This window comes from Streptomyces sp. NPDC024555, assembly GCF_055559335.1.
This window is the reverse complement of record NZ_JBVHKV010000004.1, coordinates 286936-343065: the sequence shown is the minus strand read 5'-3', so window position 1 is coordinate 343065 and position 56130 is coordinate 286936. Positions and strand designations below refer to the sequence as shown.

51 protein-coding genes, 2 tRNA genes and 1 pseudogene (1 of these 54 only partly in view) are annotated in these 56130 nt (G+C 72.0%); 34 read left to right on the top strand and 20 right to left on the bottom strand.

Annotation, left to right across the window (positions count from 1 at the left end; all coding sequences use genetic code 11):
- Positions 1-54 precede the first annotated feature (54 nt).
- The 4 genes from ACZ4FH_RS09170 (at position 55) to ACZ4FH_RS09155 (ending at position 4684) form a co-directional block, all read left to right on the top strand.
- Positions 55-546 carry a cytidine deaminase family protein gene (locus ACZ4FH_RS09170; RefSeq protein WP_467303433.1) on the top strand — a complete coding sequence of 164 codons (492 nt, stop codon included), beginning with the start codon at positions 55-57 and terminating at the stop codon, positions 544-546.
- A 5-nt stretch (positions 547-551) separates the two neighbouring features.
- Positions 552-1106 carry a GNAT family N-acetyltransferase gene (locus ACZ4FH_RS09165; protein WP_467303432.1) on the top strand — a complete coding sequence of 185 codons (555 nt, stop codon included), beginning with the start codon at positions 552-554 and terminating at the stop codon, positions 1104-1106.
- Positions 1107-1253: 147 nt separating this feature from the next.
- Entirely contained in the window at positions 1254-3980 is a 2727-nt protein-coding gene (locus ACZ4FH_RS09160) for a serine/threonine-protein kinase (RefSeq protein ID WP_467303431.1), read from the top strand.
- A gap of 137 nt (positions 3981-4117) precedes the next feature.
- The gene (locus ACZ4FH_RS09155; protein WP_467303430.1) at positions 4118-4684 is read left to right on the top strand and encodes a GNAT family N-acetyltransferase; all 567 of its coding nucleotides are present in this window, start codon (positions 4118-4120) and stop codon (positions 4682-4684) included.
- A gap of 170 nt (positions 4685-4854) precedes the next feature.
- Here the strand turns inward: ACZ4FH_RS09155 and ACZ4FH_RS09150 are convergent, their stop codons facing one another.
- The gene (locus ACZ4FH_RS09150; RefSeq protein WP_467303428.1) at positions 4855-5664 is read right to left on the bottom strand and encodes a hypothetical protein; all 810 of its coding nucleotides are present in this window, start codon (positions 5662-5664) and stop codon (positions 4855-4857) included.
- A gap of 348 nt (positions 5665-6012) precedes the next feature.
- Between ACZ4FH_RS09150 and ACZ4FH_RS09145 the strand changes: the two genes are divergently transcribed.
- Together ACZ4FH_RS09145 and ACZ4FH_RS09140 are read left to right on the top strand one after the other, a co-directional pair.
- Positions 6013-7386 carry a hypothetical protein gene (locus tag ACZ4FH_RS09145; RefSeq protein WP_467303427.1) on the top strand — a complete coding sequence of 458 codons (1374 nt, stop codon included), beginning with the start codon at positions 6013-6015 and terminating at the stop codon, positions 7384-7386.
- Between the two features lie 208 nt (positions 7387-7594).
- A complete protein-coding gene (locus tag ACZ4FH_RS09140) occupies positions 7595-7957 on the top strand; it encodes a hypothetical protein (RefSeq protein ID WP_467303425.1) in 363 nt (120 codons plus the stop codon).
- 70 nt (positions 7958-8027) lie between these two features.
- On the opposite strand, the gene ACZ4FH_RS09135 is transcribed toward ACZ4FH_RS09140, so the two are convergent.
- Positions 8028-8285: a hypothetical protein gene (locus tag ACZ4FH_RS09135; protein ID WP_467303423.1), complete on the bottom strand. Its 258-nt coding sequence runs from the start codon at positions 8283-8285 to the stop codon at positions 8028-8030.
- Positions 8286-8677: 392 nt separating this feature from the next.
- On the opposite strand from ACZ4FH_RS09135, the gene ACZ4FH_RS09130 reads away from it, so the two are divergent.
- The gene (locus ACZ4FH_RS09130) at positions 8678-9430 is read left to right on the top strand and encodes an XRE family transcriptional regulator (protein WP_467303421.1); all 753 of its coding nucleotides are present in this window, start codon (positions 8678-8680) and stop codon (positions 9428-9430) included.
- An 86-nt stretch (positions 9431-9516) separates the two neighbouring features.
- Here ACZ4FH_RS09130 and ACZ4FH_RS09125 read toward each other — a convergent pair whose 3' ends face one another.
- A complete protein-coding gene (locus ACZ4FH_RS09125; protein WP_467303420.1) occupies positions 9517-12660 on the bottom strand; it encodes a DEAD/DEAH box helicase in 3144 nt (1047 codons plus the stop codon).
- An 83-nt stretch (positions 12661-12743) separates the two neighbouring features.
- A complete protein-coding gene (locus ACZ4FH_RS09120) occupies positions 12744-13436 on the bottom strand; it encodes a hypothetical protein (protein WP_467303419.1) in 693 nt (230 codons plus the stop codon).
- A gap of 388 nt (positions 13437-13824) precedes the next feature.
- Between ACZ4FH_RS09120 and ACZ4FH_RS09115 the strand changes: the two are divergent.
- A pseudogene (locus ACZ4FH_RS09115) lies at positions 13825-14157 on the top strand (nuclear transport factor 2 family protein); the annotation flags it as partial.
- A 48-nt stretch (positions 14158-14205) separates the two neighbouring features.
- Here ACZ4FH_RS09115 and ACZ4FH_RS09110 read toward each other — a convergent pair.
- The 3 genes from ACZ4FH_RS09110 to ACZ4FH_RS09100 all read right to left on the bottom strand — a co-directional run bounded on the left by ACZ4FH_RS09110 (position 14206) and on the right by ACZ4FH_RS09100 (position 16373).
- The gene (locus ACZ4FH_RS09110) at positions 14206-14622 is read right to left on the bottom strand and encodes a hypothetical protein (RefSeq protein WP_467303417.1); all 417 of its coding nucleotides are present in this window, start codon (positions 14620-14622) and stop codon (positions 14206-14208) included.
- Positions 14623-14660: 38 nt separating this feature from the next.
- The gene (locus ACZ4FH_RS09105; RefSeq protein ID WP_467303416.1) at positions 14661-15200 is read right to left on the bottom strand and encodes a GNAT family N-acetyltransferase; all 540 of its coding nucleotides are present in this window, start codon (positions 15198-15200) and stop codon (positions 14661-14663) included.
- Between the two features lie 171 nt (positions 15201-15371).
- On the bottom strand, positions 15372-16373 hold the full coding sequence (locus ACZ4FH_RS09100) for an SEC-C domain-containing protein (RefSeq protein ID WP_467303414.1): 1002 nt from the start codon (positions 16371-16373) through the stop codon (positions 15372-15374).
- A gap of 371 nt (positions 16374-16744) precedes the next feature.
- On the opposite strand from ACZ4FH_RS09100, the gene ACZ4FH_RS09095 reads away from it, so the two are divergent.
- The 3 genes from ACZ4FH_RS09095 (at position 16745) to ACZ4FH_RS09085 (ending at position 19244) form a co-directional block, all read left to right on the top strand.
- A complete protein-coding gene (locus ACZ4FH_RS09095) occupies positions 16745-17509 on the top strand; it encodes a class E sortase (RefSeq protein ID WP_467303413.1) in 765 nt (254 codons plus the stop codon).
- Positions 17510-17577: 68 nt separating this feature from the next.
- Positions 17578-17736, top strand: a complete 159-nt coding sequence (locus tag ACZ4FH_RS09090; protein WP_359082505.1) for a DUF3311 domain-containing protein — start codon at positions 17578-17580, stop codon at positions 17734-17736.
- Positions 17733-19244 (top strand): sodium:solute symporter family protein, encoded by a 1512-nt coding sequence (locus tag ACZ4FH_RS09085; RefSeq protein WP_467303412.1) that lies wholly within the window; start codon positions 17733-17735, stop codon positions 19242-19244. Before ACZ4FH_RS09090 ends, ACZ4FH_RS09085 begins: the two co-directional genes overlap by 4 nt.
- 32 nt (positions 19245-19276) lie before the next feature.
- Here the strand turns inward: ACZ4FH_RS09085 and ACZ4FH_RS09080 are convergent, their stop codons facing one another.
- A complete protein-coding gene (locus ACZ4FH_RS09080; RefSeq protein ID WP_467303410.1) occupies positions 19277-20686 on the bottom strand; it encodes an MFS transporter in 1410 nt (469 codons plus the stop codon).
- A 235-nt stretch (positions 20687-20921) separates the two neighbouring features.
- Between ACZ4FH_RS09080 and ACZ4FH_RS09075 the strand changes: the two genes are divergently transcribed.
- From ACZ4FH_RS09075 to ACZ4FH_RS09060, 4 genes are all read left to right on the top strand, one after another.
- Positions 20922-21452, top strand: coding sequence for a winged helix-turn-helix transcriptional regulator (locus ACZ4FH_RS09075; protein WP_467303408.1), 531 nt, complete (start codon positions 20922-20924; stop codon positions 21450-21452).
- Between the two features lie 65 nt (positions 21453-21517).
- On the top strand, positions 21518-21859 hold the full coding sequence (locus ACZ4FH_RS09070; protein WP_383640629.1) for a DUF6412 domain-containing protein: 342 nt from the start codon (positions 21518-21520) through the stop codon (positions 21857-21859).
- Between the two features lie 146 nt (positions 21860-22005).
- Positions 22006-22776 carry a YidC/Oxa1 family membrane protein insertase gene (locus tag ACZ4FH_RS09065; RefSeq protein ID WP_467303406.1) on the top strand — a complete coding sequence of 257 codons (771 nt, stop codon included), beginning with the start codon at positions 22006-22008 and terminating at the stop codon, positions 22774-22776.
- Positions 22777-22910: 134 nt separating this feature from the next.
- Complete coding sequence (locus tag ACZ4FH_RS09060) at positions 22911-23771, top strand: fumarylacetoacetate hydrolase family protein (RefSeq protein ID WP_383640624.1); 861 nt, start codon at positions 22911-22913, stop codon at positions 23769-23771.
- A gap of 52 nt (positions 23772-23823) precedes the next feature.
- Here the strand turns inward: ACZ4FH_RS09060 and ACZ4FH_RS09055 are convergent, their stop codons facing one another.
- Positions 23824-24303 carry a heme-degrading domain-containing protein gene (locus tag ACZ4FH_RS09055; protein ID WP_467303405.1) on the bottom strand — a complete coding sequence of 160 codons (480 nt, stop codon included), beginning with the start codon at positions 24301-24303 and terminating at the stop codon, positions 23824-23826.
- A complete protein-coding gene (locus ACZ4FH_RS09050; RefSeq protein WP_467303404.1) occupies positions 24300-25445 on the bottom strand; it encodes a Gfo/Idh/MocA family oxidoreductase in 1146 nt (381 codons plus the stop codon). The genes ACZ4FH_RS09055 and ACZ4FH_RS09050 overlap by 4 nt, the downstream gene beginning before the upstream one ends.
- 56 nt (positions 25446-25501) lie before the next feature.
- Between ACZ4FH_RS09050 and ACZ4FH_RS09045 the strand changes: the two genes are divergently transcribed.
- The 13 genes from ACZ4FH_RS09045 to ACZ4FH_RS08985 all read left to right on the top strand — a co-directional run bounded on the left by ACZ4FH_RS09045 (position 25502) and on the right by ACZ4FH_RS08985 (position 38306).
- Complete coding sequence (locus ACZ4FH_RS09045) at positions 25502-26620, top strand: ROK family protein (protein WP_467303402.1); 1119 nt, start codon at positions 25502-25504, stop codon at positions 26618-26620.
- 263 nt (positions 26621-26883) lie between these two features.
- Entirely contained in the window at positions 26884-27831 is a 948-nt protein-coding gene (locus tag ACZ4FH_RS09040) for a hypothetical protein (RefSeq protein ID WP_467303401.1), read from the top strand.
- A 75-nt stretch (positions 27832-27906) separates the two neighbouring features.
- On the top strand, positions 27907-28671 hold the full coding sequence (locus ACZ4FH_RS09035; protein WP_467303400.1) for a GntR family transcriptional regulator: 765 nt from the start codon (positions 27907-27909) through the stop codon (positions 28669-28671).
- Between the two features lie 161 nt (positions 28672-28832).
- Positions 28833-29957: a TIGR03364 family FAD-dependent oxidoreductase gene (locus tag ACZ4FH_RS09030; RefSeq protein WP_467303399.1), complete on the top strand. Its 1125-nt coding sequence runs from the start codon at positions 28833-28835 to the stop codon at positions 29955-29957.
- A 71-nt stretch (positions 29958-30028) separates the two neighbouring features.
- Positions 30029-30712 carry a phosphonatase-like hydrolase gene (locus tag ACZ4FH_RS09025; RefSeq protein ID WP_467303554.1) on the top strand — a complete coding sequence of 228 codons (684 nt, stop codon included), beginning with the start codon at positions 30029-30031 and terminating at the stop codon, positions 30710-30712.
- On the top strand, positions 30709-31794 hold the full coding sequence (locus tag ACZ4FH_RS09020; RefSeq protein ID WP_467303397.1) for an ABC transporter ATP-binding protein: 1086 nt from the start codon (positions 30709-30711) through the stop codon (positions 31792-31794). Before ACZ4FH_RS09025 ends, ACZ4FH_RS09020 begins: the two co-directional genes overlap by 4 nt.
- Positions 31787-32704: a 2-aminoethylphosphonate ABC transporter permease subunit gene (locus tag ACZ4FH_RS09015; RefSeq protein WP_467303396.1), complete on the top strand. Its 918-nt coding sequence runs from the start codon at positions 31787-31789 to the stop codon at positions 32702-32704. The genes ACZ4FH_RS09020 and ACZ4FH_RS09015 overlap by 8 nt, the downstream gene beginning before the upstream one ends.
- Positions 32691-33488 carry an ABC transporter permease gene (locus ACZ4FH_RS09010; RefSeq protein ID WP_467303393.1) on the top strand — a complete coding sequence of 266 codons (798 nt, stop codon included), beginning with the start codon at positions 32691-32693 and terminating at the stop codon, positions 33486-33488. The genes ACZ4FH_RS09015 and ACZ4FH_RS09010 overlap by 14 nt, the downstream gene beginning before the upstream one ends.
- A 53-nt stretch (positions 33489-33541) precedes the next feature.
- A complete protein-coding gene (locus ACZ4FH_RS09005) occupies positions 33542-34603 on the top strand; it encodes a 2-aminoethylphosphonate ABC transporter substrate-binding protein (RefSeq protein WP_467303392.1) in 1062 nt (353 codons plus the stop codon).
- Positions 34604-34725: 122 nt separating this feature from the next.
- Positions 34726-35514: an HAD-IIA family hydrolase gene (locus ACZ4FH_RS09000; RefSeq protein WP_383640593.1), complete on the top strand. Its 789-nt coding sequence runs from the start codon at positions 34726-34728 to the stop codon at positions 35512-35514.
- 104 nt (positions 35515-35618) lie between these two features.
- Complete coding sequence (locus tag ACZ4FH_RS08995) at positions 35619-36182, top strand: hypothetical protein (RefSeq protein WP_467303391.1); 564 nt, start codon at positions 35619-35621, stop codon at positions 36180-36182.
- A gap of 1 nt (position 36183) precedes the next feature.
- Positions 36184-36900 carry a class F sortase gene (locus ACZ4FH_RS08990; RefSeq protein WP_467303390.1) on the top strand — a complete coding sequence of 239 codons (717 nt, stop codon included), beginning with the start codon at positions 36184-36186 and terminating at the stop codon, positions 36898-36900.
- A gap of 374 nt (positions 36901-37274) precedes the next feature.
- The gene (locus ACZ4FH_RS08985) at positions 37275-38306 is read left to right on the top strand and encodes a glycoside hydrolase family 6 protein (protein ID WP_467303552.1); all 1032 of its coding nucleotides are present in this window, start codon (positions 37275-37277) and stop codon (positions 38304-38306) included.
- A gap of 48 nt (positions 38307-38354) precedes the next feature.
- On the opposite strand, the gene glxA is transcribed toward ACZ4FH_RS08985, so the two are convergent.
- The 3 genes from glxA to ACZ4FH_RS08970 form a co-directional block, all read right to left on the bottom strand.
- Positions 38355-40289, bottom strand: coding sequence for a radical copper oxidase GlxA (gene glxA / locus ACZ4FH_RS08980; RefSeq protein WP_467303389.1), 1935 nt, complete (start codon positions 40287-40289; stop codon positions 38355-38357).
- Positions 40286-42199 (bottom strand): glycosyltransferase family 2 protein, encoded by a 1914-nt coding sequence (locus tag ACZ4FH_RS08975; protein WP_467303388.1) that lies wholly within the window; start codon positions 42197-42199, stop codon positions 40286-40288. Before ACZ4FH_RS08975 ends, glxA begins: the two co-directional genes overlap by 4 nt.
- Before the next feature lie 492 nt (positions 42200-42691).
- Positions 42692-42765: transfer RNA gene (locus ACZ4FH_RS08970), tRNA-Lys, on the bottom strand.
- Positions 42766-42948: 183 nt separating this feature from the next.
- Here ACZ4FH_RS08970 and ACZ4FH_RS08965 point away from each other — a divergent pair.
- From ACZ4FH_RS08965 to ACZ4FH_RS08950, 4 genes are all read left to right on the top strand, one after another.
- Positions 42949-44403, top strand: a complete 1455-nt coding sequence (locus ACZ4FH_RS08965) for a peptidoglycan-binding protein (protein WP_467303387.1) — start codon at positions 42949-42951, stop codon at positions 44401-44403.
- A 25-nt stretch (positions 44404-44428) separates the two neighbouring features.
- A complete protein-coding gene (locus tag ACZ4FH_RS08960; RefSeq protein ID WP_467303386.1) occupies positions 44429-46420 on the top strand; it encodes an SPFH domain-containing protein in 1992 nt (663 codons plus the stop codon).
- A 174-nt stretch (positions 46421-46594) separates the two neighbouring features.
- Positions 46595-47185, top strand: coding sequence for a lytic polysaccharide monooxygenase auxiliary activity family 9 protein (locus ACZ4FH_RS08955; RefSeq protein WP_467303385.1), 591 nt, complete (start codon positions 46595-46597; stop codon positions 47183-47185).
- A gap of 26 nt (positions 47186-47211) precedes the next feature.
- Positions 47212-48885, top strand: coding sequence for an AMP-binding protein (locus tag ACZ4FH_RS08950; protein WP_467303383.1), 1674 nt, complete (start codon positions 47212-47214; stop codon positions 48883-48885).
- On the opposite strand, the gene ACZ4FH_RS08945 is transcribed toward ACZ4FH_RS08950, so the two are convergent.
- The 3 genes from ACZ4FH_RS08945 to ACZ4FH_RS08935 form a co-directional block, all read right to left on the bottom strand.
- A complete protein-coding gene (locus ACZ4FH_RS08945; RefSeq protein WP_467303382.1) occupies positions 48865-50445 on the bottom strand; it encodes an MFS transporter in 1581 nt (526 codons plus the stop codon). The two genes, ACZ4FH_RS08950 and ACZ4FH_RS08945, sit on opposite strands and share 21 nt — an antisense overlap.
- A 74-nt stretch (positions 50446-50519) precedes the next feature.
- Entirely contained in the window at positions 50520-50669 is a 150-nt protein-coding gene (locus tag ACZ4FH_RS08940) for a hypothetical protein (protein ID WP_467303381.1), read from the bottom strand.
- Positions 50666-51085, bottom strand: a complete 420-nt coding sequence (locus ACZ4FH_RS08935) for an ATP-binding protein (RefSeq protein WP_467303379.1) — start codon at positions 51083-51085, stop codon at positions 50666-50668. The genes ACZ4FH_RS08940 and ACZ4FH_RS08935 overlap by 4 nt, the downstream gene beginning before the upstream one ends.
- A 226-nt stretch (positions 51086-51311) precedes the next feature.
- On the opposite strand from ACZ4FH_RS08935, the gene ACZ4FH_RS08930 reads away from it, so the two are divergent.
- The gene (locus tag ACZ4FH_RS08930; protein ID WP_467303378.1) at positions 51312-52574 is read left to right on the top strand and encodes a helix-turn-helix transcriptional regulator; all 1263 of its coding nucleotides are present in this window, start codon (positions 51312-51314) and stop codon (positions 52572-52574) included.
- The gene (locus tag ACZ4FH_RS08925) at positions 52571-53095 is read left to right on the top strand and encodes a GNAT family N-acetyltransferase (protein WP_467303377.1); all 525 of its coding nucleotides are present in this window, start codon (positions 52571-52573) and stop codon (positions 53093-53095) included. The genes ACZ4FH_RS08930 and ACZ4FH_RS08925 overlap by 4 nt, the downstream gene beginning before the upstream one ends.
- A gap of 506 nt (positions 53096-53601) precedes the next feature.
- On the opposite strand, the gene ACZ4FH_RS08920 is transcribed toward ACZ4FH_RS08925, so the two are convergent.
- The 4 genes from ACZ4FH_RS08920 to ehuD form a co-directional block, all read right to left on the bottom strand.
- Positions 53602-53675, bottom strand: a tRNA-Lys gene (locus tag ACZ4FH_RS08920).
- Between the two features lie 73 nt (positions 53676-53748).
- Positions 53749-54507 (bottom strand): IclR family transcriptional regulator, encoded by a 759-nt coding sequence (locus ACZ4FH_RS08915; protein WP_467303376.1) that lies wholly within the window; start codon positions 54505-54507, stop codon positions 53749-53751.
- A 166-nt stretch (positions 54508-54673) separates the two neighbouring features.
- The gene (gene ehuA / locus ACZ4FH_RS08910) at positions 54674-55504 is read right to left on the bottom strand and encodes an ectoine/hydroxyectoine ABC transporter ATP-binding protein EhuA (RefSeq protein ID WP_467303374.1); all 831 of its coding nucleotides are present in this window, start codon (positions 55502-55504) and stop codon (positions 54674-54676) included.
- Positions 55494-56130: the 3' portion of an ectoine/hydroxyectoine ABC transporter permease subunit EhuD gene (gene ehuD, locus ACZ4FH_RS08905; RefSeq protein WP_467303373.1), read on the bottom strand. The gene runs 8 nt beyond the window's last position; only the last 637 of its 645 coding nucleotides appear in the window; its start codon lies beyond the right edge, outside the window — the gene reads right to left on this strand; the stop codon is at positions 55494-55496. The genes ehuA and ehuD overlap by 11 nt, the downstream gene beginning before the upstream one ends.

Here is a 56130-nt window from a genome sequence, read left to right as displayed (position 1 = left end):
GCCCCCCCCGCAAAAGGCAACGCACCCCCGCATCCCCCACCTACCATGCGCCCCATGGACATCCCCTGCCGCGAGCTGACCGACGACGACCTCGAACTCATCGCGTACGCGAAACGGATCGTCGACGAGAACACGGACGGCGAGGAGGGCGCGCACACGATGGGGGCGGCTGTGCGTGGGGCCGACGGGAGGATGTACGGGGGGATCAACGTCTACCACTTCACGGGTGGGCCGTGTGCGGAGTTGGTGGCGTTGGGGCATGCGCGGGCGTCGGGGGCCAGGGAGCTGACGGCGATCGTGGCGGTGGGGAACTTCGAGCGGGGGGTGTTCGATCCGTGTGGGCGGGACCGGCAGGTGCTGTTCGACTACCACCCGGGTATTCGGGTCATCCTTCCGACGCCGGAGGGGCTGCGTAGCGTCCGGATCAAGGACCTCATGCCGCTGGCCGCCGGCTGGACGATCGAGGGGGGCGCGCAGTCGCTCGCACCGGGGTCGGGGACCTCGGCGGTGGACGGGGAGAAGGGGGAGCGGGGCGCCGTAACGTAGTGGGTATGTCGAATCGGCCCGTGTCCCGGCCGCCGTCCGGGGAGCGGTCGTCCGCCCCGGCCCCGGCCCTCACCCTGCGCCCGCTGGGCTTCGACCCGGCGGAGATCGAGGGGATCGCCGCTCTGTACGCGAGCAATCCGGCGTACTGCCGGGCCTCGGGTGAGTACGACCCCGAGGACGTCGACGCCGCGCGGGTCGAGGCCGATCTGCGGGCGGAGGCGGCGGCGGAGGGGAGCGAGGTGCTGGTGGCCCGGGACGCGGAGGGGCGGATCGCCGGGCTCGTCTGTCTGCTCGACCGGCACCCGGGGGACGGGCTGCCGTGGATCGGGCTGCTCCTGGTCGGCGGGGCGTTTCACCGTACGGGCGTCGGGCGCCGGCTGGCGGCGATGGTGGAGGAGCGGTTCCGGGGCGAGGGGCGGAGCGGGATCCGGCTCGCCGTCCTGGAGAACAACCCGGCCGCCCTCGCGTTCTGGACCTCCCTGGGCTGGGCGGAGATCGACCGCCGGAGGGACCGGGCGATGAACCGTCCGTGCGTCGTGATGCACAAGCGCCTCGGCTGACCCGGGCACCCACGGGCACGGGACGAGGCGGTACGGCGGCGGCACAGCCAGTGGACGGGCCCGGGGCCGGAAACGACCCCACGGGCCGGGATCGCGGCGGGTACGCTCGGCGGCCGAGGCGAGGGGGAGTTGAGGCGTGTGCCGAGGGTGGCGCTGCACAGGGAGTTCCGCTACATCCACGAGCCGCTGCCGGTGGACGACCCGGCGATTCCGGTTCTGGGGCACGGGGAGCTGGTGGCGGACCTCCGGAGGCGGCTGACGTACTCCCACGGCGGCACGTTCCTGATCACCGGATTCCGGGGCGTCGGGAAGTCCACGCTGGTGATGCGGGCGCTGGAGGAGGCGGCCGGGGCCCGGCCGGCGGGAGACGTGCTGCTGCCCGTCCACCTCAACGTCGCGCGGCACATGGAGTCCGACCAGCTGCTGTTCGCCGTGGTCCGCAGGGTCTTCGAGACGCTGGAGGACCGGGGGCTGATGGAGCAACTGCCCGGAGACGTACAGAACGCGCTGATCCTCGCCTACATGCGGACCTCGCTCTCCTTCAAGCAGACGCACTCGGAGGGGAGCGAACGCGGCGGGACCGTGGGCATGTCGGCGTCGCAGGGACCCCTCGGACCCTTCTCGCCGAACGCGAACCTCTCGGGGAAGCAGATGAGTTCGCGCGCCACGGAAGCGTCCTTCCTCGCCTACTCGGAACTCGACGTCGAACACGACCTGGTACGAATCATCCAGCTCCTGGACCACGGCCACGTCCGCAGCGAGCGGCGCGGCCTCCTGCGCCGCCGCCGGACCACCCGACTGCGCATCCACCCGGTCGTCGTGCTCGACGAGGTCGACAAGCTCACGGAGAACTCGCAGGACGCGCTGACCGCGCTGGAAGCCCTGCTCGGACGCCTCAAGAGCGTGCTGACGTCCCGGGGAGCCCACTTCCTGCTGATCGGCGGACCCGACCTCCACGACAGTGCCCTCCGGGATGCCGACCGGGGGAACGGGCTGTACGAGAGCGTCTTCGCCTGGCGGATGTACGTGCCGTGCCTGTGGGAGGCGCCGGAGCGGCTGATACGGGAACTGGTGCGGCGGGGGGCGGAGGAGGACCGGGACGATACGGTGCCCGCCGCCGGCCGCCCCGGGGCTGGCCGCCCCGCCGCCGGCCGCCCCGGAGCCGGAAACCCGATCGCGGGCGGCGCCCCCGGTACGCCGGACCTCGGCCCCGACCCCGACCCTGGTCCCGGTCCCAATTCCGGCCCCGGCCCCGGCCCCAGCCCAGACGCCGACCCCAGCCCCGACCCCAGCCCCGACGCCGACCGCGACCCCAGCCCCGACCCCAGCCCCTGGAGCGACGACACGACCCAGGGCGACGCGCTTCCGCTCGAACTCCTCATCCGCTACCTCCGGTTCAAATCGCGCGGCGTCCTGCGGAGGCTGCTCCAGGAACTCAACGCGCTGGTCGTCTGGGACGACGACAGCGGTCGCCCGGCACTGGTGCTGGACGAGGACACCCTGCTGCGCGTCGCGTTCTACAGCGAGCTCGAATCCGTCGTGGCCGAGACCGTGACACCGGGCAGCGCCCGTGCCGGGCAGGCGCTCCTTCCGCTCGACGAGGACCGGCGTCGGCTCGGCGGCTTCCACATCCTGGACTGGATCCTGCGCAGCAGGGGGCGCGCCTTCACGGCCGGCGAGATCGAGTCGGAGATCGATCCGCTGCTCCACGTCGACCTGCCCTTCATCGACCGTCTGCTCCGGCATCTGGTGCGGAGGAACGTGATCACCGTCGTGAGCGAGCGGGGCGGGGCGGACCGTACGGTCATCGGCAACGTGGCCGCCGTCGGCGCCGCCTACTACCGCCTGTCCGACGCGTATGCCGACCGGCTCCCCGGCCTGGTCAGGTTCAGCGAGAGCGAGCGGGCGGACCTGGGGCTGGCGGGGGTGTTCGCGGACTCCGTCGCCCGGTCGTCCGTTTCTGACCGGTCGTGGGTCTCGGGAGGACGGGCCGCCCTCGACTCGGGGCTCTTGACCGGCGTCACACGGGCGCCGCTGCTGACGAGGCTCGCCGGCCGGTACGAGGTGGGGCCGCTGATCGGCCAGGGCGGAATGGGCGCGGTCTACCGGGGGCGCGACCTGCAGACCGGCGGCGACGTGGCGGTCAAGATGCTGAACACGGCCCTCATCACCGACGAGGCCATGCGCGCACGGTTCCGGCGCGAGGCGAGCATCGGGATGCGGATCCGGCACCGGCACATCGCGCGGACGGTGGACGTGGTGGAGGAACCGAACCTCGCGCTGATCATGGAGCACATCGAAGGGCCCACCCTGCGCACCCTCATACGCGACGAGGGCCCTCTCACTCCCGGGCGTACGGCCGTCCTGGCACAACAACTGGGCTCCGCGCTGGTGCACTTGGCCCACCTGCGGCTGTCCCGTATCGATCTGAAGCCGAGCAACGTCATCCTGCACCGGGACCGCGGCGGGGTGATCGTGGACCTGGGACTGGTGCACGGGACGCGGGGCGACGCCTCGCTGCCGGAGATCACCCTCGCGGGCATGATGGTCGGCACGCCCGGCTACATGTCCCCGGAGCAGCTGAACGGCGAAACCCTCGACATCCGGTCCGACATCTTCACCCTCGGCCTGCTCCTCTGGGAGTGCCTGATGGGCCGTTCGCCGTTCGCCGAGGGGCCGGTGCAGGCCCGGCTCTACGCGATCGTGCACGAGGACGTGGACCCGAGCCCCCTGCCGGTCTCGCCCCAGCTGAAGAGGGTCGTCCGCAGGTGCACGGCGCGCGACCCCCGCGAGCGCTACCAGACGCCGGAACAGTTCCTTGAGGACCTCGAAGGGACGCCCGAGGCGGGGGAACGGAACTCGGGTGCGGTGTGACGCGTAGCGATGCGCGTACGGAGAGGTGAGCGTACGGCGAGGTGCCCGTACGCGACAGACGCGCGTACGCGAGGGGTGTACGTGCATGACGGACAGAGGTACGCGACGGATGTGCGTACGGATGGGCGGAGGGTGCCGTGGCGGATATGTGGACGGGTGCGAGGGTACGGCTGCGAGGCGTCGAACCCGAGGACTGGCAGGGATTCCAGGACCTGGCCGGGGACACCGTGGACGTCCGGAACGCGGATCTGGTCGAGCCGCCGCGTTCCGCCGAGAGCTTCCGCGCGTGGACGGCGGAACGGGCCGGCCGGGCCCCGGGCGGTGAGGCGTTCCGCCTGGTCGTGGAGGGGCTGGCGGACGGGGCGTTCGCGGGGTCGGTGACGGTGGGGGAGACGGACGCCCGCGCTGGACGGTTCCGTACGGGCATCGAGATCAGCCGCGCGCACCGCCGCAAGGGGTACGCGGCCGAGGCGACCGGGATCATCCTGACGTACATGTTCGCCGAACAGCGCGCCCACAAGTGCGAGGTGGAGGTCTACGCGTTCAACGAGGCCTCGCTGGCCCTCTACCGCGGGCTCGGCTTCACCGAGGAGGGCCGGCTCCGCGACCACGAGTACTTCGCGGGGGCGTACCACGACGTGGTGCTGCTCGGGATCACCGAGGACGCGTACTGGTCGGAGCGGGAGCGCCCCTCGGTGCGGTGACGCCCGGGCGGGGGCCGTCGCGCGATTCCGTACGGGGCGACGGTGGCGTCGTGGCGCGATTCCGTACGGGTCGGGGGAGGCGTCGTCGCGTCCTCGCGTCCTCGCGTCGGTGGAAGGCCCAGGGCCCCGGAGCGCGGGCGCGGCTCCGGGGCCCTGGGACAGGCGCGGGATCAGTAGTGCCAGCGGTTGGCGCCGGACTGGAAGCTGCACGTGATCCGGCGTCCGGACGCGTCCGTGGTGCTGGCACCGACGTCCGACTTCCGGCAGAACTGTCCGGCGCGGTAGCAGTTGCCCGCGTTGGACCGGATGCTGCACACCTCCGTACCGGAGGAGCCGCCGCCGCTCGCGGAGGAACCGCCGTCCGAACCGCCCGACGAACCGGAACCGCCTGACGAACCGGAACCGCCCGAGGAGCCCGAACCGCCTCCGGAGGACGACGACGTACCGGACGACGCCTTCGGCGGGTTCGCGCACGACTCGCTCGCCACGACGGCCTTGAAGGAGACCCGGGTGGCGGCGGTGTACGTACCGTTCGACGGACTCTGCTTGCACACCTTCCAGTTGGAGGCGTGCACGACGTTCCGGTGCAGCTCGCTCGCGTCCGCGTACGAGACGGCGGCGACATGGTGGCCGCGCGCGTCCGTCACGGCCTTCTGGAGGTTCCACCCCGTGTAGTCGCGTACGGGGACCGCCGCGACGGGCTCCTTCGACGGCGTCGCGGACGGCGACGGCGACGCGGACTCCGACGGCGTGGGCGTCGGGCTCGGGCTCGGCGAGGCGGACGCGGAGGCGGCGGCCGAGGGCGAGGTGCTGACGGCGGCCGAGGCGTCGTCGTCGCCACCGGTGCAGGCGGTGAGGCCGAGGGAGAGCGCCACCAGCCCCGTGACCAGGGCCCCGTAGGCGCGACGCGCCCTGCCGCCGCCCCTGCCGCCCCGGACACCGCCGGATATCGAAGACCTCGGTGCAACCCGAAGAGACATGCCACCCCCTGCGTTCCTGCTCTCGGAAATCCGCCGCCGCACACGGGCGGCCCTCCGGGGCACGAGCCGCCCGGAGCGCGAGATGAGGAGGATCCTAATCCTGTTGTGAGGGTTATGTGTAGCTGATGGCGACATTGTGCGCACGAAGGGAGACGGTCGTTCCGGGCCGTGACCGAATCGGTCGTGGTTCGTGTCCGCGTGAACACCTGCGGTGGGGAGGGTGGTTGGGGAACGGGGGGTGTGGCGATGGGGTCGTACGGGCTGGGGCGCGGGGGCGGGCGTGGGGGTCCGCGCGGTGGTGGAGGCGGGGGCGGACGCGGGGGCGTGCGCGGTGGTGGAGGCGGAGGCGTGCGCGGAGCCGGGCGCGGGGGTTCGCGCGGGGGCGGCCGGCTCGCACTCCTCCTCCTTCTCTCCCTCCTTCCGCTGCTCCTGACCGGCTGTTTCGGACCCCCGCCGCCGCATGTCAGCGCCGTACGGGGCGTGGAGGAGGCCTTCCGGGTCCCGTTGCCGGTGCCGACGGACGGTACGGGCGGCTGGTCGCTGGTGGACCGGAAGCTGGGGGTCATCGGGCAGGGCACGGCGGTGGCGCGGATCGACGAGGAGGGGAAGGTGCTGTGGCGCACGACGCTGCCGGACGCGTTCGCGCTGACCGGCCGGCCGGGCGGGCCGCACGCGACCTCCGCGCCGCCGTACGGCACGCTGACGCTGGTCGGCGCGGCCGAGCACGGACGGTTCCCGAGCCTGGGGACGATCGACCCGGCCACCGGCGTCTTCACCCGGCTGACCGCGCGGCCCCCGCGGCGCCCCGCCGGAACGCTGCGCCTGATCAGGGTCACGTCCTCACCCGGCACCCGGTACCAGGCCATCGCCGCCACCTGCCTGCCCGGCGACCTCTGCACCCTCACCTCATGGGACGGGCTCACCGGCAAGGTCCTGTGGACCCGGCACCCCCACGGGCCGGCCGTCTTCGCGGAGCCCTGCGGCCGCTCGTTCCCCTCTTCGCCCCCCGAGGTCAACGAGTCCTGCGACCCGCTCGTACTCGTCGCGGACGGCCACCTCATGACGTTCCCTGCGGGCGAGGAGCAGCAACCCCTCTCCCGGCCCCTGCGCCTCCCCCCGGGCGACATCGGCCAGGTGATCCGCACCCTCTACCGCGTCATCGTGACCACCGTCCCCCACGCCCCCGACTGCCGGGCCCGAGTCGCCGCGTACGACTCCGACTCCCCGGCACCCGCCCCGGTCTGGCAGCGCACCTTCACCTGGAACCAGCCCCAGGCCCCCCTCCGCGACGGCTGCCGCTACGACCCCTCGATCCCCCTGCTCGTGTCCTCCGACCTCGTCCTGCCCGATGCCGCCGGCGCCCTCATCGGTGACGACTACCACGGCACCTTCCGCACCCGCCTCAACCCCGGCGAATACCCCGTCGCCCACCGCCCCGACATCGTCGCCCACCGCCCCGACGGCACCTACCGCCCCCTGAACCCCGCCCTCTCCAAGGGCCAGCACCCCCGCCCCCGGAACCTCACCCCCGACGCCCAGGTCCTCCAGGACGGCCTCTGGTACCTCCCCGGCACCGGCCGCCACGGCCAGATCCTGGCCCTCGACATCGACAACACGATCACCTGGCACCTCCCGTCGAGCGGCCCCCCGTTCCTCCTGACGGGCGACCGGCTGGTGTACGCGGAGGGCGGGGAGTTGGTGGGGGTGCGGTCGGTGGGGTGAGGGGCTCGCCAGAGGTCATTGACGGTCTCACCTCACCCTCTGTGGCGGCTCGGGGCCGCACGGTAGGGTCGACGCCGCAGTTGCTGCCGTATCGGCTGACCGTAAGCCGGTCTGAACCGCACCTTGCCAAGGTCTCGCCACGCATCGGTGCGCGACACCCGGCCTGCCCGTTCGTACTGGTGGTGGGCACCGAGTGAAGAGAGAGAACATGTCGCAGACCGAAGGCGCACGACTGTTCCGGGAATCCTGGATCGCAGGAGTTCACCGCCACTTCCCGGGCCAGCCGAAGGCCGGCTACATCACGCCGTGGGACGACACCCCGCAGTGGGAGCGCGAGGCCGCGGGCTCTGTCTACGAGCAGGTCCGGCACTTCGTCGAGATCAGCGGCGGCACGACGAAGCGGCTCTCCCGCGAGCAGAAGAGCCGCTTCGTCGCCACCTGCTGGACGGCCCAGATGTTCAGGCACTTCGAGGACCCGAAACCGGGCTACGTGGCCGACTGGCCGGACCTGCCGTCCTGGCAGCAGGAGACGGACGCGGACATCTTCGAGGCCATCGAGAAGGAGCTGTGAGTGACGGGTGCCGCTCGCACTGTGCAGATCAGCCTGACACTCTCGACTCCCTTCAAGTGACCTGTGTTTCTTATGGCGTTCCGGTCATCGAAGACGGTCCGGTCAATGACTCCGTCTCCGTCACCGCCCACGGTTCGGCACCGGCCGCTCTGTCAGCGAGTGCGGGCGGCAACGCCGAAATGACCGCTTCAACCGTTCGTGCGTGCAGGATGCCGAGGTACACGTACGGCCTTCCCGCCGAGGTCATCGCCGGGCGGATGCCGCGGTAGCCGCGCTCCGGGATGCCCAGGGCGGCAAGAGCCGCCTTCAGCCCCTCGCTTGCGGTCACGGCGACAGCGTAGTTCTCGTGCCATTGAGGAGCGTCCATAGAGATCATCAGGGAGCTCCAGGGGCGTGGTGTGGGTGTCGGCGGATGTTCACGGAGGCGTCGGTAGCGCGCGAGTAGTCCCCCGAGGATCGGGCCGTGCGGCGCTGCTCGGCCAGGCTGGAGCAGGTGTCGCAGCCTGTTACGGGTTCCGGTGGTGGAAGCGGGTCGAAAGAGGGGGAGCCGGAGGGGCGGCGGTTCGGTTCGTGATGTGGATCGCTCATGGGGCGAGGATCGCCACCCCTTCAGGACGTATCTCCACCAAACGCGGGGACAGTTGGCCCTCTCGGGGCTACGGTCCAGAAAAGGCCCAAACGTCGCTGGGGGAAGTCTTGAACGCCGCACTACGATCGGCTATGTCGGAGGCCCGGTTGTCGCCGCGCAAGCTTGCTGCCCGGATCGGCGTGGCGCCGAAGACGGTGGAACGGTGGCTTGCCGACGGCGAGTTGGTCCCGCACGCAAGGAACCGTGCTGATGCTTGTCAGGCGCTGAAGGTGGATGAACAGATGATCTGGCCGAAGGCAGTGCAGGATCGGGTGAAGTCGGGCCACGACCGGGAGCTCGTACAGGCCTACCCTTACCGTTCTGCGTGTCCGTCGACCGTGTGGGGTGCTCTGGTCGACGGAGCGACGGAACAGATCTTTCTGGCCGGGTACACGAACTACTTCTTCTGGCTTGAGCAGCCCGCCTTCGTGCAGACCCTCCACCGGAAGGCCGAGGCCGGATGCCGTGTCCGGGTTCTTCTGGGAGACCCTGATGGCGAGGTGACCCGGCAGCGCGAGCTGGTGGAGGATGTCGCACTGACCGTCTCCACACGCATCCGGATCTCTTTGGAGCATCTGGAACACCTGCGAACCGCCGGTCATGCGGAGGTGCGCTTCAGCAACAGCGAGGACGCCGTCAACCACGTGTCGCTGTCCGTGTTCCGCTTCGACCAACAGGCGCTCGTCACCCCTCATCTCGCCCGACTCGTCGGACACGACTCGCCGCTCCTCCACCTCCGGCGCCAGGGCGACGGCGGAATGTTCGACCGCTTCGCGGAGCACGCGGACGAGCTGTGGAGCCGAGGTGTGGAGGTGCCGAAGCCAGCAGAAGCCCATGGCTCCTGACTCGCCCCCGCTCAATCGCGCCTTGTGGACACCACCGGGGCTGACCAGGAGTTGCGAGTCACGGCCGCCGGATCAGGAGGCCGTGACTACCCGGCAGTGATCGCCGAGTAGGCCAGTACGTCGGCGGGCATCTCCTCCTGGAGCTTCCACGTGATCCCCATGGGCTTGCTTCCCTCATGCTTCACGTATTCGGCGAAGCCCAGCAGCATCCACGGCTGTGGACCCGCGATGTCGGTCTTCTTGTAGCGCCGGACGAAGAGGAGAACATGCGTGCCGAGCTTCTTGTGAGTCTGGTAGCGCATGCCCGTGCCGGACGTGTCCGAGGTGCGGTTCTGTGATTCCCAGTGGAAGTCGAACTCGCTCAGTGCGTAGTCCTTGTACCGGGTTTCGGGCGAGAAATCCCTCTCATCCTTCTCCAGGGTGATGAAGAGGGCATCGATCTGACTGCCCGGGCACCACCTCACCCCTTCGCGGAAGTGGCCGGGCATGAAGCCACCGACCACCGACTCGCCCAGGGCGGGGAGGATTTCCTCGCGGCTGTACGAGGCATGGACGGACAGAGGGAGTCCTGCGTGTGCGCCGGACAGCGGAATGGGGAGGTGGTCGGTGAGGCTGAGGGCGTGGGCCAGTACTTGGCGGAGTTCGCTACGGAAGGCCTCGTGGCCGCGCAGGGTGTCGAACCCGTGCTGGTAGCCGGCGAAGTCACCGCCCAAGGGCCACAGGCTGAAGAACAACATGCGTGCGTAGGCCTGCTCCATGGAGGTCAGTTCCTCGTACGCGGGGGCGTCATCCTCCAGGAGCTTGGTGTACATCGATACGCGCGCCGGGTCATCGACGGTCAGGAACGCGGAGACGCGCCTGAGGAGTGCGTCTTCCCCCTCGGGGCCCGTCGGGTCGAGGAGCTTGGCGCGGCGGAGGAGCCCCGTCCAGGAGTTGCCGTTGCCGCGGTAGAGCTCCTTGATCTCTCGACCGCTCTCGCGGAGGTAGTCGGCGAGCCGGGGTTGTGCGTAGGTCGCCACCTCGCGGGCGAGTTGGGTGACGTTGACGCTGAGCTGATTGCGGATGTTGGCGAGGATCAGGTCCTTGGCCTTCGTCTCAAGGATGATCTGGCAGCCGGAGGGAAGCTGGGGGAACTCGTCCTCAACGGCGTCGAGGAGGCGATTCCGCGTCAGATTGGTCAGGGCGCGGAACTGGTCCTCGAATCGGAACTCCTTGCGGTGCTGACCGATGAAGTCCAGGACGGTCAGAACAGCCTTGTCCTCGGTGCGGCGCAGGCCGCGTCCCAGCTGCTGAAGGAACACTGTGGCACTGGAGGTCGGCCGCAGGAGAAGCAGCGTGTCGACATCGGGGATGTCGAGACCCTCGTTGAACAGGTCGACGGAGAAGATGACCTGGATTTTGCCCAGCTTGAGCTGATCGAGCGCTTCCTGTCGCTCATGGCGCGGAGTCTCGCCGGACAGCGCGACGGCGTTCAATCCAGCCCGCCGGAAGTACTCGGCCATGAAGCGGGCGTGCGCCACGGACACGCAGAACCCCAGCGCCTTCATCGATCCGGGGTCGGTGACCTTGTCCCGTACGGCCTTGACGACGAGCCTCGCCCGAGCCTCGTTCCCCGTGAAGAGATTGCTCAGCGCTGTCGCGTCGTAGGCTCCCCGCCGCCACGTAACGGCGGTCATGTCGGTGTTATCCGTGATGCCGAAGTAGTGGAACGGGCTCAGTAGCTCGTTCTCCAGTGCCTCCCAGAGCCGCATCTCGGCAGCGATGCGGCCACCGAAGAACTCGTCCTGGATATTGCGGCCGTCCATCCTCTCGGGGGTGGCGGTGAGGCCGAGCAGTTCCTTAGGCGTGAAGTGGTCGACGATCCGACGGTACGTCGGTGATGTGCCGTGATGGAACTCGTCGATCACGATCACATCGAAGTGATCGGGAGCCAGGTCTTCCAGAGTGCGAGCGTTGAGTGACTGAACACTCGCGAACACGTGGTTCCAGTCCTCGGGCACCTCACCTCCGAGGCAGAGCTCACCGAAGTTCGCGTCGACCAGCACGTTCTGATAGACGCGCAGCGACTGCTCCAGAATCTCCTTGCGGTGGGCCACGAAGAGGAGTCGGAGGTCTCGGCCGTACTTCTGCCGCAGGTGCTTGTAGTCCAGCGCAGCCATCACGGTCTTCCCCGTGCCCGTGGCGGCCACCAGAAGGTTGTGATTTCTGCCGTGCACGGTGCGTTCGACTTCAAGGCGCTCCAGCATGTCGCGCTGGTGCGGGTAGGGCCGGACTTCCAGACCGGAGAGCGTGATGACGTTGCGGCCCTGGCCGCCCTGGGGGCCGCCGGCGTGGGCGAGGGCTTCGTCCAATCGCTGTGCGTCGGCATCGGGGTCGTACGGTTCGAAGGAGCGATCGCCCCAGTACGAATCGAAGGTCGCCTCGAATTTGCGCAGCACCGCGGGCGTGGCCACGGACGACAGCCGCACGTTCCACTCCAGGCCGTCCAGGAGGGCCGCCTTGGAAAGGTTGGAGCTGCCGACGTACGCGGTGTCGAAACCGCTCTCCCGACGGAAAAGCCACGCCTTGGCATGGAGCCGCGTCGAGCGGAGCTCGTAGTTGACCTTCACCTCGGCACCGAACTCGCGCACCAGCCGATCGAGTGCGCGGCGCTCCGTGGCACCGATGTACGTCGTGGTCAGAACCCTGATCGGAACGTTGCGCTCCCGGGCGGCGACCAGAGACTGTTCAAGTACACGCAGCCCGTGCCACTTCACGAACGCGCAGAGCAGGTCCACACGGTCCGCCGTAGCCAGCTCGGCGCGCAGTTCGAAGCCCAGGCTGGGGTCCTCGGGCGCGTTGGTGATGAGGGCCGTGTCGGAGAGCGGAGTGCCCGGCCGTACTGCGTAGACGCCCGGTGCCTCCTGCTTGGCGACGGCGAGCAGCTGCCGCGGGCCGTCGACGACCAGGTCGACCCACTCGGCTGCGCCTTCTAGGGTGCTGAGAGAGGCAAGGATGTGGTTCGCGGCGATGACCTGCTCCGCAGGCTTCAGGCCTTGCAGTATGTGGCGCACGACGGTCGCGATGTGGCGGGACAGCACGTGCGGTGCAGACTCGGCGCCTACGGTTGCGTCGATGGCGCGCCACCCCGCGGTGTTCAACTGCTTCACGCGCTCTTCAAGGCGGCGCGTGATCAGCGTCTCGTACAGTCCCGCAACTGGTGCCGATTCCGCTGCTGCATGACTGGCCATGGTCGAGTCCCCCTCATCACGCTGCGTACGTCAGCAGTTGTATCAAGGACCACTGACACAGCCACATGGGCCTGCCCTCTCTGTCAACGGCGCCTGATTCGGTCCGCTGCTGAAGGCCTTACACACTGAAGATCTCGTTCGTAGACGTCGCCCAGGGCATCCCGTACTTGGACGCGTATGTCAAAGGCGGTGAGTCTTTCGAACGATCTGGGGTTGAGGGCCAGCAGTTCTACACCGTCACGGACGGTGCTGGTCATCGGAACGGCCCCACCTGGGCCGAGGTGATGGATGAAGTAGTCGTCCTCCCAGATGAGTCCCAGTGAGTCCATGGCCGTGATGGCGTTGTCCCAGGACACCCAGCCTGAGGGAATGGCGGCGCTGTCCGCGTATGCCGGGGACGCTTGAATGCGGTAGGCGACGGAACGGATGACGGCCCGTCCTCCGCCGGCGTTGGCCAGGGTGACGGTCCGCTGTGAATGGCTGACCTTGTTGCTGTGGCCTTTGAATCCAGACCAGCTCAGTACGGGCTGCATGGTTTGGGAAAGCTGGGTTCGCGTCACGATGATGCCGGCCAGCAGGGCCACTACGGCCGCGCATGTTGAGGCGTCCAGCACGGTGAGACGCCAAGGCCAGGACTTGAGGGGTTCCTCGTTCAGATTGGCCTTGATGATTTCCCAGGTCAGGTTGATGAGTGCGAAGACCAGTAAGGCCCTCGGCCATCGCAGCGTTCTGCCGCTGGTTGAGACGCGCCGTTGTTCCCACTGCGGGTCGTCCACGTGCCCTCCCGATGCAATCGGGTCTCACAGTGCAACGGGCCGTGTCTTGGGGGCAACGGGACGGAGTCCGGTCAATTCGGGCTCCCGCACGTGTCGTCCCCGGCAAGTCGCGCCTGCCCGCCCGCTGGCCGGGACCGGCGCAGACGACGGCTCCGCGTCCCCGCTACACAAGGGACACGGGAGAGGACCTACGGCCGGAAGGGGAGGGGACGTGGTGAGTGGGCTTGAGGAGCGGATGGTTCGGCTGGAGCGCAGGGTGCGGGAGTTGGAGGAGAGGGAGAGGAGAGAGGAGGCGGTGGAGGACGAGGTACGGGCACGTGGGGCGGTGCTCGATCGGTTGCATCGGTTGCAGGCGGCGTTGGACGGGCGGGACTGAGACACGGTTCGGGAGACGTTCACCGCGGATGCGACGGGGTACGGGAGGCAGGGCGTCGAGGCGATCGTGGACGTGGTGAAGGGGCACCTCGGGGGGTGCGGGCCGACGCAGCACCTGCTCGGCAATACGCGGGTGGTCGTCGAGGGCCCCCGTGCCCGGAGCTTCAGTCTCGCCCGGGTCCATCACGAAGGGGCCGGGAGTATGCGGGGCTCGTTTTTCGAGTGCATGGGGGAGTACGAGGACAGGTGGGTACGGACGGAGTCGGGTTGGCGGCTCACGCACCGGGCCTTCGACATGCGGATCGGGCGGGGTGACTTCGGGGTGCTGCGTCCGGCTGGGGAGTAGCCGAGGGGACGTACGCGGGGTGCACCCGTAGGGCGGGCCGGAACCGGGTCAGCCAGGGGTGACGGGTGAGGCTTCCACCCTGGTGGCGATCGATCGTCGGCGCAGTGCCTCGGCCAGGAACTCCATCTCCACCCGTGTGCCGACGAGGCCCGCCTCACGGAGGGTCGTTGCTCGGGCCCTTGCCTCGGGCAGGGGGAGGTGGAGCGCGTCGCGCAGGGTCCGCAGGACGGCTACGAGGTTCGGTTCGGGGTTCGTCAGGCGGAGACGCACCGGGCCGTGCTCGGTCAGGAGGGCGTCGCGGATTCTGGTGGCGGTGGGTCCGGCCACGCCCTGCTCGCACCATGCGTGGGGGCAGCCGGTGCACTGGCCGGTGATGCTCCACCGCACCCGGCCGCGCTCGATGTACTTGCCGAGCTCCAGCGTGAGGGGACGGCCGCACTTCTCGCAGTGCGTCACGGTGGTCACCCCTTGCGTGATCACCGCGCTGCCTGGTCCAGCCCTCGTCAGGCAGCCAGATCCCGCACGAACACCAGCCCCCGCTTCCCGCTCAGCATCACTTCCTCGCCCGTCGGGACGAAGCCCGTGCGGGTCAGGACGGCGCGGGAGGCGGTGTTGGTGACGGCGGCCGCGGCGTGGAGGGAGGTGAGGGCGTAGGTGGTGGTGCAGAGGGTGAGGAGGTCGTGGACGGCGGTGGTGGCCAGGCCCTGGCCCGTGGCCTTCTCGGCGAGGCGGAAGCCGAGGTCCGCCGTGCCGTCGGTGACGTCGACGATGTTGAAGCGGCCCAGGATCTCGTCGGTGTCCGCCGAGACGAGGACGTGGAAGTGGCAGACGCCGGCGGACTGTTCGGCCAGCAGGGAGTCGAGGCGGGCCCCGAACTCCGCGAAGTAGTCGTCGCCCCGGTCGGGCACCGAGGCCGCGAAGAAGGCGCGGTTCTCGCGTTCGAAGGCGAGGAGGGCCGGGGCGTGGTCCGGACGCAGGCGTTCCAGACGGGCGCGCGGGGCGGCGGGCGGGGCGGGCTTGGGCAAGGGCTGGGGCTCGGGCATGGGCGGGAGGGTACGCGCGGGGCGGTTCCGGCGGTACCGGATATCCGGTGGTGCCGGATGTCCGGTGGTGCCGGATATCCGCTGGTGAGGGATGCGCGGTCCCGCCGCCTCCGCCCCGCCCCGTCCCGCCGCCCCCGTCCCGCCCCGTCCCGCCGCCCCCGTCCCGCCCCGTCATCCCGCCCCGTGGCACTCCCGGTACGTCCGGTCCGCGCCGCACCAGCACGGGGCGGAGCGGGGCGGGGGCCAGGGGAGGGCGCGGCCGCGGGCGGCGAGGGTGGTGGCGTACTGGGGGAGGAGGTCGGGGTCGGCGGGGGAGGCGGCCTCGGAGGCGGCGAAGGCCTCGTAGGAGGGGACGGTGCCGGTGACGATGCCGAGGTTCGGGGTGCCGGTGGCGTGGAGGTCGCGGAGGGCCGCTTCGAGGCGGGCGAGGTGGTCGGCGTGGGAGGGGTACTCCGTGGCCAGGCCCGGGTACGCGGCCAGGAGTTCGCGCAGTTCCGGCTCCGGCCAGTGGAGTACGGCCACGGGGAACGGGCGGGACAACGCCGTGCGGTAGGTGCCGAGTTCGGCGCGGAGGCGGGTGATCTCGGCGCGCAGTTCGGCCGGGTCCGAGGAGCCGAGGGCCCAGAGCCGCTTGGGGTCGTGGAGTTCGTCCAGGGGGACGGCGGCCGTGTGGAGGGCGTCCGCCAGCTCGTCCCAGGCGTCATGGGCGGCGCCCATCAGCCTGCGGACGCGGTGGCGGCCCGTGAGCAGCGACTGCGTGGCGTACGGGACCTCCTCGCCGGGGGCGATGAGCAGCGTCAGCGCGGCGGAGAAGAAGTCGTGGGCGGCTTCCAGCTCGTCGTGCGCCTCCAGGGTCTCCGCCGCGATCTCCCACGGCGCGGCCTCCCGGGGTGCCGCCGTCCGGATCCCGTCGATGATGGCCCTGGCCTCCGCCTCGTGGCCGTACTCCCACAGGTTGGCCGCGTTGAGCGCCTTCACCAGATACGGGTGCTCCGTGCCGGGGTGGTCGAGCAGGGTGTCGTAGAGTGCGGTCGCCCGGACGCGCTCCCCGGCGAGTTCCAGATGGGCGGCGGCCTGGAGCAGCAGAGGTTCGTGGTCCTCGGGATACTGCGCCGCGGTGCGCAGCAGGCGCTCGGCTTCGGTGGTGTGGTCGGCAGGCGTGTCGGGGCGCATGTCCCACACCGTACTGCCGTATCTCCGTGAGGCGGAGGCTTGTTCCCGCTGGGGGATCGGCGCCGCGGCGCGGACGGGGGCGTGGGGGCGTGGGGGGAGGAGAAGGGCGGGGGTGTCGTCCTCCTCCCCTGCGCGGGAGGGGGGCCGGCTGCGTCGTGGGTCTGGTGACTTGCCGGGGCCGGGCCTATCGTGCGGCCGTGCGCGGGCTGATGCGGATGCGGGAGTTGGTGCGGGAACGGGAACGGGAACGGGAGCGGCTCCGGGGCCGGGACCGGCAACGAGACCGAGATCGGGACCGGCAACGAGGCCGGGATCGGGATCGGCAACGGGTGCCGGAACGGCAACGTCGGCGCGGGCGGATTCCCGTCGTCGTGCAGCGGGACCCTCGCGGGCGGCGGCTGGCCGCGCGCGGGCTGTGGACGGGGGCCGAACTCGTCATGACCCTCGGCGTCGTCCTGCTGCTCCTCGTCGCGCATCAGCTGTGGTGGACCAACCGGCAGGCCCGTGCCGAGGCCGCGCACACCGTGGACGCCCTCCAACGGGACTGGGACGACGGGGAGCCGCCCGCCGGCCCGGACCCGGCCGAGCCCGCCGACGACGACCCCGCCGTAACGGACGACGCCGGCGACGGGGCCGGGGACGGCGGCGGCCGGGCGCGCCGGACCGCCGCGTCCCCGCCCCGCGCCTCCCAGGCGTACGCCGTCATCCGCATTCCGCGCATCGGGCTGACCGCCCCCGTCGCGCAGGGCATCAGCAAGCACGGCGTCCTGGACAAGGGGTACGTCGGCCACTACCCGCGCACCGCGCAGCCGGGGGCCGCCGGGAACTTCGCGCTTGCCGGACACCGCAACACCCATGGCGAGCCCTTCCGTTACATCAACCGGCTCCGCGTCGGCGACCGGATCACCGTCGAGACCCGCGACGCCGTGTACACGTACACCGTCGACAAGACCCTCGCCCGCACCCAGCCCGGCGACGGCGGGGTCATCGCGGCCGTGCCGCGCAGCAACATCAAGCCGTACACGGGCTACCGCACCGCCGGCTCGTACGTGACGCTCACCACCTGCACGCCGGAGTTCACCTCGCGGTACCGGCTGGTGGTGTGGGGGAAGCTGACGGGGGCGCGGGAGCGCTGACGGCGCCGGACGAGGACGAGGCCGTAAGCTTCCGCGACGTGCTCAGACGACGTCCGCAGTTGCTGTGGTTGCTGGTCCCCTATGTCCTCTACCTGGGGGCGCTGCCCTTCGTGAACCGGGTCGAGCCCGTCGTGCTCGGGCTGCCGTTCCTGTTCTTCTGGCTGCTCGGGGCGACGCTCCTCACCCCCGTCGCCGTGTGGCTGACCCGGCGGGGGGACCGCCGGTGAACGCCGCCGTCGCGACCTCCGTCTTCGGGGTCTTCATGGTCGCCACCGTGGCGCTCGGCCTGCTCGCCGTGCGGGGCCGGCGCGGGGGCGGGGGCGGGCTCGCCGAGTGGTCGGTGGGCGGGCGGAGCCTGGGGACCGTGTTCATCTGGGTGCTCATGGCCGGTGAGGGCTACACCAGCTTCAGTTACCTCGGCGCCGCGGGCTGGGGCTACAACTACGGGGCGCCCGTTCTGTACGTCGTCGCGTACATGTCCTGCGGGTACGCCGTCGGCTACGTCGTCGGGCCGATGCTCTGGGCGTACGCGCACAGGCACGGCCTCGTCGGGATCACCGACATGGTGGCGCACCGCTTCGGGCGGCCCTGGCTGGGCGCGCTCACCGCCGTGCTCGCGACCGTGTTCCTGCTGCCGTACATCCAGCTCCAGATCACCGGCATGGGCGTCGTCGTCTCGACGATCTCCTACGGCGCGATCAGCCTGAACTGGGCCTACTTCATCGCCTTCGCCGTCACCACCGGCTTCGTCGTCGTCAGCGGGCTGCGGGGCAGCGCCTGGGTCTCCGTGCTCAAGGACCTGCTGGTCATCGTCACGCTCGGCTTCCTCGCGATCTATGTGCCCGTGCACTACTTCGACGGGTACGGACCCTTCCTGGACCGGCTCGTCACCGAGAAGAGCGAGTGGCTGACCTTCCCGGGGCACGGGGACAGCGGCCTCGGACAGGCCTGGTTCATCACCACGTCGTTCCTCAACTCCCTCACCGTCGTGATCTTCCCGACCACCGTCGCGGGCTACCTCGGGGCGAGGAACGCCGACGTCCTGCGCCGCAACGCCATGTGGCTCCCCGCTTACAACGTCCTGCTCTTCGTCCCGATGCTGCTCGGCATGGCGGCGCTGTTCGTCGTGCCGGGGCTCGTCGGCGCGGAGTCCAACCTCGCCCTGTTCAAGCTCGTCGTGGACTCCCTGCCCGCCTGGTCCGTCGGGGTCATCGGGGTGGCCGCCGCGCTCTCCTCCATCGTGCCCATGGCCGTGTTCATGCTGGTCATCGGCACGATGTGGGGGCGCAGCGTCCTCTCGCTCGTGCCCCGGTGGGAGCGCCGCCAGAAGGGCGCCGCCCAACTGGTCGTCGTGATCGCGGGCGGTCTCGCCCTGCTCCTCACGTACACCGCCCCCAACACCCTCGTCCGGCTCTCGCTGATCTCGTACGAGGGGATGGCGCAGCTGCTCCCGATGGTGCTGCTGGGGCTGATGTGGCGGCGGCTGACCCTGGCCGGGGCGCTGAGCGGGCTGGTCGTGGGGGTCGGGGTGGTCTGCGGGTTCGTGTTCACGGAGAACGATCCGGTGTGGGGTGTGAACGCCGGCATCGTCGCGCTCGGGGCGAATCTGGCCGTGGCCCTCGCCGTCACCTACGCCGGTCCGCACGACCGGGACGACCGCCCCGACGACGAGGTGCTGGCCCGCGACGAGCTGGAACCGGTGGCCGGGCCGGCGGCGGCCGGCACGGCGGGGTGAGGTGAGGCACGGGGTCCGTACGGGCCCCGCCCTCATCCCCGTTCGCGCAGCAGCCGCAGGGCCACCGTCGCCACCACGGCCAGCCCCACCGACAGCAGCAGCGCGCCGTCCGTGCCCCAGCCGGTCGTGGCGACGGCGATGGTCACCGCGACGCCCGCCGAGGAACCGATGTAGCGGGCGGTGTTGTTCGCGCCCGAACCCATCGCCGCCCGCTCCTGCGGCACCGACTCGATGGCCAGCCGGGGGAGCGCGGCGTTCAGCAGGCCGCTGCCCGCTCCGGAGACCACCAGGGCCGGGAGCAGCCGCAGCCACTCCTCCGCGCCCAGGCGCCCGCCCGGGTCCAGGGTGCCCAGCAGGGCCAGGGCCCCGGCCGCGTGCAGCACGAATCCGGCGGCGGCCTGGCGGCGGGCGGCCACCCGGCCCGTCAGCCGGCGGGCCTGGAGCGCCACGGCGAACGCCGAGCCCGACCAGATCAGCAGCAGCCACGCCGAGCCGAGCGACGACACCCCCAGGGACCGCTGGAGCAGCGTCGGCAGATAGCTGAACAGGCCGATCACCGAGAGCCCCGTGAACAGTCCGCCGGCCGCCGAGGCCAGGAACGGACGGCCGCGCAGCAGGGCCGGGTCGATCAGCGGGGCCGCCGCCCGCCGCTCCACCGCGAGGAAGACCGGAACCAGCGCGAACGAGGCCAGCAGCGGCAGGACCACGGACGGGCGCGCCCAGCCGTCGCGGCCGAGCGTCAGCGCGGTCAGCAGCGCCGTCATCGACGTGCCCAGCACCGCCGCGCCCGCCAGATCGGGCCGGCCGCCGCGCGGGGAGCGGGATTCGTCGAGGACCCGGGCGGCGACGGCCGCCGCCGCCAGGGCGGCCAGGCCCAGTACGGCGTACGGCAGCCGCCAGTCGACCGGCCCCAGCCACCCGGCCAGCAGCGGGCCGAGCGCGATCCCGGCGCTGACGAACGCGCCCCAGACCCCCGTCGCCCTGATCCGCTCGTGCCCGGCCGGGAACGCGCCGACGAGCAGCCCCAGGCTCGTGGCCAGGATCGCGGCGCTCGCCGCTCCCTGCGCGACCCGGGCCAGGGTGAAGGTGAGGGTGTCGTGGGCCAGGACGCCGAGCCCCGAGGTGAGGCCGAGGGCGAGCGTGCCGGCGAGGAAGAGCCGGCGCCGCCCGTAGTCGTCGGCGAGGCTGCCCGCGACGAGCAGGACCACGGCGAGGCCGAGCGGCGCCCCGTTCAGCAGCCAGGCCTGGCCGGAGGGCGGGGTGGCCAGGGCGGCGGAGACCCCGGGCAGGGTGGCCATGGGGGCGGTGTAGTTCATCAGCGCCACGGCGGTGGCCGCCGAGGTGATCGCGAGCGTCGCGCCGGGGCGGCGGGCCGGGGGCGCGGGCGGCGGGACGGCCGCCGGGGCGGCGGTGCGGGGTCTGGGGCGTACGGGCTGGGGCACGGCATCGCTCCCGGGGTCGCCGGGGGTGCGGAGGGCATCCGGCACCGCCCGGTGCATCGATGAGTTCGGTGATTGAACTCGCTGGGCGTTGCTGACGCTAGCACGGTCGGTTCGTTCACCGAATCCATGTCTCGGTAAAGTTCGGTCACCGAACCCGCGACCACGTGAAGCTCGGTGGCGAACCCGGGGCCATGCAAAGTTCGGTCACCGAACCCATGGTGGGTACAGTGGGCCCATGGCCCTCGGCAAGGACTACGTGAACCAGCAGTGCTCCATGGCCCGCGCGCTGGAGGTGGTCGGCGAGCGCTGGACCCTCCTGGTGGTCCGCGACGCCCTCTACGGCGTGCGCCGCTACAACGACTTCCTCGTCCACCTCGGCATCCCGCGCGCCGTCCTCGCCACCCGCCTCCAGACCCTCACCGAGGCCGGGGTCCTGGAGAAGCGCCTCTACCAGCAGGCGCCGCCGCGCGAGGAGTACGTCCTCACCGAGAGCGGCAAGGCCCTCTGGCCCGTCGTCCGCGCCCTCAGCAGCTGGGGCCTCGACCACCTCGCCGGCACCCTGCCGATGCGCCTGTTCGTCCACGCGGAGTGCGGCACGGAGGTCGACGCGTACGGCGTCTGCCCGGCCTGCTCCGTGCCCGTACCGCCCGAGGAGACCGAGATGCGGCCCGGCGAAGGGCTCGACACGGAGACCGACAACCCGGTCGACCGCGTCTTTCTCACCCCCCGCCGGCTCCTGCGGCCCATCGAGGCCGATCGTGTATAACGGGTGAACGGGTGAGAAGCGCCGCGCCCCGCGCGCGGCGGCAGCAGAGCGGAAGGGGGAGGGCCGTGGAGACACGCCACCGCGACCGCAACCGCCTGCGCGGAGCCCTCGCCCGGGTGCTGCGCCCCGCCGGAATCCTGCTCTTCTTCCTCACCGAGGTCCTGCTCGCCGAGGGCGGCAGCCTCTCCGCCGCCGTGGCCCTCGCCGCCACCGCGGCCGCCGGCACCGCGCTCGTCGCCTGCTCGGTCATCAGCGCCCGCTGTGCCGCCCCCGTGCCCCGCACCCGGGTCCGCACCGCCATCCGCGACCGCGAGAAACGCACCGCGTTCCTGCCGCAGCGCGATCCCGACGCCAAGGGGCGCCGACGACCCCGAGCCCCCGGCCGTGCCCTCCTGACGGCCGCGTAGGGACCACGACCGCTCTTCCCTCTCCCCCTCCCCTGTTCGGTGGGCGCACAGCGCCCCGTGCCGTACGCGGAGGCCCCGCGCGGACCCGTCATGCCGACGCCAGCAGTTCTCTTCCCGGCACGACGAGACCCCCGGAGGGCTCACCCATGTCCGCTTTCATGTCCGCCTTCGCGAGCCTGGTCGGCGCGCTCGCCGATCTGCTCCACCCGCTGTTCCAGAACGCCTCCACGGCCGCCGCGATCGTCCTGTTCACCGCGCTCGTCCGCCTCGCCGTGCACCCCCTGTCCCGCGCCGCCGCCCGCGGCCAGAAGGCGCAGCGCCGGCTCCAGCCGCAGATCGCCGCCCTGCGCAAGAAGCACGCCAAGAACCCCGAGCGGATGCAGAAGGCGCTCATGGAACTGCACCGCGAGGAGAAGGTCTCGCCGCTCTCCGGCTGCCTGCCGAGCCTCCTCCAGATGCCCGCCTTCTTCCTGCTCTACCACCTCTTCTCCAGCTCCCGGATCGGCGGCGACGCCAACGAACTCCTCGGCCACCAGCTCTTCGGCGCCCCGCTCGGCGAGCGCTGGCGCGACGCGGTCGCGGACGGCGGGCTGTTCGGCACCCAGGGCCTCGTCTACGTCGGACTCTTCGTGGTCGTCGCCGCCGTCGCCACGTTCAACTACGGGCGCACCAAGCGGCAGATGGCGGCCAACCCCGTCACCCCCGCCACCGGTCCCGACGGACAGCCCGTCCCCGGCATGGGCGCGATGACCAAGGTCATGCCGCTGATGTCCTTCTTCACCCTCTTCACCGTCGCCTTCGTCCCGCTGGCCGCCGCGCTGTACGTGGTCACCAGCACCACCTGGACTGCCGTCGAGCGGGCCTTCCTCTACCGCGACCAGTCCGCCGCGGAGCCCGCCGTCGCCACCACCGCCTGACGCCCGCCACGGCCCGCCGGTCCAGTGTGTGAACAGGGTCTTGCGGAGTGATCGGATGTCTTGGAGGATCGGACAAGCCTGCGATGGCCGCCACCCATCCGACGGGCCCGACTCGACCAAGGGGAGTAAGACCGTTGAAGCTGCTTCGTGTGGGTACGGCCGGCGCGGAACGACCGGCGCTGCTGGACGGCGACGGAACCCTGCGTGACCTGTCGGGAGTCGTCCCCGACATCGACGGCGCGCTGCTCGGCGACGCGGACGCGCTGGCCCGGGTGCGGGCCGCCGCGGACGCGCCCGGCGGGCTGCCCGCGCTCGACGCCGAGGGGCTGCGGGTGGGCCCGCCGCTCGGCCGGATCGGCAAGATCGTGTGCATCGGGCTGAACTACCACGACCACGCCACGGAGACCGGCGCGCAGATCCCGCAGGAGCCGATCCTCTTCTTCAAGGCGCCGGACACCGTCGTCGGACCCGAGGACACCGTCCTCGTGCCGCGCGGCAGCGAGAAGACCGACTGGGAGGTCGAGCTCGCCGTCGTCATCGGGCGCACCGCCCGCTATCTGGACTCCGCGGAGGAGGGCCTGGCCCATGTCGCCGGGTACGCGGTGGCGCACGACGTCTCCGAGCGCGCCTTCCAGATCGAGCGCGGCGGCACCTGGGACAAGGGCAAGAACTGCGAGACGTTCAACCCGCTCGGGCCGTGGCTGGTGACCGCCGACGAGGTGCCCGACCCGCAGGCCCTGGAGCTGCGGCTCTGGGTCAACGGCGAGCTGAAGCAGAACGGCACGACGGCCGACCAGATCTTCCCGGTCGGCGAGGTCGTGCGCTACCTCAGCCACTTCATGACGCTCTACCCGGGCGACGTCATCAACACCGGCACCCCGGCCGGGGTGGCCATGGGCCGGCCCGACCCCAAGCCGTATCTGCGGGCCGGTGACGTCGTGGAGCTGGAGATCGCCGGACTCGGACGGCAGCGCCAGGAGCTGAAGGACGCGTAAAGATCGGAGGGGTGGCTTCCGTGGGGACGTCGGAAGCCACCCCCGCGATCCGTCAGCGGCCGATCCGCGTCGCGAACTGCTCCAGCGCCTCGACCACCAGCGCGTGGTCCTCCGCCTGCGGCAGCCCCGAGACCGTCACCGAGCCGATGACCCCCGCGCCCTCGACCGCGAGGGGGAACGAGCCGCCGTGCGCGGCGTAGAGGTCCGGGTCCAGCCGCGAGGCCTCGTCGAACGTCGTCCCCTTGGCCCGGAACCGCGTCCCTACCAGGTACGAACTCTCGCCGTACCGCTCGACGACCCGGCGCTTGCGGTCGATCCACGCGTCGTTGTCCGCGCTCGACCCGGGCAGCGCGGCGTGGAACAGCTGCTGCGCCCCGCGCCGGATGTCGATCGCGACCGGCGCGTGCCGCTCCCGGGCGAGCGCGACGAGCAGGCCGCCGAGCGCGTACGCGTCGTCGTACCCGAAGCGCGGCAGCGTCAGCCGGCGCTCCTGGGCGATCAGCTCGGAGATGGTCGGAGCGGTGTGGCTCATACGGGCAGCTCCCCGGAGCCGGCGGCGGGGGCCGCGGGCAGGGTGACCGTGACGCCCTCGCGGGCCGAGCGGCGCGCGGCCTCCAGGACGTCCAGGGTCGCGGCGGCCTGCCATCCGGTCACGGGAGGCGCGCCGCCCTCGCGCAGGGCGCGGGCGACGGCCGCGTAGTACGCCGGATAGTCGCCCGGCAGCGTGGCGACCGGGTCGCCGCCGCCCGTGAGCGGGGACTCGCCCGCGCCCAGCCGGCCCCACAGCTCCTCGTCCTCCACACCCCACGGGCCGCCGGCCCCCGGGCGGGCCCCCTCGCGCAGGGCGGCCTCCTGCGGATCGAGGCCGTACTTCACGTACCCGGCGTCCGAGCCGAGCACCCGGAAGCGCGGACCGAGCTGCGGCGTCGTGGCGCTGACGTACAGATGCGAGCGGACCCCGCCCGCGTGGGTGAGCGCGAGGAAGGTGTCGTCGTCGGCCGCCGCGCCGGGCCGCCGCACATCGGCCTCCGCGTACACCCGCACCACCGGCCCGAACAGGACGAGCGCCTGGTCGACGACGTGGCTGCCCAGGTCGTAGAGCAGCCCGCCGATCTCCGCCGGGTCGCCCGACTCGCGCCAGCCGCCCTTCGGCTGCGGGCGCCAGCGCTCGAAGCGGGACTCGAAGCGCCGCACCTCGCCCAGCCGGCCCTCCTCGACCAGGGCGCGCAGGGTCAGGAAGTCGTTGTCCCAGCGGCGGTTCTGGAACACCGACAGCAGCAGCCCGCGCTCCTCGGCCAGCGCCGCCAGCGCACGCGCCTCGGCCGCGGTGCCCGCCACCGGCTTGTCCACGACCACCGGCAGCCCGGCCTCCAGCGCGGCCGTGGCCAGCGGGACGTGCGTCTTGTTCGGCGAGGCGATCACGACCAGGTCGAGCGCGTCCGCCCGCTGCCACAGCTCGTCCGGCGAGGCGGCGAACCGCACCCCGGGGAACTCGGCGCGGGCCTGCTCCCGGCGCTCCTCGTTCGACGTGACGACCGTGTCCAGGACGAGGCCGTCGGTCGCGGCGATCAGCGGGGCGTGGAAGACGGAACCCGCCAGGCCGTAGCCGACGAGTCCGACGCGCAAGGGGGGCCGGGGCGCGCCGGAGGTCCCGGGAGTCGTGTGGGCAGTCATGCACCCCACTTTGGCAACGCTGTTGCCTAAGTGCAAGCGCGGGAGACAATGGGGCGGTGAACAGGAGCAACAGCGGAGCGAACCTCCCGGCGCTGCGCAGCCACAACACGGCGCTCGTGCTCGATCTGCTGCGTACGGCGGGCGAGCGCGGCATCAGCAGGCTCGGCCTGGCCGCGCGCACCGGCCTCACCCCGCAGGCCGTCAGCAAGATCACCGCCCGGCTGCGCGCCGAGGGCCTGGCCGCCGAGGCCGGCCGCCGCGCCTCCACCGGCGGCAAGCCGCGCACCGTGCTGCGCCTGGTGCCCGAGGCCGGGCACGCGGTGGGGCTGCACCTGGACCGCGACGGACTCACCGCCGTGCTGGCCGACCTCGCGGGCACCGTGGTCGCGAGCCGTACGGCCCCGCTCGACCTCGGCGCCCCGCCCGGCGAGGTCGTCACGGCCGCCGCCGGCGCGGTCGACGCGGTCCGGGGCGACGGCACCCGTCCCGTGCTCGGTCTCGGCGCCGCCGTGCCGGGGCCCCTTGACCACCGCGGCGGCGTCCTGCACCGCGTCACCGGCTTCCCGCAGTGGGACGGCTATCCGCTCCGCGACGCCCTCGCCGCACGCACCGCCCTGCCCGTCGTCATCGACAAGGACACCAACGCCGCCGCCCTCGGCCTCGCCCTCCAGATACCGGAACCGGCCGACTTCGCCTACCTCCACCTGGGCACCGGCCTCGGCGCCGGACTGGTCATCGGCGGAGAGGTCCACCGGGGCGCGCGGACCGGGGCGGGGGAGTTCGGGCACCAGACCGTGCAACTGGACGGACCCCCGTGCGGCTGCGGCGGACGCGGCTGCATCGAGGCCCTCTGCCTGGCGGCGGTCGCCCGGGGGGACGTGACGGAGGCCGCCCGGGTCCTCGGCACCGGCGCCGCCAACCTCGTCGGACTCCTCGACATCGGACGCGTGGTGCTGGGCGGCCGGCTGGTCGCCGCCGACCCCGAGGCGTACGTCCGGGGCGTCCGCGCCGTGCTCGACGAACGGGCCCGCCGCGACGGGGCCCTCGGCGTCCCGGTCCCGGTCGCCACCACCACCGGGGGCGACCGCCCGGTCGCCGAGGGAGCCGCCCAACTCGTCCTGGCACCGCTGTTCGGGAGGGTGGCGGGGGACTACGGGCGTACGGAGGGGGAGTAGCCCCTCCGGCGGGAGCAGCCCCTCCTGGCGGGAGCAGCCCCTCTGGGGGGAAGCCGACCCTCCGCGCGGGGCCCGGCCCGGCCACCGGCCCGGGGGAGCGGCCCCGGGCCGGTCCGAACGGGCGGTCCGCCGCCGCCGGCCGGGGGACCCGGCGGCATGTCGGACGGGGCGGGACGCGGGCGCTGTGGCAGCGTCGCCGTGTTCCTGCCGGTGAACTCCGGGCCCGGGGCGAGCCGACCCACTCCCAGCGAAGGCTGCCCGCCATGCCCCCCACACCGCCCTCCCCGAACCCTCCCCCCGGGACCTCCGCGCCCGCGCTGCCCCAGGCCACCGGGCGCACCCGGCACGGGCTCGCGCTCGGGCTGGCCGCGGCGAGCGTGGTGCTCGGCGGGGCCGCGCACGCGTCCGCCGCGCAGGCCCGGGGCACCGCCGACCGGAACGCCACGGCGCCCCGGGCCTCCCTGGCCGACCAGCAGCCGGAGTGCGGGGACGAGAACGCGGCGGACTTCCCGATCGACACCCGCATCCACGGCGGCCCGGACACCTACGCCTCCGGCGGCGGCTACGGCACCTGGTTCCTGGACCTGACCAACACCACCACCCGGCCCTGCCACGCCATCCACCCCGTCCTCGTCCTCACCGACGAGGAGCGCACCCTGACCGCCGACCAGATCCAGCTGGAGTTCTCCGAGCGCACCCGCCCCGGCGTGGAGCACCGGGTCCGCTGGGAGACCACCGACCGCGACGAGCACATCGGGGTCTTCGGCGGCGACGGCGACTCCTTCCCCGGCTTCACCGTGCCGCCCGGCCGCACCGTCACCGTCCAGGTCCGGCTGGCCTTCACCTCCGACACCAGCCCCGGGCGGATCACCGCGAACGCCGCGATCGTCCAGCGCCGCTCCGGCGGCGACCCCGCGGGCGGCGGCGGTGACGGGGAGTGGGTCGGCGAGTCCGAGGACTACCCCTTCACCGTGGTCGACGACGACGGGGCCCCGGCCCGCGACGACGCCGACGACCCCGGCACGGACGACCCCGCCACCACCGGACGGCGCCCCGTCGCCCCCGGCCTCGATCCGGCGGGCGTCCCCGAACTCGCCCGCACCGGCATCCAGGTCCCCGTCCCCGTGCCCGCCCTCACCGTCGCGGGCTTCCTGATCGGCGGCGGCGCCGTCGTCCTGGGCGCCCGGCGGGCCCGCCGCACCGGCCGCTGACCGGCACCGGCGGGTTCCGGCCGCCGCGCGCCGCCACGCCCCTCGGTGTTCATGTCCGTCTGCCACGATCGGCCCGTGGACTACCCGCACGGCCAGACACCTGGCGCACCGATCCGTTCCGGCATCCCCGAGCACGGCCGCATCCCGAAGTACTACGCGGTCAAGGCCCATGTCTCCGGCCTCATCGACGAACTGGGGGAAGGAGGCATGCTGCCGCCGGAACGCGACCTCGCCGTGCGCTACGAGGTCTCCCGCGAGACCGTGCGCCAGGCCCTGCGCGAACTGCTCCTGGAAGGGCGGCTGGCCCGGCAGGGCCGGGGCACCGTCGTCGCCGGACCCAAGTTGGAGCAGCCGCTCTCGCTGGCCAGCTACACCGAGGGCGTCCGCCGCCAGGGCCGCACCCCCGGCCGCCGGCTCATCGGCCTGGACCGCTTCCCCTGCACCGAGGCGCTCGCCCCCGAGGTCGGGGCGGAGCCCGGGGAGCCGGTCTGGCACCTGGAGCGGGTGCTGCTCGCCGACGACGACCGGGTGGGGCTGGAGAGCACCTACGTCAGCGTCGCCCGGGTGCCGGACCTCGCGGAGACCTTCGACCCCGACTCCTCCTTCTACGCCCACCTCCGCGACCGGCTCGGCATCTCCTTCGGGGACGCCGACGAGAAGATCGAGACCGTGCTCGCCACCCCGCGCGAGGCCCTGCTCATCGGCACCCCGCCCGCCCTGCCCATGCTGCTCCTCCACCGGATCTCCCGGGACACGGGCGGCCGGCCGCTGGAGCGGGTGCGGACCCTGTTCCGCGGCGACCGCTTCTCCTTCACCGCCCGTCTCGGCGGAGGCGGCTGACCGGACAGGGCCGGACCGGACCGGGCCGCGCCTCGGAGCCGTACGAAAGCCTTGGCAGGTCACGAGAAGATAACGGGTCTAGTCCAAGCTTGGGGCCCAGTTCACCGTCCCGTTGCCGCTCCGATCCGTGCGGGTCATCCGTCCCCAGCAGCGTGGCCGGTGTGAGAGTCATCGTCGTAGGAGCCGGCGTGGTGGGAACCATGCACGCCTGGCACGCAGTCAGCCGCGGCCACGAGGTCGTACAGATCGAGCGCGAGAGCGAGGCGCGCGGGGCATCGCTCCGCAACTTCGGACAGATATGGGTCAGCGGCCGGGCGGGCGGCGAGGAACTGGACACCGCCCTGCGCGCCCGCGAGCTGTGGGAGGGGATCGGGACCCGCGTCCCGGGACTCGGCTTCCGGCCCTGCGGATCGCTCACCCCGGTCCGCACCGACCGGGAACTCGCCGTCGCCGAGGCGGCCGTCGCCCGGCCCGACGCGGCCGCCCGCGGCTACAAGCTGCTCACCCCCGCCGAGGCCCGCGCCCTGAACCCCGCCCTGCGCGGCGCGTTCACCGCCGCCCTGTGGTGCGAGCGCGACGCCGCCGTCGAACCGCGCACCGCCCAGCTCGCCCTCAAGGCGGACCTGCTGGCCTCCGGCCGCTACACCTACCTCGGCGGACGCGAGGTGCGCGAGGTCACCGGCCCCGCCGCCGTCCGCGACGACCACGGCGACACCCACCGCGGCGACGCCGTGATCCTCGCCACCGGCGCCTGGCTCGGCGGCCTCGTCCGCGAACTCGCCGGCCCCGGCCTGCCCGTGCGCCGCGTCCGCCTCCAGATGATGCAGACCGATCCGCTCGGCGAACCGCTCACCACCTCCGTCGCCGACGCCGACAGCTTCCGCTACTACCCCGCCTACCGGGGCCCGGCCCTCGACGCCCTCAACGCCGGCCAGGCCCAGACCCCCACCGCCGCCGCCCACCGGATGCAGCTCCTCATGGTCCAGCGCGCCGACGGCGGACTGACCATCGGCGACACCCACGCGTACGAGCACCCCTTCTCCTTCGACACCGTCGAGGAGCCCTACGAGCACCTCGCCGCGGTCGTCGAGTCCTTCCTCGGCCGCCCGCTGCCGAGGATCCGGCACCGCTGGGCCGGGGTCTACGCCCAGTGCACCGACACCGCCCGCGTCGTCCACCGCCAGCAGGTGAGCGACGGCGTCTGGCTGGTCACCGGGCCGGGCGGCCGGGGCATGACCTGCTCGCCCGCCATCGCCGAGACGACCGCCGACGAACTGGGCTGGTGACCACCGTGACCACCGAGACCGCTGCGACCCCCGCACCCACCGCCACCCCCGACAACACACCGGACCACCGCATGCTGAATCTCATCGTCCTCGACATGGCCGGCACCACCGTCGCCGACGGCGGTCTCGTCGAACAGGCCTTCGCCGCCGCCGCGGACCGCCTCGGCGTCGAGCCGGGCTCCGCCGGCCACGCGGCCATGCTCGACCACGTCCGCGCCACCATGGGCGAGTCCAAGATCACCGTCTTCCGCCATCTCTTCGGCGACGAGACCCTGGCCCAGCGGGCCAACGCCGCCTTCGAGGAGGCGTACGGCGCGCTCGTCGACGCGGGCGGGATCACCCCCGTCCCCGGCGCCCGCGAGGCCATCGGCCGGCTCACCGACGAGGGCCGCACCGTCGTCCTGACCACCGGTTTCGCCCGCACCACCCAGGACGCCATCCTCGACGCGCTCGGCTGGCGCGACCTCGTCCCGCTCACCCTCTGCCCCGCCGACGCGGGCGGCCGCGGCCGCCCCTACCCGGACATGGTCCTCGGCGCGCTGCTGCGCACCGGCGCCGTCGACGACGTCCGCCGCACCGTCGTCGCGGGCGACACCACGTACGACATGCTCAGCGGGGTGCGCGCCGGGGCCGGGATCGTCGCGGGCGTCCTCACCGGCGCCCACGACACGGACCGGCTCACCGCCGGCGGGGCCACCCACGTCCTCGGCTCCGTCGCCGAACTGCCCGACCTCGTCGCACGGGCCGAGGCATGACCGCCGGGGCCGAAGCCGTCCGCGGCGGCATCCGCTTCGACCGGGTCACCGTCGCCTACGGCGGCACCGTGGCCCTCGACGGGCTCGACCTCACCGTCGAACCCGGTGAGGTCATGGCCCTGCTCGGACCCTCCGGCTCCGGCAAGACGACCGCCCTGCGCGCCGTCGCCGGATTCGTCCGGCCGGCCGCCGGACGGGTCTTCCTCGGCGACCGCGACGTCACCGCCCTGCCGCCGCACAAGCGCGGCATCGGCATGGTCGTCCAGCAGTACGCCCTCTTCCCGCACATGCGCGTCCAGGAGAACGTCGCCTTCGGCCTGAAGGCACGGAAGACCCCCCGCGCGGAGATCCCCGGCCGCGTCGCCGAGGCACTGGCCCTCGTCGGCATGGGCGACTACGCCCGGCGCTACCCGCGCGAACTCTCCGGCGGCCAGCAGCAGCGCGTCGCCATCGCCCGCGCCCTCGCCGTCCGCCCCGGGGTCCTGCTGCTCGACGAACCGCTCTCCGCGCTCGACGCCCAGCTGCGCTCCGGCATGCTCGCGGAACTGGCCCGGCTCCACCGCGAACTGCCCGACGTCTCCATCCTGTACGTCACCCACGACCAGATCGAGGCACTGACCCTCGCGGACCGGATCGCCGTCATGGACCGGGCCGGGCTCCGCGACTGCGGCACCCCGCAGGAGCTGTACCGGCGCCCGCGCACCGAGTTCACCGCCTCCTTCGTCGGCAACGCCAACCTGCTGCCGGTGACCGTCTCCGAGGCCCCCGACACCGTCGACTTCGCCGGACACCCCCTCGCCGTCCCCACCGGTCAGGTGGCCGGCGGGGTCACCGCCACCCTCTGCGTCCGCCCGCACCTGATCGGCCTCGGGGACGGCCCCAACGCGCTGACCGGCACCCTCACCGAGGTCCAGTGGCGCGGCTCCACCCACCGGCTCCACCTCGACGTCGACGGCCACCGGATCACGGCGGACCTGCGCGAACTGCGCGAGACCCCCGCGCTCGGCGACCGCGCGACCGTGCACTTCGCCGCCGAGGACGCGGTGCTGCTGCCCGCCGGAGCGGGGGCCGGTCATGACTAGGACCGGAACGGCCCCGGCCCGCCGCCCGGAACCCGTCGCCCTCGTCACCGGACTCCCCGGCCGGGCGGCCACCACCCCGCGCCGGACCCGCCGGCCGGGCGCCGCCGCCTGGGCCGTGCCGCCCGTGGCCGTGCTCGCGCTCGTCTTCCTCTACCCGCTGTTCCTCGTCGTCCGGCAGTCCTTCGGCCCCGACGAGGGCGGCACCTCGCTCGCCCCGTACAACGAGGTCCTGGCCTCCGCCTCGTTCCGCTCGGCGCTCACCACCACGGTGTGGCTGGCGGCCGGCGCGACGGCGGGCTGCCTCGTCCTCGGCTTCGTCCTCGCCCTGGTCATCGCCTTCGTTCCGTTCCCCGGCGGCCGGGCCGTCGCCCGGTTCGTCGACGTCTTCCTCTCCTTCCCCTCCTTCCTCATCACGCTCGCCCTGCTGTTCGTCTACGGCAACACCGGGATGGCCAACGGCGCCTGGACCGGCGTCACCGGGGCGGCCGAGGGCCCCTTCCACTTCCTCACCACGCCCTGGGGCGTCCTCCTCGCCGAGATCACCTACTTCACCCCGTTCGTGATGCGCCCGCTGCTCGCAGCCTTCTCCCAACTGGACACCGCACAACTGGAGGTGGCGTCCTCGCTGGGTGCCGGGCCCGCCCGGATCATCCGCCGGGTGATCCTGCCCGAGGCCCTTCCCGCGCTCCTCGCGGGCGGCAGCCTCGTCCTCGTGATGTGCCTCAACGAGTTCGGCATCGTGCTGTTCACCGGGGCCAAGGGCGTGACCACCCTGCCGATGCTCGTCTACGGCAAGGCGATCCTCGAATCCGACTACCCGGGAGCCTGCGTCGTCGCCGTCGTCAACATCGTTCTCTCCGTGGGCCTCTACACCCTCTACCGGGCGGTGAGCCGACGTGCTGGTGCATAGCCGGGCCGGGACGTGGGCCGTGCGGGCCCTGTTCCTGCTGCTCTTCGTCCCCCTCTTCGCCCTGCCGCTGCTGGTGATCCTCGCCGCGTCCCTCGCCACCCACTGGTCCGGGGTGCTGCCCTCCGGCCCCACGCTCGGCCACTACGAGGCGGCCACCTCGGGCGCGTCCCTCCGGGCCCTCACCACCAGCCTGGTCACCGCCGCCGCCGCGAGCGTCACCGCGCTCGTCGTCGGCACCTGGGCGGCGCTCGCCGCCGCCTCGCTCGGCCGGCGCGGCAAGCGGTTCCTCGACGGGCTGTTCATGCTGCCGGTCGCCGTGCCGTCCGTCGTCGTGGGCCTGGCCGTCCTCGTCGCGTTCAGCAGGCCGCCGGTGCTGCTCAACGGGACGCGCTGGATCGTGATCCTCGCGCACACCGTCCTGGTCATGGCGTTCGCGTACACATCGGTCTCGGCGGCGAACGTACGGCTCGACCCGATGTACGCGCAGGCGGCGGCCAGTCTCGGCGCCCGTCCCGCGTACGTGCTGTGGCGGGTCAGGCTGCCGCTCCTGCTGCCGTCCCTCACGGCGGCGGCCGGGCTCTGCTTCGCCCTGTCCATGGGCGAACTCAGCGCCACGATGATGCTCTACCCGCCGGACTGGACCCCCCTCCCGGTGCAGATCTTCGCGGCCACCGACCGCGGCTCGCTCTTCACCGGGGCGGCCGTCGCGGTGGTCCTGATGGCGGCGACGCTCCTCGTGCTGTTCGCGGTCTCCCGCGTCCGCACCCGGGCCTCCTACCGCTGACCCCCCTCTTTCCCCCTCCGCAGATCCCCGTTCCCCCAGGAGACACGACTGCCATGCGCACCCACCACCTCCGGCCCCTCGCCGCCGTCACCGGCGCGCTCGCCCTCGCCACCACCCTCTCCGCCTGCGGCGGCTCCTCCGCCGCCTCCGACGAGAAGGTCGTCACCGTCTACAGCGCCGACGGCCTCAAGGGCGAGAACGGCGACGGCTGGTACGACAAGGTTTTCAAGGACTTCGAGAAGCAGACCGGCATCAAGGTCGAGTACGTGGAGGGCGGCTCCGGCGAGATGGTGCAGCGCGCCGTCCGCGAGAAGACCAACACCCAGGCCGATGTGCTGGTGACCCTCCCGCCGTTCATCCAGCAGGCCGACGCCAAGGGCCTGCTCCAGGCGTACGCCCCGGCCGGCTCCGACCGGGTCGCCGCCGCCGACAAGGCCGCCGACGGGAAGTGGACCTCCGTCGTGAACAACTACTTCGGCTTCGTCTACAACCGCAAGGAACTGACCACCCCGCCCGCCACCTGGGAGGAACTGCTCGACGGCCGGTACAAGGAGAAGATCCAGTACTCCACCCCGGGCGTCGCCGGCGACGGAACGGCCGTGCTCATCAAGGCCATGCACGACTTCGGCGGCCAGGAGCCGGCCATGGCGTACCTGAAGAAGCTCCAGGCCAACAACGTCGGCCCGTCCGCCTCCACCGGCAAGCTCGCCCCCAAGGTCGACAAGGGCGAACTCCTCGCCGCCAACGGCGACGTCCAGATGAACTACGCCCAGTCCAAGGACATGCCGAACCTCGGCATCTGGTTCCCCGCGAAGTCCGGCGGCCGGCCCACCACCTTCGCCCTGCCCTACGCCGCCGGGCTGGTGAACAAGGCCCCGCACACCGCCAACGGCAAGAAGCTCCTGGACTTCATGCTCGCCGAGCAGGCCCAGAAGGACGTCAGCGCCGTCGGCGGCGGATTCGCCGCCCGCGGAGACATCACGGCGAGCGACGCCAACGCGGCAGAACTCACGAAGCTGATGAGCGGCGTCGAGGTCTTCCAGCCCGACTGGGCCGACATCGGGACGAACCTCGACACCTACGTGGACGCCTGGAAGACGGCCACCGGCAGCTGACCCCGCGCCCGTACGGCCCGTACGGCCCATCCGGACCGACCGCCTAAGATCGGGGACGTCGGCGCTGCACAACGCGGTGCCGCCGGCGTCCCCGCATCGACGTACGGCGACTGGAGTCCCACATGGCAGAGCGCAAGCCGATCTCGTCCTGGCTCACCGACATGGACGGTGTCCTCATCCACGAGGGGACCCCGATCCCCGGTGCCGACGCCTTCATCAAGCGGTTGCGGGACTCGGGCCTGCCCTTCCTGGTCCTCACCAACAACTCGATCTACACCGCCCGGGACCTGCACGCACGGCTCAACCGCATGGGTCTCGACGTGCCCGTCGAGAACATCTGGACCTCCGCCCTGGCCACCGCCCAGTTCCTGGACGACCAGCGCCCCGGCGGCACCGCCTACGTCATCGGCGAGGCCGGACTCACCACCGCGCTGCACGACATCGGCTACGTCCTCACCGACCACGACCCCGACTACGTGGTCCTCGGCGAGACCCGGACGTACTCCTTCGAGGCGCTCACCAAGGCGATCCGGCTGATCAACGCCGGGGCCCGGTTCATCTGCACCAACCCCGACGAGACCGGCCCCTCCGCCGAGGGCCCGCTGCCCGCGACCGGCTCCGTCGCCGCCCTCATCACCAAGGCGACCGGCAAGGCCCCCTACTTCGCCGGCAAGCCCAACCCGCTGATGATGCGCACCGGGCTCAACGCGATCGGCGCCCACTCCGAGTCCAGCGCCATGATCGGCGACCGGATGGACACCGATGTGCTGGCCGGTCTGGAGGCGGGCATGCAGACCTTCCTGGTGCTCACCGGGCTCACCACGGTGGCGGACATCGACAAGTACCCGTTCCGCCCGTCCACCGTCGTCGACTCCATCGCCGATCTGGTCGGCCTCGTCGACGCCGGCTGACCCGGCCGGGGACGGGACCGCCCCGCACTCCACCGGCCCAGCGCCCCGGGCCTGCGGATGCGGAAAGCCGCGCCAGGCGTGAACCTTCGATGAGGAGGTTCACGATGCGTTCCATACCGCTCACGTTCTGTGCCGCCGCGGTGGCCGCGGCGACCCTGGTGCCCGCGTCCGCCGCACTGGCCGACTCCCCGGCCGGCCACGGCGACGGCCGGTCCCGGGCCACCCTCACGATCACCCCCGCCTCCGCCACCCCCGGCGCGGAGGTCGATCTGAGGGTCGAGGGCTGCAAGGGCATGGAGGCGAAGGGCAGCTCCGACGCCTTCGTCACCGAGGCGCGCTTCTCGCCCGCCGCCGACCGGGGCACGCTCTTCGCCGAGGCCCGCATCCGCTCGGACGCCGAACCGGGCGACTACGACGTCCGGGTCGTCTGCAAGGACTCCGCGCACACCGAGGTCAGCGGAGCGCTGACCGTCGTGCACCGGGGCAGGCCCATGCCCGTCGCCCCCGTACGGGCCGGCGGCGGAGGCACCGCCGTGCTCGCCGACAAGGCCGCCCAGCAGGACGGACCCGGAACCGCGCACGCGGTGACCGGCCTCGCCCTGGCCGCCGTCGCGGCCGTCGCCGTCGCCTTCCGCAGCGTCCGGCGCCGCCGCCCGGCCAGCGACTGACATGTCCGCCTCGGACCACTCGGCGGGGCACGGCAGGCTGCTCACCGGAGTCGCCTGGGCCGTGCTCCTGCTGGGCCTGTGGCTCTGGGGCCGCGGGATCACCGACGGGAGCGGCGCCACGTCCGCCCCGACCACCGGCGACGTCGCCGCGGTCGGGCGCCCGCTCGGCGTACCGCTGCCCCCGGCCCACGACCCGATCGACGGCGCCGCCCCCCGGAGCGTCGCCATCCCCTCGATCGGCATCCGGGCCCCCGTCGTCGCCCGCGGCCTGGACGCCGACGGCGCCATCGACCCGCCGTCCTTCGCCACGCCCCAGACGGTCGGCTGGTACGGCGACGGCACCGAACCGGGCGCCAAGGGCCCGGCGCTTTTCGTCGGCCACGTCGACACCGAGACCAAGCCGGCGGTCTTCTACGGGCTCAGCGCGGCCCGCCCCGGCGCCCGGATCGAGGTCACCCGGACCGACGGCACCGTCGCCGAGTTCACCATCGACGACGTCCAGGTCTTCACTCGTCAGCGCTTCGACGCCCAGAAGGCGTACGGCCCCCGGAAGGACGGCCGGGCGGAGCTGCGGCTGATCACCTGCGGCGGCACCTACGACCGCGAGGCCCAGGCGTACACCGCCAATGTCGTCGTCTCCGCCTATCTGACCGGCGAGAAGGCGGCGGAGAAGGCGCCGGAGCGGGCCCGCACCGAGGTGGCGGCCGCCACCGGCTGATCCGTACGCGGGAACGACGCCGCCCGGCCCAGCCGGCCGCCCGGGAACCCGGGGGCCGGCCGGGCCGGTCCTCGACCGCGGGGCGCGGGCCGCGGGAGTGACCCGGCCCGGACACGGGAGGCCGGCGGTGGCGGCCCGGACGGCGCCCTGCCGGCACCGTCCACTGTAGGCGCGCCGACTGCCCACGCCCAGACGGTTTCTGACGGAACGTCGATAACTGGTCACCCTGCGCACCCGGATACTCCGGACGGAGCGGGGTGAACCCGCCGTAACGGTTCGCCGGGGACGTCGTGAGCGTCCGGGCCGCCCCCGGCCCCTGTGCCAGGATGGACGCGATGCGACCGGGCACCGCCGTCGCGCACGAGGGGGAGTGGATGTACGGCAGTCACAACGGCCGGTTCGGCATGCGGGGGATGTGCGCGGCCGCCGCGGGCGCCGCGCTGCTGCTCGCGGGATGCTCGTCCGGCGACGGGGACTCCTCGAAGGACGGGAAGAACCCGGCGGCCATCGGCCAGCAGCCCAAGGAGAGCGACCCGTTCTGGGTCAACCCCGACGGGAACGCCGCCCGGCAGGTCGCCCGCTACACCGAGGACGGCGCGAAGGAGAACGCCGCGCTCGTCCGCCGCATCGCCGCGCAGCCGGTCGGCGAGTGGATCGGCCCGGACAGCCCGGAGGCCGAGGCCAAGGGCTACACGGAGGCCGCGGAGCAGGCCGGCCGGCGGGCGCTGCTGGTCCTCTACAACATCCCGCACCGCGACTGCGGCCAGTTCTCCAAGGGCGGCGCCGCCGACGGCGACGCGTACCGGGCCTGGGTGGAGGCCGTCGCCCGCGGTATCGGCGACCGCGGCGCCACCGTGGTCCTGGAGCCGGACGCCGTGCTGCACCTGGTCGACGGCTGCACCCCGCGGGAGTTCCACGAGGAGCGCTACGACCTGCTCAAGGGTGCGGTGCGGCGGCTGAAGCGCCAGTCCGGCACCACGGTCTACGTGGACGCGGGCAACGCCGGCTGGCACACCCCGGACGCGCTGTTCCAGCCGCTGCGGCAGGCCGGGATCGACCAGGCGGACGGCTTCGCGGTCAATGTGTCCAACTTCCAGACCACCGAGGTCAGCACCGAGTTCGGCAAGCAGCTCTCGGCCAAGGTCGGCGGCAAGCCGTTCGTCATCGACACCAGCCGCAACGGCAACGGCCCCTACACCGGCGGCGCCCCCGAGGAGAACTGGTGCAATCCGCCGGGCCGCGCCCTGGGCCGGACGCCGACGACCCGCACGGACGACCCGCTGGTGGACGCGTATCTGTGGATCAAGCGCCCGGGGGAGTCCGACGGCGACTGCAAGGGCGGACCGAAGGCCGGCGACTGGTGGCCGGAGTACGCGCTGGGGCTGGCCCGGGGCACGAAGGGCTGAGCAGGCCGTACGGCCACCGGAACGGACCGGTGGCCGTACGGACACGCCCTACGGGATCTCCACCCAGGTGGCCTCGGACGGGGTGCCCTTGTCGTCGGTGACGAAGAGCATGTACCAGCCGGAGGGCACCAGCGCGCGGTTCTTCGGCACGGTCACCGAGATCCCGCCGTCGGTCTTCTTCAGGTCCAGTGCCACCGAGCGCTGGTCGGTGTCGGTGACATGGGTGACCGCGCTCGGCCGCATCAGCTTCGCGGAGGTGATGGAGTCCGCCTGGTTGGTGGTGAACACCGCCGTGGCCCCGCGCTCGATCCGCTTGGGCCCGGCGGTCAGCTCGGGGCGCCCGTCGCGGTACAGGTACGGCGGGGTGTAGATCTCGATGCGCTGCTCGAAGACGCCCGGCCGGGTGTTGGCCTTGTCCGAGTAGAGCGAGTCCGATCCGAAGATCATGACCCGGCCGTCGGGCAGCAGCACCGAGCCGGAGTGGTAGTTGCGCCCCACCGCCGGGTCCGCGACCCGCTCGTACGTGTCCGTCTTCGCGTCGTAGAGCCGGGCCTGGAGGACGTCGGAGCCGCCGCGGCCCCGGTAGTCGTTGGAGCCGCCGGTGACCAGCAGGGAGTCGTCGGGGAGCAGGGACGCGCTCGGGTAGCGGGTGCCCTCGTCGAGGGAGGCGCCGTCCTTGAACTTCGGGTCGGCGTCCTTGAGGTCGACCAGCCGGGACTTCTCGCTGGACCTGTCGGACTCGCCGACTCCGCCCCCGCCGATCACCATGAACTTCTCGTCCTGCGCCGGAGGCAGCCGGACGGTCGCGGAGGTCTCCATCCTGTCCGGGTCGCTGAGGCCGGGGATCTTGGTGAACCGGTTGGTCGCCAGGTCCCAGACGCCCGGGTCGCGGCCGACGTCCGCGGGGCCGTAGCCCGCGTTCGAGCCGGAGTAGAAGAGCTTGCCGTCGTCGAGCAGGAAGACCGCGGGGTAGGTGGGGAACTTCCGGACGATGCCGGTGTACGTCCACTTCTTGGTCTCGGGGTCGTAGATCTCGTCCTTGCCGGGGACGATCTGCCCGATCTCGTCGAGTCCGGAGAGGGCGAGGACCTTGCCGTCCTCCAGCGTGGTGAGCGTCGGATACCAGCGGGCCTCGTTCATCGGGTCGACGGTGATGTACTTCTCCGCCACCGGATCGAATTCGAAGGCCTCCCGGATGCCCTGGAAGTCCTTCTTGTCCAGGGCCAGCTTCTGGGCTATCCCGTACACGTTGCGGGTGTCGGACCCGGAGAGGCCGGATATCCGGTAGTTGTCCTCGGTGCCGGTCTCGTACGCCGAGCCGGACTTCTCGGCCTCGACGTAGATCCGGCCGAGCCCGGGGTCGTTGCGCAGGAAGGCGCCGGTGTTCTTGTCGAAGACCTTGGTGGCCTTCTCGACCAGCACCGGGTCCTTGGTGACGAAGGACTTGCCGTTGTCCTTGCCCGTGAAGCGGGTGCCCGCGGGGAGCGTGACCGGCTTGTCGGGGTCCTCGTTGTGCACGATCATCAGGCCGCCGGCCTTGGTGACGTCGCCCTTCAGCTTCTCGTAGCGGCGGGTGCCGCCGGCGATGAGGAGCTTGCCGTCCGGCAACTGGGTGTGGCCGGCGCAGAACATGTCCTTGGGCGTCGGGATGTTCTTGAAGGTGTTGGCCTTCGGGTCCCACAGCACGGACCGGAAGCTCTTCGCGTCGAAGTTCTTCTGGTTGTTGCCGGAGCCGGCGACGAGCAGCACCTTGCCGGTGTGCAGCAGGGCGGCGTGGATGGTGTTGATCCGGAACTCGGAGGGGATGTCCAGGAAGTCCCAGTGCCCGTTGGCTTCCTTGTAGCTCGCCTGGTTGATCTTGTAATCGTGGTAGCGCTCGGTGCTGAAGCGGTACAGCCACGGCCCGTTCGCTCCCGCGAGCGCGAGAACCACCGCCGTACTGATCGCCATGCGGCGGGTACGGCGGCTCGGACGGTACTTCATCGTTTACGTCCCCCAAGGGCGATCTGCATGGTCTGTTCGTTGTCCGCCCACCGCGGCTCGTCCTGCGGGGCGGGGGCCGGCGGGCCGCTCGGCGGCGGAGGTCCGGCCCGGCGCCTCTTCTTCTCGGCGCGGATCGTGTACCGCCAGCCGAAGATCGGCGCGGCGGTGATCAGCAGGGCGAGCGCGGCCCAGGTGAGCATCGCCGGGTGGCTGTGGCCGAGGACCAGCGAGGCCACGATGGAGCCGGCGAAGACCGCGATGAAGAAGAGATGGATGCGGAAGGTGCCGAAGAGCGTGTCCGGGCTGGAGGAGTCGCCCTTGGGCGTCACCACGAAGGAGCTCTTGCGGCGCAGCACGGCGTCCATCAGGGAGCGCGCGTAGACCGGCGCGGAGAGCGCGGACATCATCATGCCCGCGAGACCGCCGGAGCCCTCGGGCTCGTGCGGCGAGACGTTGTGCCGGCGGTTCCAGACGTACAGCCCGATCTGGAGCGCCGAGGCGTTGCCGTACAGCATCATCCAGACGACCGGGTCGATCTGCACGCCCGAGGCGCCCATGCCCAGGAACAGCGCGCAACTGAGGGCCGCGAGGATCCAGTTCAGCGCGGACATCGGGTAGAAGATGATCATCATCGTGTAGTTGAAGAGCTTGCCCGCCGGCAGCGAGGCGAAGCCCTTCCAGTACTGCTTGAGGATCGTCTCGTACGTCCCGCGCGACCAGCGCAGCTGCTGGGTGAAGAAGTCCGTCCAGGCGGTCGGGCCCTCGCCCACGGCCAGCACGTCCGGGGTGTACACGGAGCGCCATTTGCGGCCGGTGTGCGGATTGCGGGCGCGGTGCATCTCGAAGCCGGTCGCCATGTCCTCGGTGATCGAGTCGTAGAGACCGCCGATCTGCTTGAGGGCCGAGATGCGCACCGCGTTGCTGGTGCCGACGAACATGGGGGCGCCGTAGCGGTTGCCGGCGCGCTGGATCAGCGCGTGGAAGAGGAACTGCTGCGATTCGGCGGCCTTGGTGACGAAGGTGTCGTAGTTGCCGTAGACCTGCGGACCGATGACGAAGCCGACGTCCGGGTCGCGGAAGTAGCCGAGCATCCGCTCCAGGTAGTTGGGCAGCGGTACGTGGTCGGTGTCGACGGAGGCGAAGAAGTCGTACGCGTCACCGTGGGCGTCGAGCCAGGCGTTGTAGTTGCCGTGCTTGGTCTTCGCCCGGTGCGGGCCCTTGGCCTGGTTCCAGTGCGCCACGCCCTTGCGGGAGAAGTGGTGGACGCCCAGGCGGGCGCAGACCTCCTTGACGGCGGGGTCGTCGCCCTCGTCGAGCAGCCAGACGTGCATGAGTCCGCGGTGGCGGATGCGCACCGCGGCCTCCAGGGTCTTCGTCACCATCTCCAGGGGCTCCTTGCCCGGGACGAAGGAGGTGAGGAAGGCCACCCGGGTGCCGTTCTCCGGCACGACCGGGACCGGGTCCCGCGCCACCAGCGTGGCGTGGGCGTTGGAGAGGACGTTCATCGTGCGGAACAGCTCGATCAGACCGATCGAGACGAGCATCACGACGTCCAGGACGAGCAGGGTGTCGTTCTTCAGGTTCGGATCGCGCTGGGTCCAGTGCTCGGGCTGCATCAGCCAGACGAAGAGGCCGAGCGAGACCAGCGGTGCGGCGCCCAGCAGCAGGGCCGCGCGTATCCGGTGGGGTTCCTGGGACAGGAGCGAGCGGTACTTCACCCGGTACGGAGTCGTGGGGTCGGGCTGGGTCAGTGGCCCGGCGAGCCGGCTGTAGTGCTCGTAGTCGTAGCGGGGCAGCGGCTTTCTCTGGCGCCGTCTCTGGCCCCCGTTCCGCAGCTGTGAGGGTATCCGGAGCTGCGTGGTCCGGGTCGGATCGTGGTCCTGCCGGGCGCCTGGCGGCGTCGACGTCATGGGTCATCCCCCTGCACGCAGGCGGGGCTGCGTGGTCGGTTCGGTCGTTGCGTCCGTCGCGTGTCCCCCCTGGAACGCGTCGGACGGCTCAGTTCAGTGGCGGGTCACCCTTCCTGGGACATGGAATGACGCCCGTCCGGTTGCATGATGCCGGTGCGGCGCGCTTGACGGACGAGGCCCCCGCCCCACCCCGCGCACAACCGGAACCTCCCCCTCATATGCCCCCAACTAGATGGGCCCCCGGTGTGATTGGCACCGGCGGCCCTCAGACAGGTTGGCCGACACCGCCCTCGATCGCAAGGGTGAAAGAGAACGGTAACCGCTCGTATGCACGATTTGGGTCCCCCTTGTCGGGGACTATCGCCGGGGTGTAAGACGAGCATATGGTGTCACTGGGTAATTGAACGATGACCGTCCGTCAACTGCGAGCGGGGTGCGCGCGGAAAACGAACAAGGCCCCCTCACGTGAAGTGAAGGGGCCTTGACGCTGCGTGCGCCGCCAGGGACTCGAACCCCGGACCCGCTGATTAAGAGTCAGCTGCTCTAACCAACTGAGCTAGCGGCGCCTGCTGACCTGGAGAACTCTACCCGATCTCCAGGAGTGCTCCCGACCATTTCCCCATCGCCACGGCCTGTCGGATGGTCGTTTTTTCACTTCTGTCCGTCAAAATGCGTTATGTCAGGAGAGTTGAGACACTGACGCCCGTGCAGATGCGCCCAAAGATCTTGACGAGTGCGGAGGGAATCGCATGACTGTGCCGGCCTTCGAGGAGTACGTACCCGCCGTCGACTGCACCTGCCCGGGGTGCGCCGCCCGTCGGCGCACCGCCGCGGCGGGGCTGCCGACCCGCTACGGAGGACATCCGGCCGCGCACGGCGCGCGCCGTGCGATGGTGCTGGTCACCACCGCCGGAGTGGTGCTCGGCGCGGGCCTGGCGGAGACCGCCGCCGCGGCGGCCGCCCCGGTCCCGGTGACCGACCCGCTCCCGGGGATGGACCGGGCCCCGCTTCCGGACACCGATCCGGTCCCGTTCGCGGACACCGGGGCGGCCCCGGGGCCGGACCCGGCGGTGGCGGCCGGGCCGGAGGTCCTGGGCGATCCGGAGACCCTGGCCGATCCGGCGGACGACGCGCTCGACGCGGTGCCGGAGAGCCCGCAGGGCGTGCCGGGCCCGGTGCGCGGCACGGGCGCCTCGGGCCCGCCGTCCACCACGACCGGCACCCCCGCCCTGCGCCCGGCCACCCGGGCCGAGATCATCGACCGGGCGAAGAAGTGGATCACCGCCCAGGTCCCGTACAGCATGTCCGCGTACTGGTCGGACGGCTACCGCCAGGACTGCTCCGGCTATGTCTCGATGGCCTGGAACCTCCCGGGCAACGAGTGGACCGGCAGTCTCGCCGCGTACGGCACCCGCATCTCCCGCGAGGAGCTGCAGCCCGGGGACATCCTGCTCTTCCACAATCCGGCCGACCCGGCGAAGGGCTCCCACGTCACGATCTTCGGTGGCTGGACCGACTCCGCGCACACCCACTACACGGCGTACGAGCAGACCAAGCCGCGCGCCCGCAAGCAGACGACGCCCATGGCGTACTGGTCCCACTCGTCCAGCTACGTCGCCTACCGCTACAAGGGCCTGACGACCGGCACGAGCGGCAGCGGTTCGGCCGCGACCTCGTTCCCGGGCGCGGGGGCCTTCGGCACCGGCGAGCGCAACGCCCACGTCACCGAGCTGGGCCGGATGCTCGTCGCGCGCGGCGGCAAGCGCTTCTACAAGGTCGGCCCCGGTCCCGCCTGGGGCAGCGCCGACCGGCAGGCGACCCAGGCCTTCCAGCGGGCCCAGGGCTGGAGCGGCAAGGAGGCCGACGGCATCCCCGGCCCCGACACCTGGCGGCTGCTGGTGAACGGGACCGGCCGCGACATCCCCGCGGCCGGCACCACCACCGGGCGCGGCGGCACGGCCGGGGCCCCGGCCTTCCCCGGAAGGGGTTCTTTCCGGCCGGGTCAGTCCAACAGCCATGTCGAGCGGCTCGGCCGGCAGTTGGTGAAGAAGGGATACGGCAAGTACTACCGGTCCGGTCCCGGGCCCCGGTGGACCGAGGCGGACCGGCGCAATGTCGAGGCCTTCCAGAAGGCCCAGGGCTGGCGCGGCGCCCAGGCCGACGGCTATCCGGGGCCCGAGACCTGGCGGCGACTCTTCGCGTGACGCGACGCAGATGAAGGAGACGGGAATGCGATTCACCGTGTCGGACGGCTCCGGGACCCCGGAGGACCGGGAGGGCCCGGACCGTACGGAGCCGGAGTACGGCGAGGAGAGGTACGGGACGGTCCCGGTGCGGGAGTGGGTGGGCCCCGGCGGCGCGGGCAGCGTCACGGACGCCTGGGCCGCCGCCGCGGACGCCGCCCTTCGGGGGGACGACCGCCCGGCGCCCTCCACGACCACCCCGGACACCGCCCGCGCCCCCGCCCCGGACCCGGCCCCCGAGACGGACGGCGGCCCGGACCCGGGGGCGGAACCGTTTGCGGGACCGGACATGGGACCGTACGCGGGTTCACCCGGGGACCTGCGCCGGGAGCCGCGTACGGAACGGGCCGCGGGTCTGTTCGGGGAGGCGCGTACGGAACCGGCCGCGGACGTGCGCACGGACCCGGGCCCCGACTCCGTCGTCGATCTCGTGCTCGACCTGGTGCCTGGGGAGAGCGCGCGGGAGGGGGCCGGGTTCGGGGCGACCTCGGCCTCGGTGTCCGTTCCGGCCTCGGGGGGCGGTGGGCCGGCCGGCGGTGCGCGGGACCTGGTGCCGGGGCCCGCCGCCGAGGCCGTGCCCGCTGCCGCGCGTCCCGGACCGCACGCCGCCGAGACCGCGCACGCTGCCGAGGCCGTGTCCGTTGGTGCCGCGCGTTCCGGAGCGTCCGTCGTCGAGACCGCGCCCGCCGTCGACACGGTGTCCGCTGCCGACACCGCGTCCGTTCCCGTCCGGGAGGCGGAGGACGGGGCCGGGGTGCTCGTTCTCGCCGGTGCTGCCGGTCCGGTGCCCGCGGAGGCGGGTGCGGGCGAGGCGCGGGGCGCCGCCCTGGAGCACCGGGGCGATGCGCGGACCGACACCGGACGGCATCAGGCGGTCATCGCGGGGGAGCGGACCGCCGCCATCCCCGTGCACCTGCTCTTCCGCGACGAGCCCGGGGCCCCGGCGGGCGCGGCGGCGCTGCCCGTCGCCGTCCTCGGGGCGGTCCCCGACGGGGAGCGGCCGGCCGGGGTCCGGCGGCCCCCGGTGCCGAGGACCCCGCAGGTGCGGCCCTCGACCCGGCCCGCGCCGGTCGCCGACCCCCGGCTCCTCGAACGGCCCGGACCGGCGCTGCCCGGCTGGGCCGCGCTGCTCACCGGCCTGGTGGGAACGGCCGCGGCCGGGGCGGTCCTGTGGTGGACCGGAGCCCTGCCGGCCCGGCTGCTCGCCCTGGCCGGGGTGGGGCCGCGCCCGTACGACGGACTGGGCGGCGGATCCTGGGCGGCGCTCGCGGTGCTCGGCTTCATCGTGCTCTTCGCTCTCGGCGGGCTGAGCCGGGGCCGGGTCGGCTCGGCCTGGGTGCTCACGCTCTTCGGCCAGTACCGGGGGACCGTGCGGCGGACCGGGCTGATGTGGATCAGCCCGCTGCTGCTGCGCCGCCGGGTGGACGTCCGGCTGCGGCACTGGCGCAGCGAGCCGCTTCCCGCGGTCGACGCCAACGGAACGGCGCTGCGCGTCGTCGTCCTCGTCGTGTGGCGGGTCAAGGACACCGCGCGGGCGGTGCTCGGCATCGAGGACCACGAGGAGTATCTGCGCGAGCAGGTCGAGTCGGCCATGGCCCGGGTGCTGTCCCAGCTTCCGGCCGACGCCTTCCACGAGGACGCGCACACCCTGCGCAACGCCGAGGCGGTCGGGGACGCGCTGACGCTGATGCTCAAGGCGGACTGCGAACCGGTCGGCATCGAGGTGTACTCGGCCCAGCCGACCGGGATCGAGTACGCCCCCGAGATCGCGGCGGCCATGCAGCGGCGCCGGATCGCGGCGATCGACGCCCAGCACCGCGACAGCGTGCTGACCTCGGTGGTGGACGCGGTGGACGACACCGTGAACCGGCTGACCGCCCGGGGCCTCGTGGAGCTCGACGACTACGAACGCAAGTCCCTGGTCAAGGACTTGACGGTGGCGTTCTACACCGGACGCGGGGGAGGCGACAGCGCCTGAAGGGATCGTTCCGTATCCCCGGAGGAAACCGGAAGCCCACCCTCATTGGTCTGGACATGTTCATGTCCCGTCCCTAGGGTGGGCTCTGGTCTAGACCGCACGACCGCATGATCGCACCACCGCGCGCGCAGCCTGCTCATGGAACTTCCCCCACATGTCCGAGGAGCGACAGCAATGCGTAAGAAGGCAAGTGTGGCCCTGGTCGGCCTGGCGGTGGCCGGGGCCTCGATGTTCGCCACCGGCAGCGCCAACAGCCACGGCTACACCGACAACCCGATCAGCCGTCAGAAGCTCTGTGCCAACGGCACCGTGACCGGCTGCGGCAACATCCAGTGGGAGCCCCAGAGCGTCGAGGGCCCCAAGGGCTTCCCGGCCGCGGGCCCGGCCGACGGCTCCATCTGCTCCGCCGGACACGGCGAGTTCGCCCAGCTCGACGACCCGCGCGGCGGCAACTGGCCCGCCACCAAGGTCACCGCCGGCCAGGGCTTCAGCTTCCGCTGGCAGTTCACCGCCCGGCACGCCACGTCGGACTTCCGGTACTACATCACCAAGGACGGCTGGGACCCGACCAAGAAGCTGACCCGGGCCGATCTGGAGCCGCAGCCCTTCATGACGGTGCCGTACGGCGGCAAGCAGCCCCCGGCGACCCTGACCCAGCAGGGCACGATCCCCACCCAGAAGACCGGGAAGCACATCATCCTGAGCGTCTGGAACGTCGCGGACACGGCCAACGCGTTCTACGCGTGCTCGGATGTTCAGTTCTGACGCTTGGTCAGTTACCGTGCGGCGCCATGGGGAGCGCAGGCACCGTCGCGGAGCTCGTACAGCGCCAATGGGGCGACCACCGGCCCGGTCTGAGATATGAGGACCTCGTCCTCACCCAGCACCAGGTCGCCTCGGGCGCTGCCGCACGGGCCGCGCTCCTGGCGGATCTGCTGCCTCCGGGCGGCGAACCGCACCTCGGGGTGCTGCTCGACAACACCCCCGAATTTCCGCTGTGGCTGAGCGCGGCGGCCCTGGCCGGGGCCGCCGTCGCCGGCATCAACCCCACCCGGCGCGGCGCCGAACTCGCCCGCGACATCACGCACACCGACTGCCGGGTGCTGATCACCGAGCGCGCCCATCTGCCGCTGCTCGACGGGCTGCCGCTGCCCGGCGTACGGGTGCTGGTCACCGACACCGAGGCGTACGCCGGACTGCTCGCCCCGTACGCGGGCGCACGTCCCGGCGACACCGTCCTGCGGACCCCCGCACCGGACACCCGGATGCTCCTCTACTTCACCTCCGGCTCCACCGGCGCGCCCAAGGCCGCCCTCTGCACCCAGGGCCGGCTGGCCGCGGCCGGGCAGTCGCTCGTCGACCACTTCGGGGTCCGCCGCGAGGACGTCCACTACCTCTGCATGCCGATGTTCCACGGCAACGCCGTCATCGCCGACTGGGCGCCCGCCCTGACCGCCGGGGCCGCCGTCGCCCTGCGCCGCCGCTTCTCCGCCTCCGGCTTCCTCCCGGACGTCCGCGCGCACGGCGCCACCTACTTCACCTACGTCGGCCGCGCCGTGCAGTATCTGCTGGCCACCCCCGAGCGCCCCGACGACCGCGACCACACGCTGCGCCTCGGCTTCGGCACGGAGGCGGGCGCGGTGGACGCGGCCCGTTTCCGGGAGCGGTTCGGGGTGCGGCTGGTCGAGGGGTACGGCTCCTCCGAGGGCGGGGCGGCGATCCAGCGGACCCCGGACACCCCGCCGGGGGCGATCGGCCGGGCCGCCGACCGCGACGACCTCGCGGTGGTCGACCCCGAGACGGGCCGCGAGCGGGTCGCCGCGGTCCTCGACGCCGAGGGCCGGCTGCTCAACGGGGACGCCGCCATCGGCGAACTCGTCAACCGGGGCCGCACGCCCTTCGAGGGCTACTGGCGCAATCCGGAGGCGGACGCGGCCCGGGTGCGCGGCGGCTGGTACTGGACCGGGGACCTCTTCTTCCGCGACGCGGACGGCTTCCTCTACTTCGCCGGCCGCACCGAGGACCGGCTGCGCGTCGACAGCGAGAACCTGGCCGCCGCGATGATCGAGAACATCCTGGCCCGCTGGGCGGACGCGGCCGCCGTGGCCGTCTACGCCGTGCCCGACCCGGTCGCGGGGGACCAGGTGATGGCGGCGCTGGCGCTGCGCGAGGGCGCGGAGTTCGACCCCGGGGCCTTCGCCGCCTTCCTGCGCGCCCAGCCCGACCTCGGGACGAAGATGGCGCCCCGCTTCGTGCGCGTCGTGGACGCGATGCCGGTCACCGCGACGAACAAGGTGCACCGGGTGGGGCTGCGCCGCGAGGGCTTCTGGTCCGGCGGCCGGCTGTGGTGGAACGGCGACGGCCCGTACCGGCCGTTCGGCGAGGAGGACCTCGCCGGGCTGGTACGGGCGTACGAGGAGCACGGCCGCCACCGTCTGCTGGCGTCACACGGCGGAGGGCTGTGAGACGGCGGCGGGCAGGGCGGCACCGGGCTGCGCGGCATCGGACTGCGCGGCATCGGACTGCGCGGCACCGGGCTGCGGTGCGGCGGCCCGCCGCAGCCGGGTCGCCGCGAGCACCGCGCCGAGCAGCAGGAGCAGCCCGCCGGCCACCGCCGCGTACTGCATGCTGTGCACGAAGGCCTCCCGGCCGATCGCGATCAGCGAACCGTCACCCGTGGACAGCGCGCCCGGCAGGGTCTTGCGGGCCGCCTCGGGCGCCGAGGACGGCATGTCCGCGGTGTAGACGGCGGTGGCGACCGCGCCCAGCAGCGCCATGCCCATCGCCCCGCCGAACTCCTGCCCGGTCTCCAGCAGCGAGGCCGCCGAACCGGCCTTCTCCTCCGGGCTGGTCGACATGGCCAGATCCGAGACCAGCGCCATCACGGTGACGATCCCGCAGCTCATCACGGCGGCGGCGATCAGCAGCACGGCGAGCGAGTCGGTGCCCGCCAGGGCGAGGATCCCGAAGCCGGCGGCCGCGATGACGAAGCCCGCGCAGATCACCCGGGCCCGGTCGGTCCGCTGGGCGATCGCGGTGGCGGCCGGGGCGGCGGCTCCCACCGCGAGTGACGGGGCCAGCGACCACAGCGCGGCCTCCAGCGTGCTCATGCCCAGGACCGACTGGAGGTACTGGGTGGTGAAGAAGGACGAGCCCATCATGGCGAAGGCGGCCAGCGCGTTGAGCCCGATGCCGGTGGAGAAGTTGCGGTCGCGGAACAGCTCGCGGCTGATCATCGCGTCCGAGCGGGCCCGCTGACGGCGGACGAAGACCCAGCCGACGAGCAGCCCCGCGGCCACGATCAGCAGATTGCGCGCTTCGATCCCGTCGGCGGCGGTCTCCTTGATCCCGTAGACCACCGGCAGCACGGCCCCCATCGACAGCGGCACGCTCAGGAAGTCGAACCGCCCCGGCGCCGGGTCCTTGAACTCCGGCACCAGCACCGGCGCCAGGACCAGCAGCAGCACCATCGCCGGCACGTTGATCAGGAAGACCGACCCCCACCAGAAGTGCTCCAGCATCACCCCGCTGAGCACCGATCCGAGCGCGACCCCGCCCGCCATCGCCCCCGACCAGATCCCGATCGCCTGCCCCCGCTGCCGCTCGTCACGGAACATGTTCCGCACCAGCCCCATCGTCGACGGCATCAGCGTCGCCCCACCGATCCCGAGCAGCGCCCGCGCCGCGATCAGCATCTCCGGGCTGCTCGCGTACGCCGCCCCCACCGACGCGGTGCTGAACGCCGCCGCCCCGATCATCAGCAGCTTCCGCCGCCCGATCCGGTCCCCCAGCGACCCCATCGTGATCAGCAGCCCCGCCAGCGCGAACGCGTACACATCGAAGATCCAGAGCTGCTGGGTGGCGCTCGGCGCGAGGTCCCGGTCGATCGACGGGACCGCGAAGAAGAGGACGGAGACGTCCATCGAGACGAGCAGGAGGGGGAGGAGCAGAACCACGAACGCGGTCCACTCCCGACGGCCGGCGCGGACGCCCTGGCTGGCGGTGGTGCTCGAAGGCTTCGTCATGACAGGGAATATACGGCTGTTTAAAACAGCTGTCTAGTACGGTTGTGTAAAACGCTCGTACATGCGCGAGGCCGTCAGTCCTCCTCTGTGTCCTCGGGCTCTCCCTCGACGGGGTTGCCCGTGAGCGTGCTGATCCGCAGACATCCATCCCTGCCGAACATCTCGATCAGCTGCGACAGATGGGCGCGCGCCGCACTGCGTCCGGAGGACTCCTCGCCGGTCACCCGTGCCCCTTTGTGGTGAGGCGGGCCCACACGACCTTGCCCCAGCGCCGTTCGTCGGTGCCCCAGTCGGCGGCCAGCGCCGCCACGAGACGCAGGCCGCGCCCGCCCTCTCCGTCGCCGTCCTCCTCGCGCCGCACCGGCCGGACTCGGGAGAGATCCGCGACGGACACGCGAACGGTGCTCCGGGCGGTGTGCTCCACGGCCACGCGGATGGTTTCGCGCCGGGCGTGCCGGACGGCGTTGGACACCAGCTCGGAGACGATCAGCGCGCCTTCTTCGGCCAGGTCGTCCAGACACCATGCGGCGCATGCGGCACGCACCAGCCGACGGGCGGTCGCGGCGCTCCGGGGCTCGCGCGGCAGTGTCTCGCTGTAGCCGGGGTGGCCTGTCGGCCTGGGAGTGGTGGTCACGGTCATCTGGGCCCCTCGTCGGTGAGTGGGAGGCGCGGTACGCCCCCGGCGGGGGTGCGGGGGCGTACCACTTCGACCGGCCGCCACTTTTGCCCGGTGACGGCCTGTCGTCCAGTGAATGACGGACTGTGACAGGCTGCGAGGAAAATCCGTGCCCGTGTACAGCGGCGGCAACCGGAAATTTCGGGCTCGCTCCAGCACCGGAGTTCCTCCCCGTCGCTACCGTGAACCCGTGGAAGCGAACCGGCGCTTAGCAGACGCGCTCACGGAAGCGAACCTGACCCAGGCTGAGTTGGCGGATGCCGTGAACGACTATCTCCGGTCACTCGGCAGGGAAGGCACCGTCAGCGACCGGACCGTGCGCCACTGGCTGACCGGAAAGACCCGATGGCCTCACCCTCGGCAGCGCGAAGCGCTGGAGGCAGTATTCGGCTGTACCGCCGAGGACCTGGGCTTCAGATCCCCGGCGGGCAGACGCAGCCCTACGAGGACGGAGGACCCCGTGCGCCGAAGGAACTTCCTCACCGCTGTCGGGGGGACGGCCGCGGCAGTACCCCTGGTCGCCGCCCGGCCGTACTCGGTCGGCACCACGGATGTGATCCGGTTGCGCAGCGGCCTGGACACCCTGACGGCCCTGGACGCCTCCAGAGGCGGGCACGAGGCACTGGAGCGGTCCGCCCTCGCGGGCGCCGCCGAGGCACTGGACCTCCAGAAGCGGGCCGCTTCCCAGCGTATTCGGCAGCGCCTCTTCAGCGTGGCCGCGAACTACACCGCCTCCGCCGCCTGGTCGGCGGTGGACGCCCGCCGCAGTGGCCGCGCGCTGGGCCACCTGAACCGTGCGCTGTACCTGGCCGGCATGGCGAAGGACCCGGTGGCGGAACTGCGCGTATGGAACTCGCACGCCATGCTCGCTCTGCATCGTGGCGAGTACGCGCACGCTGTGGACGCGGGCCAGGCCGCCCAGGCGACCGCCGTCACCCGCCGAGACCCCTTGTTCGCCTCCCTCGCCCATGCCCGCACGGCCATTGGGCACTCCAGCACCGGGGACCGGCGGGGAGCGCTGCGATCCCTGGGGCACGCGGAAGACGCCCTCGCGAAGGCGGACCCGGCTGAGCTCCGGCCGTCCTGGGTGGCCTTCTACGGACCGGCGGAACTGCTCGCCATCACCGCCATCGTCAGGGACGGGCTCGGGGACGTGGCGGACGCGGAAGCGGCTTCCCATCGCGCCCTCGCCGCGCTTCCGGAGCAGTACCGGCGCAACCGCGCGCTGGCCACGCTGCAACTCGCTCTGGCGCAGCTCCACCAGCGGGACGTGGACCAGGCGTGCGCCACGACGGAGAGAGTGTTCGCGCTGATGCAGGGCAACGCCTTGCCGGGCCGGATGCGGTCCTACCTCGGGGACTTTCTCCGTGACTTGATCACTCTGGCGCCGCACTCCACAACTGCGCGAGAGTGGGAAGACCGATACCGATCTGAATGGAGCCAGGTTCGATGACCGGTGCCCTGGAGCTGCGCCAGTACGGCCACGACGATCTGCCGGAGATCCGGCAGACGCTGATCGACGTGCACGCGGATGTGCACGCCGACCGGATGGCGGACGACGAGTTCCGGCAGAAGTTCCCCTGGTTCGTGGATCACTGGGGCGGCAACCCCGGCTTCTCGTGCGTGATCGCCCATGACGGCGACGAGGTGGTGGGTTTTGCGTACGGCGCCCGGGGAGCGGAGGGCCGGGAATGGTGGCGGGAGCACCTGAACCCCGCGCCGGAGAACCCGCGCACCTTCCACTTCTCCGAGCTGATGGTGCGCGAGCGGTGGCGGAAGACGGGCGTTGCCGAACGGCTGCACCGCGCGCTCATGGAGGCCCGGGACGATGGCCTGGCGGCGCTGCTGGTGGACGTGACGCATCCGAGGGTCCAAGCCCTGTACGAGACCTGGGGCTACCGCAAGGTGGGCGAGGACCAGCCGTTCCCCGACTCCCCGGTGTACGCGGTGATGATCGTGGATCTGCCGCTGTAGCGGGCGGGTCGTGCCGCTGGCCCGTTCAAGCCGCAGCGGATGCGAGTCGTGTGGGTTCGTAGGATCTGAGGCTGCGTGCCGGATCGTCCGTGGAGCCAGGGAGGGGTGCTGGGATTGGGCAGTGTGGGGACAGCGCGGCTGCGGATCAGTAGTGGCGGTGAGGCCGGGCTGGAGCTGATCGTGGAGCCCTGGGCGGAGACGTACCAGATGCTTCCGAAACAGACGTGGGTCGTTGTGACCCACTCACCGGCGGCGGATGGTCGCTGGTCCGGGACTCTGCGTGGGGACGAACCCTTTCAGGTGGATCATCAACCCGAATCGGTGAGGGTGTGGGTCAACGGCAACTGCTTTCACCTCAACGACGCGGAGGAGAACACGATCGACTCGGCCGACTGGCACTGCCCCGCTCGGGGTTCTGTCTCCTGAATCGGAAGGCGGCGGCGTCGGGCTCCTACGAGTGAGGCCCTGTACTACGCGTCGTAGTACAGGGCCTCACCTGTTGTCTGTGCGCCGCCAGGGACTCGAACCCCGGACCCGCTGATTAAGAGTCAGCTGCTCTAACCAACTGAGCTAGCGGCGCCTGCTGACTCGAAAATAATACCTGGTCCCGAGGGGTGCTGATGACACGTGCCCGTCGGCCCCGGGGAAGGGGGCTACAGGGCCAGCGAGAGCAGGACCGGGGCCGCGCGGCGGTTCAGGGTCTCGGCCGCCGCGCGCAGCCGGTGGGCGTGTTCGACCGGGAGGGAGAGTGCGAGGCAGCCGGCGGACGATCCGGCCGTCAGCGGTACGGCGGCGCAGACCGTGCCCACCGCGTACTCCTGGAGGTCGAGGACCGGGACCGTGGCCGGCTGGGCGTCGAGCTTGGAGAAGAGGACCTTCTCGCTGGTGATGGTCCGGGAGGTCAGGCGGGCTATTTTGTGGCGGGAGAGGTGGTCGCGCCGCCCGTTCTGGTCCAGCTGGGTCAGCAGGCACTTGCCGATCGCCGAGGCGTGGCCCGTGGAGCGGAAGTCGACCCACTCGTTGACCGCGGGGGTGCGCGGGCCGTCGGCGTACTGCGTGACGCGGATCTCGCCGTCCACGTAGCGGCTGATGTAGACGGCGGCGCCCACCGAGTCGCGCAGCTGGGCGAGGGTCTGCTGGAGTCTGGCCTCCAGGGCCTGGCGGCGGGCGGCGCCGGAGCCCAGGAGGAGGAGCGAGGCGCCGATGACGTAGGCGCCGTCGGTGATCTGCTCGACGTAGCCCTCGCGGCGCAGGGTCAGGAGCAGGGAGGCGAGATGGCCGGTCGGCAGACCGGTCTCGCGGGAGATCTGGGTGTCCGTGACCCCGTTGCCGTGCTTGGAGACCGTTTCGAGGACGCGCAGGGCGTACTGCACCGAGTGGAACGGTGCGGTCGGTTCGGGCTTCAACGCCACGGTGTCCCCCTACCAGGTTGTGACCGCAAGCTCTGGCTCCACGATAGCCGCCAAGGGGCCGCTCGGGGGCGGGTGTTGGCGACTGATCGGTGCGCCCCGGCGCCACTGGCTGGGGCGCACCCGTCTGGCATATGCCAGAGTCATCGGCGAGCGGTGGATGCCGAGGTCACAGCACCGCGTTGAGGAATTCGCGCGTGCGTTCGTGCGACGGGTCGGTGAAGATTTTCTCCGGCGGACCCGCCTCCACGACACGCCCGGCGTCGAACATCAGTACCTTTTTGGAGACATCGCGTGCGAAGTTCATCTCGTGCGTCACGCAGACCATCGTGATGTCGGTGTTCCGCGCGATGTCGCCCAGCAGCTCCAGCACCCCGGCCACCAGCTCCGGGTCGAGCGCGGAGGTCACCTCGTCCAGCAGCAGGATCTCCGGCTCCATCGCCAGCGCGCGGGCGATCGCCACCCGCTGCTGCTGACCGCCGGAGAGCTGCGAGGGGTGCGCGTCGGTCTTCCCCGACAGCCCCACCAGCTCCAGCAGCTCCCGGGCACGGGCCTCCGCCCGGTCCCGGTCCATGCCCAGCACGCTGACCGGCGCCTCCGTGATGTTCTGGAGCACCTTCATGTTGGGGAACAGGTTGAACTGCTGGAAGACCATGCCGATCTTCTTCCGCGCCTCGCGCAGATGCTTCTCGGACGCGGGCTTCAGCGAGCCGTCCGGGGCCCGCATGTGCGAGAGCGGTTCGCCGCCGATCCGGATCACCCCGCCGCTGACCTTCTCCAGCGTCATCAGCAGCCGCAGGATCGTGGTCTTGCCCGAGCCGCTGGGCCCGATCAGGGTGACGTGCTCGCCGCGCTCGACCGTGAAGTCCAGCTCGTCGAGCACCACATGGTCGCCGTACCGCTTGACGACCTTGTCGAAGCGGATCAGCGGCTGGGCCGCGACGGCGTCCTCGGGGGCCGTGGCCGCCGTCTTCTGCAGGGGGAGGGGCTCAGTGGCCAAGGCGCTTCTCCAGTTTTCTCATCAGCAGCGAGGTGGGGTAGCTCGCGACCAGGAAGATCAGGCCGGCGAGGGTGAACACCTCGGTGTAGGCGAAGTGGTCGCCGCCGTACTTCCGGGCCTCGAAGACCATCTCCTGCACCGTGATCACGGCGAGGAACGGGGTCTCCTTGAACATCGAGATCGCGTAGTTCCCGAGCGCGGGCAGCACCTTGCGCACCGCCTGCGGCAGGATCACCGCCTGCCAGGTCCGCCGGGCCGGCAGCGACAGGGCGCGGCAGGCCTCCCACTGCCCCTTTGGCACCGCGTCGATCCCCGCCCGGTACACCTCCGAGGTGTACGCGGCGTAGTGGATGCCCAGCACCACGATGCCGACCGTCAGCGGCTCCACCGAGGTGAACAGCGCCGCCGCGCCGACCAGCTGCACCAGCAGCGGGGTGGAGCGGACGAACTCCGTCACCGCCTTCACCGGCACCGTCACGAAGCGGGTCGGCGCCCGCCCGGCGACCGCGATCGCCAGCCCGAGCACCGCGGCGACCAGCGTCCCGAGGACGGTGGCCAGCAGGGTGACCTCGAAACCGTCGAGGAGCAGCGGCAGCGCGTCCCGCGCCGCGCCCCAGTCGAATCCC

Excerpts from the sequence above, each read along its gene's own strand:
- ACZ4FH_RS09170 (WP_467303433.1), top strand. The coding sequence starts at position 55 with ATGGACATCCCCTGCCGCGAGCTGACCGACGACGACCTCGAACTCATC.
- ACZ4FH_RS09165 (WP_467303432.1), top strand. The coding sequence starts at position 552 with ATGTCGAATCGGCCCGTGTCCCGGCCGCCGTCCGGGGAGCGGTCGTCC.
- ACZ4FH_RS09150 (WP_467303428.1), bottom strand. The coding sequence starts at position 5,664 with ATGTCTCTTCGGGTTGCACCGAGGTCTTCGATATCCGGCGGTGTCCGG.
- ACZ4FH_RS09140 (WP_467303425.1), top strand. The coding sequence starts at position 7,595 with ATGTCGCAGACCGAAGGCGCACGACTGTTCCGGGAATCCTGGATCGCA.
- ACZ4FH_RS09130 (WP_467303421.1), top strand. The coding sequence starts at position 8,678 with ATGTCGGAGGCCCGGTTGTCGCCGCGCAAGCTTGCTGCCCGGATCGGC.
- ACZ4FH_RS09125 (WP_467303420.1), bottom strand. The coding sequence starts at position 12,660 with ATGGCCAGTCATGCAGCAGCGGAATCGGCACCAGTTGCGGGACTGTAC.
- ACZ4FH_RS09105 (WP_467303416.1), bottom strand. The coding sequence starts at position 15,200 with ATGCCCGAGCCCCAGCCCTTGCCCAAGCCCGCCCCGCCCGCCGCCCCG.
- ACZ4FH_RS09100 (WP_467303414.1), bottom strand. The coding sequence starts at position 16,373 with ATGCGCCCCGACACGCCTGCCGACCACACCACCGAAGCCGAGCGCCTG.
- ACZ4FH_RS09075 (WP_467303408.1), top strand. The coding sequence starts at position 20,922 with ATGGCCCTCGGCAAGGACTACGTGAACCAGCAGTGCTCCATGGCCCGC.
- ACZ4FH_RS09065 (WP_467303406.1), top strand. The coding sequence starts at position 22,006 with ATGTCCGCTTTCATGTCCGCCTTCGCGAGCCTGGTCGGCGCGCTCGCC.
- ACZ4FH_RS09055 (WP_467303405.1), bottom strand. The coding sequence starts at position 24,303 with ATGAGCCACACCGCTCCGACCATCTCCGAGCTGATCGCCCAGGAGCGC.
- ACZ4FH_RS09050 (WP_467303404.1), bottom strand. The coding sequence starts at position 25,445 with ATGACTGCCCACACGACTCCCGGGACCTCCGGCGCGCCCCGGCCCCCC.
- ACZ4FH_RS09040 (WP_467303401.1), top strand. The coding sequence starts at position 26,884 with ATGCCCCCCACACCGCCCTCCCCGAACCCTCCCCCCGGGACCTCCGCG.
- ACZ4FH_RS09025 (WP_467303554.1), top strand. The coding sequence starts at position 30,029 with ATGCTGAATCTCATCGTCCTCGACATGGCCGGCACCACCGTCGCCGAC.
- ACZ4FH_RS09020 (WP_467303397.1), top strand. The coding sequence starts at position 30,709 with ATGACCGCCGGGGCCGAAGCCGTCCGCGGCGGCATCCGCTTCGACCGG.
- ACZ4FH_RS09015 (WP_467303396.1), top strand. The coding sequence starts at position 31,787 with ATGACTAGGACCGGAACGGCCCCGGCCCGCCGCCCGGAACCCGTCGCC.
- ACZ4FH_RS09005 (WP_467303392.1), top strand. The coding sequence starts at position 33,542 with ATGCGCACCCACCACCTCCGGCCCCTCGCCGCCGTCACCGGCGCGCTC.
- ACZ4FH_RS09000 (WP_383640593.1), top strand. The coding sequence starts at position 34,726 with ATGGCAGAGCGCAAGCCGATCTCGTCCTGGCTCACCGACATGGACGGT.
- ACZ4FH_RS08995 (WP_467303391.1), top strand. The coding sequence starts at position 35,619 with ATGCGTTCCATACCGCTCACGTTCTGTGCCGCCGCGGTGGCCGCGGCG.
- ACZ4FH_RS08990 (WP_467303390.1), top strand. The coding sequence starts at position 36,184 with ATGTCCGCCTCGGACCACTCGGCGGGGCACGGCAGGCTGCTCACCGGA.
- ACZ4FH_RS08985 (WP_467303552.1), top strand. The coding sequence starts at position 37,275 with ATGTACGGCAGTCACAACGGCCGGTTCGGCATGCGGGGGATGTGCGCG.
- glxA (WP_467303389.1), bottom strand. The coding sequence starts at position 40,289 with ATGAAGTACCGTCCGAGCCGCCGTACCCGCCGCATGGCGATCAGTACG.
- ACZ4FH_RS08975 (WP_467303388.1), bottom strand. The coding sequence starts at position 42,199 with ATGACGTCGACGCCGCCAGGCGCCCGGCAGGACCACGATCCGACCCGG.
- ACZ4FH_RS08965 (WP_467303387.1), top strand. The coding sequence starts at position 42,949 with ATGACTGTGCCGGCCTTCGAGGAGTACGTACCCGCCGTCGACTGCACC.
- ACZ4FH_RS08960 (WP_467303386.1), top strand. The coding sequence starts at position 44,429 with ATGCGATTCACCGTGTCGGACGGCTCCGGGACCCCGGAGGACCGGGAG.
- ACZ4FH_RS08955 (WP_467303385.1), top strand. The coding sequence starts at position 46,595 with ATGCGTAAGAAGGCAAGTGTGGCCCTGGTCGGCCTGGCGGTGGCCGGG.
- ACZ4FH_RS08950 (WP_467303383.1), top strand. The coding sequence starts at position 47,212 with ATGGGGAGCGCAGGCACCGTCGCGGAGCTCGTACAGCGCCAATGGGGC.
- ACZ4FH_RS08945 (WP_467303382.1), bottom strand. The coding sequence starts at position 50,445 with ATGACGAAGCCTTCGAGCACCACCGCCAGCCAGGGCGTCCGCGCCGGC.
- ACZ4FH_RS08935 (WP_467303379.1), bottom strand. The coding sequence starts at position 51,085 with ATGACCGTGACCACCACTCCCAGGCCGACAGGCCACCCCGGCTACAGC.
- ACZ4FH_RS08925 (WP_467303377.1), top strand. The coding sequence starts at position 52,571 with ATGACCGGTGCCCTGGAGCTGCGCCAGTACGGCCACGACGATCTGCCG.